The sequence below is a fragment of the Amycolatopsis silviterrae genome, from assembly GCF_042684085.1.
Taxonomy (GTDB): Bacteria; Actinomycetota; Actinomycetes; order Mycobacteriales; family Pseudonocardiaceae; genus Amycolatopsis; species Amycolatopsis silviterrae.
On record NZ_JBHUKS010000010.1, the window covers coordinates 126,037 to 181,688 of the forward strand.

General features: G+C 70.9%; 55 protein-coding genes and 1 pseudogene (1 of these 56 running past the window's edge). 16 read left to right on the forward strand and 40 right to left on the reverse strand.

The genetic code is table 11. The annotated features are described in order from the left end of the window. Positions 1-152: 152 nt before the first annotated feature. Genes ACFSVL_RS15280 through ACFSVL_RS15295 form a run of 4 tightly spaced genes read right to left on the reverse strand, consistent with a single transcriptional unit; the run spans position 153 to position 2,277 of the window. The gene (locus ACFSVL_RS15280) at positions 153-452 is read right to left on the reverse strand and encodes a hypothetical protein (protein WP_378304587.1); all 300 of its coding nucleotides are present in this window, start codon (positions 450-452) and stop codon (positions 153-155) included. Beyond that, positions 439-666 carry a hypothetical protein gene (locus ACFSVL_RS15285; RefSeq protein ID WP_378304588.1) on the reverse strand — a complete coding sequence of 76 codons (228 nt, stop codon included), beginning with the start codon at positions 664-666 and terminating at the stop codon, positions 439-441. Before ACFSVL_RS15285 ends, ACFSVL_RS15280 begins: the two co-directional genes overlap by 14 nt. 19 nt (positions 667-685) lie before the next feature. Then, positions 686-1,138 carry an Lrp/AsnC family transcriptional regulator gene (locus tag ACFSVL_RS15290; protein ID WP_009078207.1) on the reverse strand — a complete coding sequence of 151 codons (453 nt, stop codon included), beginning with the start codon at positions 1,136-1,138 and terminating at the stop codon, positions 686-688. After that, positions 1,135-2,277, reverse strand: coding sequence for a M24 family metallopeptidase (locus tag ACFSVL_RS15295; protein ID WP_378304591.1), 1,143 nt, complete (start codon positions 2,275-2,277; stop codon positions 1,135-1,137). The genes ACFSVL_RS15290 and ACFSVL_RS15295 overlap by 4 nt, the downstream gene beginning before the upstream one ends. A 136-nt stretch (positions 2,278-2,413) precedes the next feature. Here ACFSVL_RS15295 and ACFSVL_RS15300 point away from each other — a divergent pair, with 136 nt between their 5' ends. Then, positions 2,414-3,358 carry a 5'-3' exonuclease gene (locus ACFSVL_RS15300; RefSeq protein ID WP_378304593.1) on the forward strand — a complete coding sequence of 315 codons (945 nt, stop codon included), beginning with the start codon at positions 2,414-2,416 and terminating at the stop codon, positions 3,356-3,358. A gap of 30 nt (positions 3,359-3,388) precedes the next feature. On the opposite strand, the gene ACFSVL_RS15305 is transcribed toward ACFSVL_RS15300, so the two are convergent. From ACFSVL_RS15305 to pafA, 13 genes are all read right to left on the reverse strand, one after another. Continuing rightward, the gene (locus ACFSVL_RS15305; protein WP_378304595.1) at positions 3,389-4,606 is read right to left on the reverse strand and encodes a GNAT family N-acetyltransferase; all 1,218 of its coding nucleotides are present in this window, start codon (positions 4,604-4,606) and stop codon (positions 3,389-3,391) included. 41 nt (positions 4,607-4,647) lie between these two features. Continuing rightward, a complete protein-coding gene (locus tag ACFSVL_RS15310) occupies positions 4,648-5,034 on the reverse strand; it encodes a DUF4333 domain-containing protein (protein WP_378304596.1) in 387 nt (128 codons plus the stop codon). Positions 5,035-5,071: 37 nt separating this feature from the next. Then, positions 5,072-6,271, reverse strand: coding sequence for a GNAT family N-acetyltransferase (locus ACFSVL_RS15315; protein ID WP_378304598.1), 1,200 nt, complete (start codon positions 6,269-6,271; stop codon positions 5,072-5,074). A 51-nt stretch (positions 6,272-6,322) separates the two neighbouring features. Next, positions 6,323-7,030, reverse strand: coding sequence for a DUF4333 domain-containing protein (locus ACFSVL_RS15320; RefSeq protein WP_378304600.1), 708 nt, complete (start codon positions 7,028-7,030; stop codon positions 6,323-6,325). A 127-nt stretch (positions 7,031-7,157) separates the two neighbouring features. Further along, entirely contained in the window at positions 7,158-9,923 is a 2,766-nt protein-coding gene (locus ACFSVL_RS15325; RefSeq protein WP_378304602.1) for a DEAD/DEAH box helicase, read from the reverse strand. Between the two features lie 206 nt (positions 9,924-10,129). Continuing rightward, positions 10,130-11,011 (reverse strand): diacylglycerol/lipid kinase family protein, encoded by an 882-nt coding sequence (locus ACFSVL_RS15330; protein WP_378304604.1) that lies wholly within the window; start codon positions 11,009-11,011, stop codon positions 10,130-10,132. A 2-nt stretch (positions 11,012-11,013) separates the two neighbouring features. Next, entirely contained in the window at positions 11,014-11,988 is a 975-nt protein-coding gene (gene tatC / locus ACFSVL_RS15335; RefSeq protein WP_378304606.1) for a twin-arginine translocase subunit TatC, read from the reverse strand. An 88-nt stretch (positions 11,989-12,076) separates the two neighbouring features. Next, positions 12,077-12,412, reverse strand: coding sequence for a Sec-independent protein translocase subunit TatA (tatA, locus tag ACFSVL_RS15340; protein ID WP_378304608.1), 336 nt, complete (start codon positions 12,410-12,412; stop codon positions 12,077-12,079). Between the two features lie 37 nt (positions 12,413-12,449). Next, on the reverse strand, positions 12,450-12,662 hold the full coding sequence (locus tag ACFSVL_RS15345; RefSeq protein ID WP_378304610.1) for a bacteriophage holin: 213 nt from the start codon (positions 12,660-12,662) through the stop codon (positions 12,450-12,452). A 10-nt stretch (positions 12,663-12,672) separates the two neighbouring features. Further along, the gene (locus ACFSVL_RS15350) at positions 12,673-13,653 is read right to left on the reverse strand and encodes a helix-turn-helix transcriptional regulator (protein WP_378304611.1); all 981 of its coding nucleotides are present in this window, start codon (positions 13,651-13,653) and stop codon (positions 12,673-12,675) included. Further along, positions 13,650-14,642, reverse strand: coding sequence for a helix-turn-helix transcriptional regulator (locus tag ACFSVL_RS15355; protein ID WP_378304613.1), 993 nt, complete (start codon positions 14,640-14,642; stop codon positions 13,650-13,652). Before ACFSVL_RS15355 ends, ACFSVL_RS15350 begins: the two co-directional genes overlap by 4 nt. A gap of 156 nt (positions 14,643-14,798) precedes the next feature. Continuing rightward, complete coding sequence (locus ACFSVL_RS15360; RefSeq protein WP_378304615.1) at positions 14,799-15,827, reverse strand: WD40/YVTN/BNR-like repeat-containing protein; 1,029 nt, start codon at positions 15,825-15,827, stop codon at positions 14,799-14,801. A gap of 216 nt (positions 15,828-16,043) precedes the next feature. Continuing rightward, the gene (gene pafA, locus ACFSVL_RS15365; RefSeq protein ID WP_378304617.1) at positions 16,044-17,402 is read right to left on the reverse strand and encodes a Pup--protein ligase; all 1,359 of its coding nucleotides are present in this window, start codon (positions 17,400-17,402) and stop codon (positions 16,044-16,046) included. Between the two features lie 205 nt (positions 17,403-17,607). On the opposite strand from pafA, the gene ACFSVL_RS15370 reads away from it, so the two are divergent. The 4 genes from ACFSVL_RS15370 to ACFSVL_RS15385 all read left to right on the forward strand — a co-directional run bounded on the left by ACFSVL_RS15370 (position 17,608) and on the right by ACFSVL_RS15385 (position 22,489). Then, positions 17,608-19,047 (forward strand): bifunctional phosphatase PAP2/diacylglycerol kinase family protein, encoded by a 1,440-nt coding sequence (locus ACFSVL_RS15370; RefSeq protein WP_378304691.1) that lies wholly within the window; start codon positions 17,608-17,610, stop codon positions 19,045-19,047. Between the two features lie 520 nt (positions 19,048-19,567). Then, the gene (locus ACFSVL_RS15375) at positions 19,568-20,770 is read left to right on the forward strand and encodes an alpha/beta hydrolase (protein WP_378304619.1); all 1,203 of its coding nucleotides are present in this window, start codon (positions 19,568-19,570) and stop codon (positions 20,768-20,770) included. A gap of 110 nt (positions 20,771-20,880) precedes the next feature. Next, entirely contained in the window at positions 20,881-21,231 is a 351-nt protein-coding gene (locus ACFSVL_RS15380; protein WP_116204978.1) for a YciI family protein, read from the forward strand. Between the two features lie 22 nt (positions 21,232-21,253). Beyond that, positions 21,254-22,489, forward strand: a complete 1,236-nt coding sequence (locus ACFSVL_RS15385; protein ID WP_378304621.1) for an RNA polymerase sigma factor — start codon at positions 21,254-21,256, stop codon at positions 22,487-22,489. Here ACFSVL_RS15385 and ACFSVL_RS15390 read toward each other — a convergent pair. The 5 genes from ACFSVL_RS15390 to dop all read right to left on the reverse strand — a co-directional run bounded on the left by ACFSVL_RS15390 (position 22,468) and on the right by dop (position 26,905). Next, positions 22,468-23,205, reverse strand: coding sequence for a transglutaminase domain-containing protein (locus tag ACFSVL_RS15390; protein ID WP_378304623.1), 738 nt, complete (start codon positions 23,203-23,205; stop codon positions 22,468-22,470). The two genes, ACFSVL_RS15385 and ACFSVL_RS15390, sit on opposite strands and share 22 nt — an antisense overlap. A 67-nt stretch (positions 23,206-23,272) precedes the next feature. Beyond that, entirely contained in the window at positions 23,273-24,058 is a 786-nt protein-coding gene (gene prcA / locus ACFSVL_RS15395; protein ID WP_378304625.1) for a proteasome subunit alpha, read from the reverse strand. A 61-nt stretch (positions 24,059-24,119) separates the two neighbouring features. Continuing rightward, positions 24,120-24,977, reverse strand: coding sequence for a proteasome subunit beta (gene prcB, locus ACFSVL_RS15400; protein WP_378304627.1), 858 nt, complete (start codon positions 24,975-24,977; stop codon positions 24,120-24,122). A 141-nt stretch (positions 24,978-25,118) separates the two neighbouring features. Beyond that, positions 25,119-25,313 carry a ubiquitin-like protein Pup gene (locus ACFSVL_RS15405; protein WP_037806475.1) on the reverse strand — a complete coding sequence of 65 codons (195 nt, stop codon included), beginning with the start codon at positions 25,311-25,313 and terminating at the stop codon, positions 25,119-25,121. Positions 25,314-25,402: 89 nt separating this feature from the next. Further along, positions 25,403-26,905 carry a depupylase/deamidase Dop gene (dop, locus tag ACFSVL_RS15410; protein WP_182894703.1) on the reverse strand — a complete coding sequence of 501 codons (1,503 nt, stop codon included), beginning with the start codon at positions 26,903-26,905 and terminating at the stop codon, positions 25,403-25,405. Positions 26,906-26,946: 41 nt separating this feature from the next. On the opposite strand from dop, the gene ACFSVL_RS15415 reads away from it, so the two are divergent. Then, complete coding sequence (locus ACFSVL_RS15415) at positions 26,947-27,465, forward strand: NUDIX domain-containing protein (RefSeq protein WP_378304630.1); 519 nt, start codon at positions 26,947-26,949, stop codon at positions 27,463-27,465. A gap of 156 nt (positions 27,466-27,621) precedes the next feature. Here the strand turns inward: ACFSVL_RS15415 and ACFSVL_RS15420 are convergent, their stop codons facing one another. The 3 genes from ACFSVL_RS15420 to ACFSVL_RS15430 all read right to left on the reverse strand — a co-directional run bounded on the left by ACFSVL_RS15420 (position 27,622) and on the right by ACFSVL_RS15430 (position 29,653). After that, positions 27,622-28,227, reverse strand: coding sequence for a hypothetical protein (locus ACFSVL_RS15420; protein WP_378304632.1), 606 nt, complete (start codon positions 28,225-28,227; stop codon positions 27,622-27,624). A 69-nt stretch (positions 28,228-28,296) separates the two neighbouring features. Beyond that, complete coding sequence (locus tag ACFSVL_RS15425) at positions 28,297-29,220, reverse strand: aldo/keto reductase (RefSeq protein ID WP_378304634.1); 924 nt, start codon at positions 29,218-29,220, stop codon at positions 28,297-28,299. A gap of 94 nt (positions 29,221-29,314) precedes the next feature. After that, the gene (locus tag ACFSVL_RS15430) at positions 29,315-29,653 is read right to left on the reverse strand and encodes a hypothetical protein (protein WP_134668472.1); all 339 of its coding nucleotides are present in this window, start codon (positions 29,651-29,653) and stop codon (positions 29,315-29,317) included. A 118-nt stretch (positions 29,654-29,771) separates the two neighbouring features. Between ACFSVL_RS15430 and ACFSVL_RS15435 the strand changes: the two genes are divergently transcribed. Beyond that, positions 29,772-30,677 carry a DMT family transporter gene (locus ACFSVL_RS15435; RefSeq protein WP_378304636.1) on the forward strand — a complete coding sequence of 302 codons (906 nt, stop codon included), beginning with the start codon at positions 29,772-29,774 and terminating at the stop codon, positions 30,675-30,677. 150 nt (positions 30,678-30,827) lie between these two features. On the opposite strand, the gene arc is transcribed toward ACFSVL_RS15435, so the two are convergent. Continuing rightward, entirely contained in the window at positions 30,828-32,630 is a 1,803-nt protein-coding gene (gene arc, locus ACFSVL_RS15440) for a proteasome ATPase (protein ID WP_378304638.1), read from the reverse strand. Positions 32,631-32,968: 338 nt separating this feature from the next. On the opposite strand from arc, the gene ACFSVL_RS15445 reads away from it, so the two are divergent. Beyond that, complete coding sequence (locus tag ACFSVL_RS15445) at positions 32,969-33,868, forward strand: hypothetical protein (RefSeq protein ID WP_378304640.1); 900 nt, start codon at positions 32,969-32,971, stop codon at positions 33,866-33,868. Further along, positions 33,869-34,327, forward strand: a complete 459-nt coding sequence (locus ACFSVL_RS15450) for a hypothetical protein (RefSeq protein ID WP_378304642.1) — start codon at positions 33,869-33,871, stop codon at positions 34,325-34,327. Here the strand turns inward: ACFSVL_RS15450 and ACFSVL_RS15455 are convergent. The 5 genes and pseudogenes from ACFSVL_RS15455 to ACFSVL_RS15475 all read right to left on the reverse strand — a co-directional run. Further along, on the reverse strand, positions 34,324-35,154 hold the full coding sequence (locus ACFSVL_RS15455; RefSeq protein ID WP_378304644.1) for a tRNA (adenine-N1)-methyltransferase: 831 nt from the start codon (positions 35,152-35,154) through the stop codon (positions 34,324-34,326). The genes ACFSVL_RS15450 and ACFSVL_RS15455 overlap by 4 nt on opposite strands. A gap of 79 nt (positions 35,155-35,233) precedes the next feature. After that, positions 35,234-36,388, reverse strand: coding sequence for a M50 family metallopeptidase (locus ACFSVL_RS15460; RefSeq protein ID WP_378304646.1), 1,155 nt, complete (start codon positions 36,386-36,388; stop codon positions 35,234-35,236). Positions 36,389-36,706: 318 nt separating this feature from the next. After that, positions 36,707-37,840 carry a 4-hydroxybenzoate 3-monooxygenase gene (locus ACFSVL_RS15465; RefSeq protein WP_378304648.1) on the reverse strand — a complete coding sequence of 378 codons (1,134 nt, stop codon included), beginning with the start codon at positions 37,838-37,840 and terminating at the stop codon, positions 36,707-36,709. Between the two features lie 73 nt (positions 37,841-37,913). Further along, a complete protein-coding gene (locus ACFSVL_RS15470; protein ID WP_378304693.1) occupies positions 37,914-38,351 on the reverse strand; it encodes a helix-turn-helix transcriptional regulator in 438 nt (145 codons plus the stop codon). 33 nt (positions 38,352-38,384) lie between these two features. Further along, positions 38,385-38,666, reverse strand: a pseudogene (locus ACFSVL_RS15475) (AraC family ligand binding domain-containing protein); the annotation flags it as partial. Between the two features lie 199 nt (positions 38,667-38,865). On the opposite strand from ACFSVL_RS15475, the gene ACFSVL_RS15480 reads away from it, so the two are divergent. The 3 genes from ACFSVL_RS15480 to ACFSVL_RS15490 all read left to right on the forward strand — a co-directional run bounded on the left by ACFSVL_RS15480 (position 38,866) and on the right by ACFSVL_RS15490 (position 41,548). Next, a complete protein-coding gene (locus ACFSVL_RS15480) occupies positions 38,866-39,759 on the forward strand; it encodes a RecB family exonuclease (protein WP_378304649.1) in 894 nt (297 codons plus the stop codon). Beyond that, complete coding sequence (locus ACFSVL_RS15485) at positions 39,759-40,550, forward strand: thioesterase family protein (RefSeq protein WP_378304651.1); 792 nt, start codon at positions 39,759-39,761, stop codon at positions 40,548-40,550. The genes ACFSVL_RS15480 and ACFSVL_RS15485 overlap by 1 nt, the downstream gene beginning before the upstream one ends. 62 nt (positions 40,551-40,612) lie before the next feature. After that, on the forward strand, positions 40,613-41,548 hold the full coding sequence (locus ACFSVL_RS15490; RefSeq protein WP_378304653.1) for a ParA family protein: 936 nt from the start codon (positions 40,613-40,615) through the stop codon (positions 41,546-41,548). Between the two features lie 183 nt (positions 41,549-41,731). Here ACFSVL_RS15490 and hisG read toward each other — a convergent pair whose 3' ends face one another. From hisG to ACFSVL_RS15505, 3 genes are all read right to left on the reverse strand, one after another. After that, positions 41,732-42,577, reverse strand: a complete 846-nt coding sequence (gene hisG / locus ACFSVL_RS15495) for an ATP phosphoribosyltransferase (RefSeq protein ID WP_378304655.1) — start codon at positions 42,575-42,577, stop codon at positions 41,732-41,734. 35 nt (positions 42,578-42,612) lie between these two features. Beyond that, positions 42,613-42,876: a phosphoribosyl-ATP diphosphatase gene (locus ACFSVL_RS15500; protein WP_027927607.1), complete on the reverse strand. Its 264-nt coding sequence runs from the start codon at positions 42,874-42,876 to the stop codon at positions 42,613-42,615. A gap of 64 nt (positions 42,877-42,940) precedes the next feature. After that, entirely contained in the window at positions 42,941-43,627 is a 687-nt protein-coding gene (locus ACFSVL_RS15505; RefSeq protein ID WP_378304657.1) for an HAD family hydrolase, read from the reverse strand. Between the two features lie 152 nt (positions 43,628-43,779). Between ACFSVL_RS15505 and ACFSVL_RS15510 the strand changes: the two genes are divergently transcribed. Both ACFSVL_RS15510 and ACFSVL_RS15515 read left to right on the forward strand, forming a co-directional pair. Beyond that, complete coding sequence (locus ACFSVL_RS15510) at positions 43,780-44,694, forward strand: PAC2 family protein (protein ID WP_378304659.1); 915 nt, start codon at positions 43,780-43,782, stop codon at positions 44,692-44,694. Between the two features lie 712 nt (positions 44,695-45,406). Next, the gene (locus tag ACFSVL_RS15515) at positions 45,407-45,667 is read left to right on the forward strand and encodes a hypothetical protein (protein ID WP_378304661.1); all 261 of its coding nucleotides are present in this window, start codon (positions 45,407-45,409) and stop codon (positions 45,665-45,667) included. 45 nt (positions 45,668-45,712) lie between these two features. Here ACFSVL_RS15515 and ACFSVL_RS15520 read toward each other — a convergent pair whose 3' ends face one another. Genes ACFSVL_RS15520 through ACFSVL_RS15530 form a run of 3 tightly spaced genes read right to left on the reverse strand, consistent with a single transcriptional unit; the run spans position 45,713 to position 48,344 of the window. Continuing rightward, a complete protein-coding gene (locus ACFSVL_RS15520) occupies positions 45,713-46,543 on the reverse strand; it encodes a metallophosphoesterase family protein (protein WP_378304663.1) in 831 nt (276 codons plus the stop codon). Then, on the reverse strand, positions 46,507-47,763 hold the full coding sequence (locus ACFSVL_RS15525) for an MFS transporter (RefSeq protein ID WP_378304665.1): 1,257 nt from the start codon (positions 47,761-47,763) through the stop codon (positions 46,507-46,509). Before ACFSVL_RS15525 ends, ACFSVL_RS15520 begins: the two co-directional genes overlap by 37 nt. Next, the gene (locus tag ACFSVL_RS15530) at positions 47,760-48,344 is read right to left on the reverse strand and encodes an ArsR/SmtB family transcription factor (RefSeq protein ID WP_378304667.1); all 585 of its coding nucleotides are present in this window, start codon (positions 48,342-48,344) and stop codon (positions 47,760-47,762) included. The genes ACFSVL_RS15525 and ACFSVL_RS15530 overlap by 4 nt, the downstream gene beginning before the upstream one ends. A 255-nt stretch (positions 48,345-48,599) precedes the next feature. Here ACFSVL_RS15530 and ACFSVL_RS15535 point away from each other — a divergent pair, with 255 nt between their 5' ends. Beyond that, entirely contained in the window at positions 48,600-50,225 is a 1,626-nt protein-coding gene (locus ACFSVL_RS15535) for an ABC-F family ATP-binding cassette domain-containing protein (protein WP_378304668.1), read from the forward strand. A gap of 57 nt (positions 50,226-50,282) precedes the next feature. Here ACFSVL_RS15535 and mshC read toward each other — a convergent pair whose 3' ends face one another. Both mshC and ACFSVL_RS15545 read right to left on the reverse strand, forming a co-directional pair. Next, complete coding sequence (mshC, locus tag ACFSVL_RS15540) at positions 50,283-51,521, reverse strand: cysteine--1-D-myo-inosityl 2-amino-2-deoxy-alpha-D-glucopyranoside ligase (RefSeq protein ID WP_378304670.1); 1,239 nt, start codon at positions 51,519-51,521, stop codon at positions 50,283-50,285. 81 nt (positions 51,522-51,602) lie between these two features. After that, on the reverse strand, positions 51,603-52,367 hold the full coding sequence (locus ACFSVL_RS15545) for a MerR family transcriptional regulator (protein WP_378304672.1): 765 nt from the start codon (positions 52,365-52,367) through the stop codon (positions 51,603-51,605). A gap of 120 nt (positions 52,368-52,487) precedes the next feature. Between ACFSVL_RS15545 and ACFSVL_RS15550 the strand changes: the two genes are divergently transcribed. Further along, positions 52,488-53,801, forward strand: a complete 1,314-nt coding sequence (locus ACFSVL_RS15550) for a cytochrome P450 (protein ID WP_378304674.1) — start codon at positions 52,488-52,490, stop codon at positions 53,799-53,801. A gap of 64 nt (positions 53,802-53,865) precedes the next feature. Here ACFSVL_RS15550 and ACFSVL_RS15555 read toward each other — a convergent pair whose 3' ends face one another. Continuing rightward, positions 53,866-55,652: the 3' portion of a hypothetical protein gene (locus ACFSVL_RS15555; protein ID WP_378304676.1), read on the reverse strand. Its footprint extends 172 nt past the window's final position; 1,787 of the gene's 1,959 nt are visible here — the last part of the coding sequence; the start codon falls outside the window, past its right edge; its stop codon occupies positions 53,866-53,868.

Sequence of the window (55,652 nt, forward strand, 5' to 3'; positions counted from 1 at the left end):
ATACGAAGCCAAAAACGCGGCGCGGGGGTGTTTGTCAAGGCATCTTTCCCGCCTTGACAAACACCCCCGCGCCGTAGTCACAATCGGGCTTCGGGGTGCCCCCACCTCAGACAAACCGCAATGTCGCCGCCAGGCGACGAGCCAGTAAACACTCAAAGATCCAAAGCAGCCCTCAACGCCACATCGATCTGCTCCTGAACCCCGGAATCCACCTCAGCCACCCGCTCCGCCAGCCAAGGCCGATACAACCGAGTCAAATTCAACGTAGAAACCCAATACCGAGCATCCACCGCGACCCCCAAAATGTCCTGAGGATCCCGCTCCAGCAGCTCAGTCCCCAGCAACCAGGGCCGCTCCGACTCGTTCACCCCGTCCGAGGACAGCAGCACCACAGTCCGCTGCCGAGCCGGATCCGTCGGCGGGTGGTAAGTCCAGACCTCACCCCTGCGCACGCATCTCCTTCTCCGCAGCCGCCCGCTCCGCCTCATCCGCCTCGGCCGACGGGGCAGCAGGAGCCCGCTGCGGGGTATACCCAGTCCGGACCGCCTCGCGCCGAGCCGCCTTGGACAGCCAGGACGAGACCGAAATTCCGTGCGCTTTCGCGGCCCGCTCGGCGTACTCGAGCGCGCCGCTGTCGAGCGAGAGTGTCACCTTACGTGTTGCCATACCTTTTACCGTACCACCGTCACAGCGTCGGCGACCTGCCCTCGAACGGCGTGGACAGCACGACGGTGGTCCGGGTGGACACTTTCGCCGCCTCGCGGATCCGCCGGAGCAGGTCCTCGAGGCCGAGCGGCGACGCGACCCGCACCAGCAGGATGTAGGACTCGTCGCCGGCCACCGAGTAGCAGGACTCGATCTCGGTGATGTGCTGGATCCGCTGCGGGTAGTCGTCGGGCGCGGCGGGGTCGTTCGGGGTGAGCGAGATCAGCGCGGTGAGCGGGAGGCCGATCTGCTCGCCGTCGAGCCGGGCGGTGTAGCCGAGGATGACGCCGCGCTGTTCGAGCCTGCGGACGCGCTGGTGCACCGCCGACACCGACAGCCCGACCCGTTCGGCGAGGTCGGTGAAGCTGCGCCTGCCGTCGGCCGCCAGCTCCTGCACGATCGCCTGGTCGAGCGGTTCCAGCGGGCCGCTCATGCGTCCAGCACGACCAGTTCGTGCGGCCGCGTGTTCACCGGCTCGACGCCCGACTCGGTGACGAGCACGATGTCCTCGATCCGGGCGCCCCAGCGGCCGGGCTGGTAGATGCCCGGCTCGACGCTGAAGGCCATGCCCGCTTCGAGCGGCAGCGCGTTGCCCGCGATGATGTAGGGCTCCTCGTGCACGTCGAGGCCGATGCCGTGGCCGGTGCGGTGGATGAAGTACTCGCCGAAACCGGCGGCGTCGATGACGTCGCGCGCGGCCTTGTCGATGCTCTCGGCAGTGGCGCCGGGGCGGACCGCGTCGACCGCGGCCTGCTGCGCGCGCTGCAGCACGGCGTAGGTCTCGGCGACGTCGGCGTCGCGGGGTTCGCCGATCGAGTAGGTGCGGGTGGAGTCGGAGTTGTAGCCCTCGGGCACCGGGCCGCCGATGTCGATCACGACGACGTCGCCGCGTTCGATGACGCGCTCGGACACGTCGTGGTGCGGGCTGGCTCCGTTGGGGCCGGAGCCGACGATGACGAAGTCGGCGTGCGTGTGGCCCTCTTCGACGATGGCGGCGGTGATGTCCGCGCCGACCTCGGCCTCGGTGCGGCCGGCGCGCAGCCACTCGCCCATCCGGGCGTGCACGCGGTCGATCGCCGCGCCGGCCTTGCGCAGGGCGTCGATCTCGGCGGCGTCCTTGCGCATCCGCAGCTCGCGCACGATCGGCCCGGCGAGCGTCTGCTCGGCGTCGCCGAACGCGGCGCGCAGGGACAGCACGTGCAGCGCCGGGGTGAAGTCGCTGACCGCGATCCGGCCGGGCTTGCCGAGCCGGTCGGCGACCAGCCGGTACGGGTCGTCGCCGTCGACCCAGGTGAGCACCTCGACGCCGAGGTCGTCGGTGGGCACGCCGGCGTAGCCGGGGGCCTCCAGCTTCGGCACCACGAGCGCGGGGGTGCCGTCGGCGGGCACGACGAGGGTGGTCAGCCGCTCGAACGATCCGCCCGCCTGGCCGAGCAGGTACCGCAGGTCGGACCCGGGTGCGACGAGCAGCGCGTCGGTGCCGGCGGCGGCGGCCGCTTTCGCGGCGCGGTCGAGACGGGCGCGGAGCGCGGCGGCGTCGGGAGCGGGCGTAGTGAGGGATCGGCTCGACATGACGCCGAGCCTAGTACTGGCCTCCCGGCGGAGCCCGCCCGTCCTCCCCAACCCGGCGCGCCGCCCCGCCCCGCCCACCCTGACACGGACGCGCGTCGGACACCCTGATGCGGGCCGGACGTGGCAGGCTGTGCGGGTGACCGGACCACTCGCTCTCCTCGATTCCGCGAGCCTCTACTTCCGCTCGTTCTACGCGCTGCCCGATTCCATGACCGCGCCCGACGGGACGCCGGTCAACGCCGTGCGCGGGTTCACCGACACGATCGCGCGCATCCTGACCGACCGCCGCCCGTCGCGGCTGGTCGCCTGTCTCGACGCGGACTGGCGGCCGAAGTTCCGCACCGATCTGCTGCCGAGCTACAAGGCGCACCGGGTCGCGGAGCCCGGGGACGGCGCGGCGGACGTCGAGGAGGTGCCCGACACGCTGACGCCGCAGGTGCCGATCATCCTGGACGTGCTGGAGGCGTTCGGGTTCGCCGTCGCGGAGGCCGCCGGGTACGAGGCGGACGACGTGATCGGCGCGCTCGCCACCCGGGAGAAGGACGCGCCGGTCGAGGTGATCACCGGCGATCGCGACCTGTTCCAGCTGGTGCGCGAGGAGCCGACGCCGACGTCGGTCGTCTACGTCGGCAAGGGCTGGGCGAAGGCGGAAGTGCTGGGACAGCGGGAAATCGCCGAAAAGTACGGGGTGCCCGCCGAGCACGCCGGGCCCGCGTACGCAGACATGGCCGCGTTGCGCGGCGACCCGTCGGACGGGCTGCCCGGTGTCGCCGGGATCGGCGAGAAGACCGCGGCGAAGCTGATCACCCAGTTCGGTTCGCTGGAGGAGCTCGTCGCCGCGGCCTCGGCCGGGGATGCGCGGGTGCCGTTGAAGACCCGGCTGCGGCTCTCCGACGCGGCGGATTACCTGGCGGTCGCGCCCACCGTGGTGCGGGTCGCGGTGGACGCGCCGGTCGAGCAGTCCGGGCCGGACGCCGTGCCTACCTCGCCCGCCGATCCGGACCGGGTCGCGGAACTGGCGGAGCGCTGGAACCTGGGCCGTTCGGTGGAGCGGCTGCTGGCGGCGCTGCCGAAAGCCTGACCGCCGAAGGCTGGTTCCAGCGCTGGAACCCTAGAAGTGCGTGCCGGTCCAGGGCTGGGTCCGGGTGCGGAACAGCGCATCCGTCCGGGCGAGGGTTTCCGCGTTGGCGCCGGTGATCCGGCCGGACAGCGCCAGCGGACCGGCCTCCCAGCCGCCGAGGTACAGCATCGCCAGGGTGTCGACGTCGAGCTGCAGGTCCGCGTCGGCGCCGGTGCACTCGACCCCGTCGCTGCCGACCCGGTACCGGCCGCGGTTGCCCGGCAGCATCCGATCCTGCACTTCCAGCACCACCGGTTCCGCAGCACCGTAAGTGCGCGCGGCGAGCGCGGCAGGGACGTCGATCAGCCGCAGCCACAGTTCGTCGTCCACGCCGATCGTCTGCGCGCGGCGCGGGTCGGCCAGCAGCAGGCCCACCGGGTCGTCGACCGGGCGGCCGCGGACGTTCACGACCTCCACCAGGTCGACCGAGAGCAGGAACCGCCACAGTCCGGCGAGCGCTTCGGGGTTCGCCGCGTGCAGGTCGTGGATTTCGAGGGCGGCGCCGCGTTCGGGGTCGAGGTAGGTGTTCTGCGGCACGACGTGGAACTTGGCGAAGCCGTCGTCGCCGTCCGGTCCGGTGTGGACGGCGACGCGGTGGTTGCCGCCGTCGGCGTAGAGATGCCAGTTGAACGCGATCGGCCACCACAGGTCCGGGCGGACGATCGCGCCGGGGCGGCCGGAGTCCATTCGCCGGTACAGCGCGGGAATCGTCTCGATCGCCTCGTCGGTGGACAGCAGCCGGACCCGGCCGGAGGCGGCGACGCCCTCGCGCAGCGGGGCCGGTTTCTTGACCTGCATGGTGGCCATGCGGGTCGCGACGCCGTAGCCGAAGCGGCCGTAGATCAGCGCTTCGCTGGCGTGCAAGGCGGCGACCGGGAAACCGCGTTTGGCGAAGTCGTGCAGTTGCGCGTCCATCATCGCGGTGAGCACGCCGCGGCGGGTCCAGTCCGCGCGGACGCCGACGCCGTCGACCGCCGCCATCTCCAGCGTCGCGCCGCCGGGGACGGTGAGCGTGGTGGGGAAAGAGCTGGCGATGCCGATCGGCTCGCCGTCGTGGAACGCGCCGGTCCGCCCCTCCGCCGTCCAGGACTCGCGGACCCGCTCCCAACGCTCGTCCGGCGGCGGGTTTCCGTGCAGGGACCGCACCAGCAGGTCGAAAGTCGGACGGCATTCTGCTTCGGTGATCGGGCGGACCGCGTAGTCGCTCATGACCCGATTGAACCAATGCGCCGCCCGCGCGGCTATCGGATTTACCGCGGCGGGTCCACCTTGTACTTGCCGTCCGCGCCAGTGACCGTGATGGGGACGTGTTTCGTCGTGCCCGCGATGTCCACAGTGCACTGGAAGCGCGAGCCGTCGGCGACCGGCTGGCGGTCCGGGCAGGACACCTTGCCGACGTCGGTCATCTTGTAGTCGGTGGTGAGCAGCCGGGTGACCGCCGAGGCCATCGCCCGGGAGTCGAAGACCCGCATCGCCGCGGAAGACTCCGGTGCGGACGACGGCGCGACGCCCGGCTGCGCGGGGCTGCTCGGCGTGACAGTGACGGTGTGGACCGCGGGCGGGGGCGTCCCGCTGTCGCAGCCCGCGGCGGCGAGGATTCCCAAGCCGCACAACAGCAGCACCCGCACGGCGCGCATCAAACCCGCTCCTCTGCGCGAAACCTCTGGTCAACGGTCAGAAGACCGTACCGCACCACACCGATTCGCGCGTGCCGAACAGAACGTCGGCGGCGGCGGGCGCGGCCGGGTCGAGCACCTCGATCCGGCCGGTGTCCGCGAGCGACGACGCGCGCCACGTTCCGAAGTAGAGCATCGCGAGAGTGTCCGCCGAGAGGCGCAGCGCGGGTTCCTCCTCGGTGCGGGAGGCACCGTCCGGACCGACGCGGTAGCGGCCGTCGTTGCCGGGCAACGACCGGTCGGAGACTTCGAGGACGACGGGTTCGGCCGATCCGTAGGTGCGGGCGGCGAGCGCGGCCTCCACGTCGACCAGCCGGAGCCAGCTTTCGTCTTCGGTGCTTTCGGTTTTCGCCATGCGGGGGTCCGTGAACAGCAGGGCGTGCGGTTCGTCGAGCGGGCGCATCGGGAGGACGATCTCGTCGACCAGGTCCACCGACAGCAGGAACCGCCACAGGCCGGCGAACGCGGCCGGGTTGGCGTAGTGGAACGCCATCACCTGCAGTTTCGCGTGGTGGTTGGCGTCTTCCTCGACGTAGTAGGTGAGATAGCCGTCGACGCCGTCCTGGCCGCGGTGCACGGCGGTCTGGACCAGTTTCGCGCGGCGGCGCGCCTGCGCTTCGTAGCCGGGCCAGTAGACCTCGGAGCGGGTCATCGCGGCGACGCGGCCCATCGCGGTCTCGGCGTACAGCTCGGGCCATTTCGGGGCGGCCTCGTCGATGCCGAGGACGGTGACTTCTCCCCCGGCCGGCACGTCCGGGCGCAGCTGCGCGCGGTGCTTGTCCACCACGACCCGCTTCGCCAGGGTCGCGATTCCGTAGCCGTAGCGGCCGTAGATCGTGCCTTCCGACGCGTACAGCAACGCGAGCGCGACGCCGCGTTCGGCGAAGTCCGCCAGCTGCGCGGCCTGCAGCGCGCTGAGCACGCCGCGCCGGGTCCGTCCGGCGCGGACGCCGACTCCGGTGACCGCGGCCAGCGGAAGCCGCGCTCCGCCGGGGACGACCATCTCCGCGTCGAACGACCGCGCGGTGCCGATCAGGTCAGGTTCGAACACGCCCCAGCTGCGCTCGGCCGAGTAGGCCGCGGAGACGCGGTCCCATTCCTCGTCGGTGCCCGGCTGGACGTGCAACGCGGCCCGGAACAGATTCCAGGCCTCGCGCTGCTCGTCGGGACGGAGGATGCGGACGGTGCGGTCGCTCATGCCCCGATCATCGCCGGGGCGGCCGCCGGACCGCCACCGAATTGACTGGGGTCACTTGGCCGCGGGCGGCGAGACCTCGTAGTTGCCGTCGGTGCCCTTGACCGTGATCGGCACCTGCTGCGGCTTGCCGTTCACGGTGGCGGTGCATTCGAACTTCGCGCCGTCCTCCACCTTCTGCTCGGCCGGGCAGGTGACCCCGCTGACGCCCTGGATCTTGTAGGTGTCGGTGAGCAGCTTCGCGACGTCGGTCTGCATCTGGTTGTTGTTGAAGACCTGGGTCTTGAAGAAGCCGGGCGCGACGAAGCCGAGGATCGCCACGACCGCGACCACGACGACGAGCGCGCCGATCCCGATGAACAGGCCCTTTTTCGACCCGCCGCCGGAAGGCTCGGGAGCGGCGCCGCCGGGCTGGCCGTAGTCGTACTGGCCGGGCTGCTGGCCGCCGTACTGCTGCTGCGGCTCGCCGTACTGCTGCTGGCCGTAGGACGGCGGCTGCTGCCCGTACTGCGGCGGCTGCTGGCCCCACTGCGGCTGCTGCGGCTGCTGTTGTTGCGGGTAGCCGCCGGGCTGCTGCCCGTACTGCGGGTCTTGACCGTAGGGCTGCTGCCCGTACTGCTGGGGCGGGTAGGGCTGCTGCTGCGGGCCGCTCTGCGGGTACGCGCCGCCCGGCTGCTGCCCGTACTGCGGGTCCTGGCCGTAGGGCTGTTGCCCGTACTGGGGCTGCTGCCGCGGGTCGTTGCCGCCATACGGCGTGCTCATCGTTAGCCTCCGCCTTCGTCTGTCCGCATCCGCGGGCCCGGCCGCGGGTGTCGTGCGCGATCCAACCACAGGTCTGGACCTGGCACACCTGTCCGCGCGCAGTCGCTGCGAAGGTGTGCCCTCCCGGTCACGCCGCGCCCGCGGCCACGACGCCGCGGCGCAGCGCTTTCACGGCCTGTTTGGCGGCCGAGCCGACCGGATCCTCCGTGCCGAGGACGTCGCGGACCTGGTCGAGCAGGTCGATGACCTGGCGGCACCAGCGGACGAAGTCGCCCGCGGACAGTTCCTGCCCGTTGGTCTCGGCCGCGGTGAGGACCTTCTCCAGGGATTCGCCGCGCGCCCAGCGGTAGACCGGCCACGCGAAGCCGGCGTCGGGTTCGCGGGTGCGGTCGAGGCGGTGGCGGCGTTCGTCCTCGGTGAGTTCGACCCACAGCCTGCTGGTTTCCTGCCACGCGCCGGGGACCGCGCCGCCGGGCAGGCGGGGTTCGCCCGCGGTGTCGCGGCGGGCTTCGAACACGAGCGTGGACACCACGGCGGCGAGTTCGGCCGGGCCGAGGCCGGTCCAGACGCCGTGCCGGATGCATTCGGCGGCGAGCAGGTCGGATTCGCTGTAGAGGCGGGTGAGGCGGCGGCCGTGTTCGGTGACGCGGTCCTCGCCGTCGCCGGGCCGGACGTAGCCGCGTTCGCCGAGCAGCCGCAGGATCCGGTCGAACGCGCGGGCCAGTGAGTGCGTGGTGGCCGCGACCTTCCGTTCGAGCTGTTCGGTTTCGGCGGAGAGCCGCTGGTAGCGCTCGACCCAGCGGAGGTTGGCCTCGCGTTCGGCGAGGCCGTGGCAGGGGTGGGCGCGCAGGGCGCGGCGCAGCGAGGCGAGTTCGGCGTCGTCGGCGGCCGCGGTGCGGCGGCGCTGCCGTCCGGGCAGCGCGATGCCGGCATTGCGCAGCGACGAGGCGATGTCGCGGCGGGTCTTGGGCGAGCGGAGTTCGATGTGCTTGGGCAGCTTGATCCGGCCGAGCGCTTCGACCGGGGCCGGGAAGTCGGACACCGACAGCGGCCCGGACCAGCGGTCCTCGGTGACCACGACCGGGCGCGGTTCGCGGATCGGGTCGAGGCCGGGGTCGACGACCACGGCGAGCCCGGCGCGGCGGCCGGCCGGGACCGGGATGACGTCGCCCTTGCGGAGTTTCTCCAGCGACTGGGCGGTCTCGGCGCGGCGGGAGGAGGTGTTCTGCCGGGACAGGGTCTTCTCGCGGGCGGAGATCTGCGCGCGGAGTTCGACGTACTCGAGCATCTGGTCGAAGTCGCCGGAGATGGCGGCGGTGTAGCCCTTGAGGGCTTCCTTGTTGCGTTCGATCCGGCGCGCGGTGCCGACCACCGACCGGTCGGCCTGGAACTGCGCGAACGACTGTTCCAGCAGGTCGCGGGCGGCGTCCGCGCCGACCTGGGAGACCAGGTTGACCGCCATGTTGTAGCCGGGGCGGAACGAGGAACGCAGCGGGTAGGTGCGGGTGGACGCGAGGCCGGCGACGGCTTTCGGGTCGACGCCGGGCTGCCAGGACACGACGGCGTGGCCTTCGATGTCGATGCCGCGGCGGCCGGCGCGTCCGGTGAGCTGGGTGTATTCGCCCGGGGTGAGGTCGACGTGCGCCTCGCCGTTGTACTTCACGAGGCGTTCGAGCACGACGGTGCGGGCGGGCATGTTGATGCCGAGCGCGAGGGTTTCGGTGGCGAAGACGACCTTGACCAGGCCGCGGACGAACAGCTCCTCGACGGTTTCCTTGAACGCGGGCAGCAGCCCGGCGTGGTGGCCCGCGAAGCCGCGTTCGAGCGCCTCGCGCCATTCCCAGTAGCCGAGGACGCCGAGGTCGCCCTCGGGCAGCTCAGCGGTGCGCTCGTCGACGATGCGGCGGATCTCCTCGACCTGTTCGGGGCCGTTGAGCCGCAGGCCGGAGCGGACGCACTGGGCGACCGCCGCGTCGCAGCCGGCGCGGGAGAAGATGAACACGATCGCGGGCAGCAGCCCGGCGTGGTCGAGCCGTTCGACGACGTCGACGCGGGACGGCGGGCGGAACCGGGGCCCGCGCGGCGGGGCTCCCCTGCGTCCGCCGCGAGGGCCGCGGAAGTTGGGTGCGAACCGGCCCATGTCGTCGGTTTTGCGCAGCAGGGTGGGGTTGATCCGCAGCTGTTCGCCCGGGTCGGCCTCGTTCTGGCCGGCGAACAGGTCGAGCAGCTGGTTGCCGACGAGCATGTGCTGCCACAGCGGGACCGGCCGGTGCTCGTCGACGACGACGGCGGTGTCGCCGCGGACCTCGACGAGCCATTCGCCGAATTCCTCGGCGTTGCTGACGGTGGCGGAGAGGCCGACGACGCGGACGTGGCCGGGCAGGTGGAGGATCACTTCCTCCCAGACCGCGCCGCGGAAGCGGTCGGCGAGGTAGTGGACCTCGTCCATGACGACGTAGCCGAGTTCGGGGATGGCCGAGCTGCCCGCGTAGAGCATGTTGCGCAGCACCTCGGTGGTCATGACGACCACCTGGGCGTTGCCGTTGATCGAGGTGTCGCCGGTGAGCAGGCCGACGGCGTCGTTGCCGTAGCGGTCGACGAGGTCGGCGTACTTCTGGTTCGACAGGGCCTTGATCGGCGTGGTGTAGAAGCATTTGCGGCCCTCGGCGAGGGCGAGGTGGACGGCGAACTCGCCGACCACGGTCTTGCCCGCTCCGGTGGGGGCGCAGACGAGGACGCCGTGGCCTTCTTCGAGCGCCTCGCAGCCGCGGATCTGGAAATCGTCGAATTCGAAGGCCGATTCGGCGGAAAACCGGGTCAGCTGGGGGTGCTTGGCGCGGCGACGGGAGGCAGCGTAGGCCTCGGCCGGCGATGGTGAAGGGCTAGTGGCCACTCTGTCAGGGTTTCATACGCCCCCGACAGTCCGCACGCGGTCCTCGTGAGCGGCGATGCCGGTTCTAACCCAATGCCGCGTAGCTTAACCCGGCGCTGACGGTGCCGGGGGCGGGTTTGCGGTCCGTGAGGGGAACCCTGAGGGAATCTGATTCCCTCAGGGTTCCCCTCACGGACGTGAAGATACGGTCAGACCGGCATCAGCGCTCACGAGACGACGGTGAGCGCGGAGGGCACGCAGGTCGCTTCGGCGGGTGCGCCGCCCTGGTCTTCGCCGTCGGCGTAGACGGGCCAGCCGGGTGCTTCGATCCGCAGGGTGCGGGTGCGGAAGGTGTGGACGGTGGGGCGTCCGACGTGCTCGCCGGTGCGCAGGTGCGGGAGCATCCGCAGCAGGCGGGCGCGGCCGGGGGTGCCGATGACGGTGACGTCGAAGAGGCCGTCCTCGGGGTCCGCGGCGGGGCAGATGGGGACGCCGCCGCCGTAGTACGGGGTGTTGCCCGCCGCGACGAGGGTCGCTTCGAGCTCGAGGACGCCGTCGTCGGTGTGCAGGACGATCGGGCGGGGCCGGAACGCGGCGAGTTCGGCGAGGATCGCGAGGTCGTAGCGGCGGGGTCCGGCGGGCCAGCGCATCGCGTTCGCGCGGGCGTTGACGGCGGCGTCGAATCCGGCGCACAGCACGGTGGCGAACCAGGTCTCGCCGAGGCGGCCGAGGTCGACGCTGCGGCGGCGGCCGGCCTGCAGGGCTTTCGCGAGGACGTCGGTGGCGGCGCGGGGGTCGGCCGGGACGCCGAGGGCGCGGGCGAAGTCGTTGCCGGTGCCGGAGGGGACGAGGCCGAGCGCGACGCCGTGGTCGGCGCAGAACTGGACGCCCTGGTGGGCCGCGCCGTCGCCGCCGAGGACGATCAGCGCGTCGAGGCCCTCGGCGTGCGCGGACCGCATGAGCGCGCGGGATTCCTCGACGCTGCCGGCGGTGAGGATGTCGAGCCGGTCGACGGCGGGCCGCAGCCGCGCCGCGACCGCTTCGGCGATGCGGGCGGCCGCGCCGCGACCGGAGGCCGGGTGCACGGCCAGTGCTGCGTTCAGGCCCACGGTCAGGTGATGTCGTCGGTGGACGAGCGGCCGGACGGCGGGCTCTGCGGGGCGGCGGGTTCGTCGCCGTCGGCGGTGGTCGGGGTGTAGCTGAACGGCGCGGCCTCGTCGTCGGCGAGCTGGTCCCAGCCCTCGTCCTGGCGGGCGCGGTCGAGCTTGCGGTCGTGGAAGCGGGCGATCTGGATCGCCAGCTCGAACAGCAGGGTGAGCGCGCCGGCGAGGCCGAGCATGGAGAACGGGTCCGAGCCGGGGGTGGCGAACGCGGCGAACACGAACAGCGCGAACACGATGCCGCGGCGCCACTTCTTGAGCTGCTGGTACTTGACCACGCCGACGCGGTTGAGCATCACCACGAGCAGCGGCAGTTCGAAGCTGACGCCGAAGATGACCAGCAGCGACAGGATGAAGGAGATGTACTTGTCACCGGTGAGCGCGGTGACGAACTGGTCCTGGCCGAAGCCGGCGAGCAGCGCCAGCGCGTGCGGGACGAGCAGGTAGGCCAGCACCGCGCCGGCGGCGAAGAGCACCGAGGCGAAGCCGACGAAGGTGAGCGCGTACTTGCGCTCCTTGGAGTAGAGGCCGGGGGCGATGAACGCCCACAGCTGGTAGAGCCAGGCCGGGGACAGCAGGACCGCGCCCGCCGCGACGCCGACCTTCAGGCGGAGCATGAACACTTCGAACGGCACGGTCTGCAGCAGGCGGCAGCCGGTCTCGCCGCCGAACCGCTGCGAGGCCGGGATGGCGCAGTACGGGTGGGTCATGATGTCGCCGAGCGACGGGATCGGCCCGAAGCGCTGGCCGAACCAGATGAACCCGAAGATCGCGCCGATGACGACGAAGACGACCGCCCAGCCGAGGCGGCGGCGGAACTCGTAGATGTGCTCGATGAGCGTCATCGTGCCGTCGGGGTTTTTCCGACGGCTGCGCCGGCTCCGCTTGCTGGACCGGCTGCCGTTGCCGTGGGCGGCTTCCGCCACTGGTCGTTCCGTTCTCGTCAGAGCCCAGCGGGGCGCGCCTCGCCGGCGCGCCGCCGTGGACCGGGGACCGGGTGGTGCGCGCGGAGGGTCAGCTCGCGTTCTTCTGCGGCTGGTCGGCCGGGGCGGCCGCCTGCTGCTTCTTGAGTTCGTCGAGCTGGCGCTGGAGGTCGGCGAACTGCTTGTCCTGCGCGGTCTGGGCGGACGGCGCAGGGGCGGGAGGGGCCGGCGGGGCGATGTGCCGGGTGTCGGCGGACTCGGCTTCGGCCTCCGCCTTCTGCTCGCCCGTGAGGTCCTTGGTCTCGGCCTTGAAGATCTTCATGGACTTGCCGATGGACCGGGCCGCGTCCGGGAGCCGCTTCGCTCCGAACAGCAGAACCACCACGAGCACCAGAACGATGATGTGCCACGGCTGCAGCGCGTTCATGGTCGCCTGCCCTCCTTGTCTGGGGTCTGTGCCGATGTTACTTGTTGCCGGGCGCCGGGCGGCGTTCGGCCACGGCCACACGGAGTGCCGCGGACCGGGCCCGGACGAGTCCGGTCCGGTCGTGGGTGTCCGCACTGACCATGCTCATGGTGCGGCGGAAGCGGCGCAAGACTCCGGCGGTCCGTACCAGCAGCAGGGCCAGGACGAGCAGGCCGGCCGCGAGCAGCACATAGACGGGCAGGTACGGCACTGAAACCACCTTATCGGTCGGAGATGGACGTGAGGTGACGGGCACGCGCCACGGCGTCGGCGGCCCGGCGACCGACTGCCTCGGCGAGTGTGGCGGGGCTCTCCACCTGGGCTTCCCCGCCGAGGCTGAGCACGAGGCGGACCATCCAGGGCTCGTCGCTGTAGCGCATGGCGATGCGCAGGCGGCCGCCGTCGAGTTCGTCGAGTTCCTCGCACGGGTAGTACTCGGCGACCCAGCGGGCGTCGGGGTCGAGCACGAGATGCGCGACCCGCTGATCGGGACGGGCGGAGAAGACGCCGTCGGACAGGTCGGTGGGCCGCGCGTGGGCGGGCGGAGCTGCGGGTTCGTCCAATACGGTGAGGTCGTCCACCCGATCGAGACGGAAGAGGCGGACGCCTTCGACGCGCCGGCACCACGCTTCGAGGTAGCCGACGCCCTGGACGATGACCAGCCGCATCGGGTCGACGGTGCGTTCGGTGATCTGGTCGCGGGACGCGGTGTAGTAGCGCATCCGCAGCGCGCGGCCTTGCTGCAGCGCGCCGGAGACGGTCTCGCGGGTGCGGGCGGCGCGGGCTCCTTCGCGGACGCCTCCCCCGACGACGACGCCAGCCGGGCGCGCTTGCCCTGCGGCGTCCTCGATTTTGGCGATGGCGCGGCGGACCGCGTCGCCGTCGGCCACGCCCGGGGTTTCGGCGAGCGCGCGCAGCGCGACCAGCAGCGCGGTGGCTTCGCCGCCGGTGAGGCGCAGCGGGCGGCTCATCCCGGCGTCGTGGGTGACGACGATGGTGTCGCCTTCGAAGGACAGGTCGATGAGGTCGCCGGGGCCGTAGCCGGGCAGGCCGCACATCCACAGCAGTTCGAGGTCTTTGCGCAGCTGGCGGGGCGTGACGTCGAAGTCCTGTGCGGCCTCGTCGATCCGGATGCCGGGGCGGGCCAGCAGGTACGGGACCAGCGCGAGCAGGCGCGGCATGCGTTCGCCGGACGCGCTCATCGCCCGCTCCCCTGTCCCGCGCGGGCGAGCACGGCCTCGAGCCGGTGCTGCACGGACTTGGCCAGGACGTCCGGTTCGAGCACGAGCACGTCCGGTCCCTGCGCGGCGATCCAGTCGGCGGCCGATTCGGGGAAGTACAGCCCGATCTCGATCACGTCGCCTTCCTCCCCCGCGACAGTCTCCCTTCCGACGACGTCTCCGCGGCGGCGAACCCCTGCCGCCCGTCCGTCGGCGATCCACAACCGCGCCGTGGTCACCGGAGCCGGATCCTCGCTCCCGCCCGTGACGGACACGAGCTGCATCAGATTGACCCCTTCGGGCCGGACGACCGCGCCCGGCTTCCCGATCGCCGCCACTTTCCCGGTTACGCGAGAGAGCCGAAAGCATCGAGGCGCGTCGCGGTCGCGATCGTGCCCCACGACGTACCAGCGGGCGCGCCAGGACACGACGCCCCATGGTTCCAGGGTGCGGATCCGCCGCTCGGGCGACCCGCTGCGGCGGTACTCGAACCGCACCGCCTGTCCGGCCTGGACCGCGGCGAGCATCGGCGCGAACGCCGGCTCGGCACGCACCCGGGGCTCGATCACCGTCGGCGCCTGGTCGTCGACCTCGACCCCCGCCGCGCGCAGCTTCACCAGCGCCCCTTGGGCCTGCCCGGTGAGTTCCGGCGAGTCCCACAACCGGACCGCGAGCCCGACGGCCGCGGCCTCGTCCGGCGCGAGGTCGATCTCGCCGAGTTCGTAGTCGCGGCGGGCGATGCGGTAGCCCTCGACGGGGTCGAAGACGGAGTTGCGGCCGGTCTCGAGCGGGATGCCCAGCTCCCGCAACTCGGTCTTGTCCCGCTCGAAGGTGCGGAAAAAGGCGTCGTCGCTGGCCGCGTCGGCGTATCCCGGCACGATCCCGCGGATCCGCTCCGCGGTGAGGTACTGCCGGGTGGAGAGCAGGGCCAGCACAAGGTTGACCAGCCGTTCGGCGCGTGCGGTGGACACCAGACGACTCTAGCTCTCCCCGCCCCGGGCGATCGCGAGGTCCGCCCCGCGCGCGTCGCCCCAGGTAGCACCGCCCGCGAGCGACGGGACCCCTCGCACCCGCCCGGTCACCCGGCGTTGCCCCGGCCCGCTTTCACCGCCGGATCGGGTCCACCCTCACGGAACCAGCTTCGCCACCCGCCCCTTGGCCCCGCTGGCCCAGCAAGCCCCACCGCCAGCGCAGTCCACGGTGTCGAAACTGCCGCTGTCGAAGGACTGCCAATGCCGCCCGCCGTCCCGGCTGAGGTCGCTGCCGCCAGGCCCCACAGCCAGCACTGTCCTGCCACGCCAAGCAAGCCCGGACCGATAGCCACGGGGATACTCGGTCGGCGTCCGCCAGGTCCGCCCACGGTCGCGACTCAACGCCACCGCAGGACCAGCCGCAGTCGGATTGGCGTAGTCCCCGCCGATCGCCACCCCTTGCCAAGGCGTCCGAAACGCGACCGCGAACACCCCAGACGACGCACTGCTAGGCAATGGCGTGTCGCTGGCAGCCCAATGCCGCCCGCCGTCTCCGGAGTGCAGCACCCGCGCATGCTTCCCGCCACCAGTGGCAAGCCAAGCATCGAACGGCCCCGAGGTGGCAACGCACTGCCCACTGGCGGCGAACCCAGCCTCCCCCGGCTCCGCAGCCGGAAACGCGTCGTCCGGAACCTGCCGCCAGCTACGCCCGCCGTCAACCGTGGCCTGCACCCGAAACCGCCCATTGACGGGATCGCTCATCGCCAGCCCACGCCAAGGATCAAAGAACGCAAGACAGTCGTAAAACGCCGCAGCATCCGGATTACTGAACGTCTGCCGCCAGCTGCGCCCGCCATCCTCAGTGCGATAAACCCGAGAATCCGCCCCAGGCCCAATCGACAACACCACAGCCCGCTGGTCGTCAAACGCCTCAATATCCCGAAACTCAAGCTCCCCCGCAGCAGGCGGCCCCACCGACCCCCAACTACGCCCGCCGTCAACCGTCCGCAGCACAGTCCCCCGCGTCCCGCTAACCCAAGCGACCCGCCCGCTAACCGCAGACAACCCCCGAAACTGCGCCGCCGTCCCCGTAGACACGAGCCGCCAAGATGGCAACTCAGCCGCCGACGCAACCCCACCCAGCAACACCGACAGCACAGCCACCAGCACCAGAACCGCTCGCATGACTAGATCCTGCCGCACCCCACCGACAACTTTCGTCGGTTCCCCAGCCACGGCTCACCCGACCACAACCGCGGGGTCGCGCCGACGTTTGGGCTGAGCAACGGGACAGGCCGAAGGCCCCTCCCGTTGCTCAGCCCAAACGTCGGCTAAAAGCGACCCCGCACGCGACGGCGAAGCCGGCGCCATCAAACACAGTTTGGTGACACTCAAGACCAACTACAGCGAGCCTATGAGCCTTTCCACCCGCTCATCCACAGCCCGGAACGGGTCCTTGCACAACACAGTCCGCTGCGCCTGGTCATTCAGCTTCAAATGCACCCAGTCCACCGTGAAGTCCCGCCCAGCAGCCTGCGCCGCCGCAATAAAGTCCCCTCGCAACTTCGCCCGAGTCGTCTGCGGCGGCGTATCCTTCGCCGCCTCAATCTCCCCGTCGTCGGTAACCCGCCGCACGAGCCCCTTCCGCTGCAGCAGGTCAAAAACCCCACGCCCACGCCGGATGTCGTGGTACGCAAGATCCAGCTGAGCCACCCGCGGACTAGACAGATCCAGGTCGTGCTTGGCCCGATACCGCTCCACCAGCCGATGCTTGATCGCCCAGTCGATCTCGGTGTCGATCTTGCTGAAGTCCTGCTCCTCAACAGCCTCCAGCGCCCGCCCCCACAGCTCCACGACCCGCTCGTTGGCAGGCGTAGACCCGTTCTCCTTCAAATGCTGCACCGCCCGGGCGTGGTACTCCCGCTGGATATCCAGCGCGGACGCCTCCCGCCCGCCGGCCAGCCGCACCTGCCGCCGCCCGGTCAGGTCATGGCTGATCTCGCGGATCGCCCGGATCGGGTTGTCCAGCGTGAAGTCCCGGAACTGCACCCCGGCCTCGATCATCTCGAGCACGAGATGCGCCGATCCGACCTTCAGCATGGTCGTGGGCTCGGCCATGTTGGAGTCGCCGACGATGACGTGCAGCCGCCGGTACCGTTCGGCGTCGGCGTGCGGTTCGTCGCGGGTGTTGATGATCGGCCGGGACCGGGTGGTGGCGCTGGAGACGCCCTCCCAGATGTGCTCGGCGCGCTGGGAGAGGCAGTACACCGCGCCGCGCGGGGTCTGCAGGACCTTGCCCGCGCCGCAGATGAGCTGGCGGGTGACGAGGAACGGGAGCAGGACGTCGGCGATCCGGGAGAACTCGCCCGCCCTGGTCACCAGGTAGTTCTCGTGGCAGCCGTAGGAGTTGCCCGCCGAGTCGGTGTTGTTCTTGAACAGGAAGATGTCGCCGCCGATGCCCTCGTCGGCGAGCCTGCGCTCGGCGTCGACGAGGAGGTCCTCGAGGATCCGTTCGCCTGCTTTGTCGTGGGTGACGAGCTGGGTCAGGTCGTCGCACTCGGCCGTCGCGTACTCCGGGTGCGAGCCCACGTCGAGGTAGAGCCGGGAGCCGTTGGACAGGAACACGTTGGACGAGCGTCCCCACGAGACGACCCGCCGGAAGAGATAGCGCGCGACCTCGTCGGGGGAGAGCCTGCGCTGGCCGTGAAAGGTGCACGTGACCCCGAACTCGGTCTCGATGCCAAAGATCCGCCGCTGCATCCCACCAGAGTAGGCGCTGGACCCCCGCCGAAGGTGCGCCGTTCGGGCGGCGACACGCGGTCGGTACGTTGCAAGTGGTGACAATGCGGCGGAAACCGGTCGCCGGGGCCGGTCTCGGGCCCGGCTCGGCCAGCGGAGGTGGACGATAGTGTTCCAGCAGGTCGGGCGGGCATTCCGGCAGGTGGGGCGGCGGGATCGGGCGCTGATGCGGCGCAGTGCGGCGCTCCCCCGCACGCGCGCCGATGACCTGGTGACCGCGTTGTCCCGGAGTGCGGACAAATCGCGGCTCTGGTGGGGCGTGGCGGCCGTGCTGGCGGTGCGGAAGGGCCCCGCGCGGCGGGGCGCGCTGCGCGGGATCGCCGCCATCGCGGGGGCGAGCGCCGCGGCGAACCTGGTCGCGAAGCCGTTGTTCCCGCGCCGCCGTCCGGCCGAGGAGGAGGTCCCGGAGCACCGCCAGCTGCGGAAACGGCCGACGTCGTCGTCGTTCCCGTCCGGGCATTCGGCTTCGGCCGCCGCGTTCGCGGCCGCGGTTGCGATGGAATCGCCGCGCGCCGGCCTCGCCGTCGTCCCGCTGGCCGGGGCGGTCGCGTACTCCCGGGTGCACACCGGCGTGCACTGGCCGAGCGACGTCGCCGCCGGGATCGCGATCGGGACCGGGATCGCGGTGCTGACCCGGCACTGGTGGCCGCTGCACCCGGACGCGCGCGCCCGCACCGCCCATGCGGCGCAGGCACCGGAGATGCGCGACGGCGAGGACATGCTGGCGCTGGTGAACCCGCATTCGGGCGTCAACGGCCAGGACCCGACCGAGGACGTCCGCTACGCGTGGCCGAAGGCGTCGCTGATCTACCCGGACCCGGCGCGGGACCTGCGCGACCAGCTCGCCGACGAGATCGAAGCGCACGGCTCGGTCCGCGCGCTCGGCGTGGCGGGCGGGGACGGCACGGTCGCGGCCGTCGCGTCGGTCGCCGCCGAGCGCGGGCTGCCGCTGGCGCTCATCCCGGCCGGGACGCTCAACCACTTCGCCCGCGACGTCGGGGTCCGCTCGATGCCGGACGCGGACGAGGCGACCGAGGGCGGGCACGCGGTCGGCATCGATCTCGCGGAGGTCGAGATCGACGGGTCCGGCGAGCCCGGCCACCGCTGGTTCGTGAACACCGCCAGCCTCGGCGGGTACCCGGAAATGGTGCGGCTGCGGGAAAAGCTGCAGAGCCGCTACCCGAAGTGGCCGTCCGCGGCGATCGCGCTGGTGCGCGTGATGCGGCACGCGAAGCCGCTGCGGGTCCTGCTGAACGGGAAGCCGACGCAGGTGTGGCTGATCTTCGTCGGCAACGGCACGTACGCGCCGAAGGGCTTCGCGCCCTCGCGCCGGCCGGCGCTGGACACCGGGCTGCTCGACGTCCGGTACGTGCGCGCGGACCTGCGCTGGTCGCGGACCCGGTTCGTGTTCGCGAGCCTCACCAACAGCCTGCACGCGAGCCACGTCTACCGGCAGCGGGACCTGCCGGAACTGCACGTGCGGCTGCTCGACGGCAACCGCCGGGTCGCCACCGACGGCGAGGTCGGGCCGCTGGGACGGGAGTTCCGGTTCCGGTCGCGGCCGAGCGCGCTGACCGTCTACCGCAATCCCGACAGCGGCGCCTGACCGAGCGGCGCCCCGGACGTCCGTGGTCGCAGGTCCGTGAAGGACTCCTTGAGGGAATCTGATTCCCTCAAGGAGTCCTTCACGGACGACAAAACCCGCCCCGCCACCCTCGTCGGCAAGAGCCGTGCCGGCCCCGAACGACCCAGGCTCGGCACACCTCGACCGCAACCCCATAGCCGTCTTAAGTCCCTGGCATTGGACTCTGCGCCCCCTCATGGACTGGGCGCAGGCAGTGACTTCCGGGCGTTCTTGCCCTAAGGTCCACTCCACCGTGCTTGACCGGGCACCGCGTTTCTGCCCGCTCCGCACCTCACGAACCCGGTTCTGATCTGCGTGTTCTCGCGCCCCGGCACCGGGTTCTTGACCCTTTCTTTACCTTCTCTCAACGAATCCACAGCTACCCGTCCCTAGCGTGATCTTCGAGGTGCGGACTGTCCTGTCCGCGCCAGTTCACGGCAGGGGTCTACTCAGTGCGTTTTTCCTCCCGCGGTGCGAGCTGCCCGAGTCAGGCAGGCCGCGGATGATCCCGCAGGCCGTCGACCCGGTGCTGCCGCCGTCGGTCACCTCGCAGGCCCGGGACCTCGGCCCGCTCGAATCCCCCATGCTGTGGCTCGCCTTCGCCGGGGCCGCCGCGGCGGTCCTCGCTGTCACGATCGCGCTCGCGCACCGCCGCCGCGTCCGCCGCTGGGGGATCAACGGCTCCATCGCGCTGTTCCTGATCGCCGCGGTCACCGCGGTGAACAGCTACGTCGGCTACGTCCGCACGCCCAGCGACCTCGGCAGGCTGCTGCAGCGCGGCACCGGCGCGATGAACGTCGCGGGCACCCTGCTGCGCCGCACCAGCGACGACCCGGCCGAGGACTCGGACCCGAGCACCGCCGCCAGCTCCCCCTCCGCCGGCCGTCCGGCGGCCCCGCCCAGCGGCAACGGCAGCACCGAGGTGCTGAACGTGCCCGACCCGGCGCACGGCGTGCAGAACGGCGAGAACTACGTCGTCCTCCCGGCCGGCTACCACGACCCGGCCAACGCGAACCGGCGCTACCCGGTCGTCTACCTCATCCACGGCTACCCCTACGGCGGGCCGCGCGACTGGCTCACCTCCGGCTCCGCGCCGCAGACGCTGAAAAGCCTCGAGGACGCGCACGTCGTCCAGCCGATGATCATCGTGAGCGTCGACCTCACCGCCAACCGGCCGAGCACCGACTGGGAATGCCTCAACGTCCCCGGCGGGCCGCAGCTGGAAACGTATCTCGCCAGCGGCATCGTGCCCGCGGTCGACAAGCACTACCGCACCTACGCCGACCGCGGCCACCGCGCGCTCGGCGGCATGTCCGGCGGCGGCTTCGGCGCGCTGAACATCGGCCTGCACCACCTCGACGAGTTCGGCACGCTGCTGATCTCGCTGCCGTACGACGACCTGACCGATTCGGTCGGTGTCCTGGCCGGCAACCAGGCGGCGATCGCGGCGAACACCCCGCGCCGCTACATCCCGACGATGCCGTTCCCGCAGAAGATCGCCGTGATGCTGACCGTCGGGACCGGCGCGCCCACCGACGTCGCGACCGCGCACCGCATCGCCGGGTCGTTGCAGCGGCGCGGCCAGGAGGTCGTGGTGCACGCCGAACGCGGGTTCAACCACACCTGGCACACCGCCCGCGCGACGCTCCCGTACATGCTCGCCTTCGCCGATCAGAACTTCCGCAGCGCGCCTGCGTCCTTCTGAGCGGATCGTCCGGAAAACTTTCTTCCGGGCCCTGTCCATCCGGGCGGGCGCCGTTCGTGGTGAGGTCGACGCGGCACCACGGCCGCGCTGACCGACGAAGGAGCCCGACCATGAAGTACCTGCTGCTGATCCACGCTTCCGCGGCCACCGAGCAGGGCGGCGCCGCCGGCTGCGAGCCCGCGGACTGGATGGCCTACGACAAGGAAGTCCGCGACGCGGGGGTGTTCGTCAGCGGGGAGTCGCTCGCCGATCTCGTCACCGCGACGAAGGTGCGGGTCGGTGCGGACGGCGAGCGCTCGATCACCACCGACGGCCCGTTCGCCGAGACCCGCGAGCTGCTGGGCGGGTTCTACGTGCTGGACGTGCCGGACCTCGACGCGGCGCTCGACTGGGCGGCCCGCTGCCCGGGCTCCCGGGACGGTTCGGTCGTGGTCCGCCCGATCGCCGATTTCGATGCCTGACGCTTCGGTGTCTAACGTTTCGATGCCTGACGCGCGAGCGTCCGTGGCGGCCGTGTTCCGCGAGGAGCACGGCCGCCTGCTCGGCGCGCTCGTCCGCCGCTTCGGCGATCTCGACCTCGCCGAGGAGGTGGCCGCCGAGGCGGTCGAGGCCGCGCTGGTGCGCTGGCCGGTGGACGGCGTCCCGCCGAAACCCGGCGCGTGGCTGATGACCACCGCGCGCCGCAAGGCCGTCGACCGGCTCCGCCGGGACCAGGCGTACGCGGCGAAACTCGCTGTCCTGCAAGCGGAATCCGAGCGCAGCGACCCTCCCCCGCTGCCCGGCGCGGACGGCGACCTGCCCGACGACCGGCTCCAGCTGTTTTTCACCTGCGCGCATCCGGCGCTGGCCGCCGAGGACCGGCTCGCGCTCACGCTGCGCTGCCTGGCCGGGCTCACGACGCCCGAGGTGGCGCGAGCGTTCCTCGTGCCGACCGCGACCATGGCGAAACGGATCGTGCGGGCCAAGAACCGGATCCGGGACCACCGCATCCCGTTCCGCGTCCCGGCCGGCGACGAGCTGCGGTCCCGGCTGCCCGGCGTACTGCAGGTGCTGTACTCGCTGTTCACCGAGGGCTACGCGGCCAGCTCCGGCCCGGACGTCCAGCGTCCGGACCTGGCCGAGGAAGCCATCCGGCTGGCCCGGATCCTGCACCGCCTGCTGCCCGCCGAACGCGAAACCACCGGACTGCTCGCGCTCCTGCTGCTGGTCCACGCCCGCCGCGCCGCCCGCACCGGCCCGGACGGCGAGTTCGTCCTGCTCGAAGACCAGGACCGGACAGTCTGGGACACGGCGCTGATCGACGAGGGCCGCGCGCTGGTGCCGGTCGCGCTCACCGGCGGCCCGCCCGGGCCGTACGGGGTGCAGGCGGCGATCGCCGCGCTCCACGCCGAAGCACCGGACGTCGCCGGCACCGACTGGCCGCAGATCGTCGCGCTGTACGACATCCTGCTGACGCTCACGCCGAACCCGGTCGTCGCGCTCAACCGCGCGGCCGCCGTCGCGATGCGCGACGGACCCGAAGCCGGGCTGGAACTCCTCGACGGTCTAGCCGACGAACCCCGGCTGCAGGGCTACCACCCGTATGCCGCCGCCCGCGGCGATCTGCTGCACCGCCTCGGCCGCGACGACGAAGCTGCGGCGGCCTACCGGGAAGCGCTGGCCAACGCGGGAACCGAACCGGAACGCGCACACCTGCGTCAGCGGCTCAACGCGCTCTGAGGCGGCGCCCACCGGCTGAGCACCGGGTCGACGAGCGTCGTCAACGGCCCGGACAGCGTCTGCCCGTGCCGCCGGAACAAGTCGTCGCGCGAATCGAACCGGCCCAGATCCGTCAGCACGGTCGCCGACAGGTCGCACGCCCCGCCGACCCCGCAGGTGACGCCGTCCCAGTCGATCGCCGTGCGCGACACCGCGTCGAACAGCGTTTCCCCGCTGTCATTGGTGAACCCGGGACCCGCCGCCAGCTCGGTCAACCGCCCGAACAGCTCCCCCACCGGCACCCACGCGTCCGCAACCCCGAACTCCGGCCACGCCACCAGAACCCGCGACGGCACCAGGAACTTCGACCGGGGAAACCGCGGATACCAGAACCGGCCGTCCACGACGAGACCCCGCACCCGCGTCGGAATCCCCCGCGCCCGCGCGACTCCCTCCAGCACCGCCAGCCGCTGACTGCACGAACCCCGCCCGCGGCGCAGCGTCCGCGAGATCGGCTGCCGCTCCTGCACCGCGTACACCGGCCGCACCGACCCGGCGATCACCCGGTGCGCGGCCCGCAACCCGGCCAGCCGATCCTCGGACGCCGTCGCCCGCACCAGGGACTGCACCAGCGGAGCACGCCAGTCGAGAATCGCCGTCGGAACCACGCCGCCCGCGGCGGAACTGTCCCCGGCGATCCGGTGCCGCCACCACGGAGTCACGAGCGAACACGTCACCCCGCCAGTATCCCGGAAAACGACGATGGGCCGTCGGCACCCGCCGACGGCCCACCAGTCCGCTCCGTCACTCCTTCTCGGCCGACCCCTTGCCAGCGTCGCCCGAGTCGTCCTTGCCGCCGTCCCCGTCCGGCTTCTCGGCAGGCTCCTCCTTCGCCGGCAGCAACGCCTCCAGCGCCGCCCCCGACAACCGCCGGAACGCCCGCCGCGGCCGCGCCCGGTCCAGCACCGCGACCTCGAGCTTGATCTCCGTCTCGGCAGCCGGGCCGTTGCCGTTCGACGTCGCGGTCGCCCGCAACCCCTCGATCGCCGACGCCAGCGCCGTCCGCAGATCGTGCTCCGGATCCACCACGTCCTTCAGCTTCGCGCTGATGGTATCCGTCTGGCCGCCCATCACCACGAACGGCGACTCGTCGAAAATCCCGCCGTCGAACGTCAACCGGTACAACTGGTCCTCGGCCGCGGTCGCCCCGACCTCCGCCAGGCACACCTCCACCTCGAACGGCTTCAGCTGCTCGGTGAAAATACTGCCCAGCGTCGCCGCGTAAGCGTTCGCCAGCGCCCGCGCGCTCACATCGCGGCGGTCGTACTGGTAGCCCTTCAGATCCGCGTGCCGGATCCCCGCCACCCGCAGATTCTCGAACTCCGAGAACCGGCCCACCGCGGCGAACCCGATCCGGTCATAGATCTCCGCCACCTTGTGCAAAGTCGCCGAAGTGTTCTCCGCGACAAACAGCACCCCGCCGGAATACTTCAGCACCACCACGCTCCGGCCCCGCGCGATCCCCTTGCGCGCCAGCTCGGAACGCTCCCGCATCAACTGCTCGGGAGAGGCATACAACGGCATCGTCACGGTGTCGGCTCCACGTTCTCCGAAAACTCGGCAGTCATTGATTCAGCGGACATCGGCGGCCTCACACCGGCCGGTGGTGATTGCGCTCCGCGCGCCCGGCCACCACCGCCTCGGCCACCGCACCCGTCCGCTCCGCGGGCAGCACCACCGCGCCGTCCTCCGCGGTGATGGTGATGACGTTCGGGAAAATCCGCCGCACCAGATCCGGCCCGCCGGACGCGGTGTCGTCGTCCGCCGCGTCGTACAACGCCTCCAGCGCCGTCCGCACCGCCGCGTCCGCATCCGCGTCCGGGTCGTACAGCTTCTTCAGCGACGACTTCGCGAACAGCGAACCCGAACCGACGCTCGCGTACCCGGCGTGCTCCTCGTACCGCCCGCCCGCCGCGTCGTACGACACGATCCGGCCCGCGTGCTTCGCGTCCTCGGCCTCCAGGTCGTACCCGACGAACAACGGCACGACCGCGAGGCCCGCCATCGCCATCTCCAGGTTCGCCTTCACCATCCCGGCCAGCTTGTTCGTCTTGCCGTCCAGCGAAAGCGAAACGCCCTCGATCTTCTCGTAATGCGCCAGCTCCACCGCGTACAGCCGGACCATCTCCACGGCCAGCCCCGCGGTCCCCGCGATGCCCACCGCCGAGTACTCGTCCGTGACGTGCACCTTCTCGATGTCCCGGCTCGCGATCAGATTCCCCGACGTCGCCCGCCGGTCCCCGGCGATCAGCACCCCGCCGGCGAACGCCACCGCGACGATCGTGGTGCCGTGCGGCACGTCCAGCTCACCCGCGGGCACCCGCCGCGCGGGAAGCAGCTCCGGCGCGGTCGCCCGCACGAAATCCGCGAACGACGACGACGCCGGCGAAAAGTAGGCCGACGGCAGGCCGGGTCCGGAAAAACCCGCCCCAGAGGAGGTGTTGTCCATACGTGCTCTCGGTTCCCATCTCATCCCGTGCCCGGCAACGCCGACAGCAAACCTGCCCCCGGCGCCCCCGAGCGAAACCTCCGGCCCAGCGCGCCCGCCGCACACCGCCCCGCACCCGGGACGGCCGCGACGGGCAGGCGGCTACTCGCCGCCCTTCTGCACGTAAGCGCGGACGAAGTCCTCGGCGTTCTCCTCCAGCACGTCGTCGATCTCGTCGAGAATCGTGTCCACGTCCTCGCCGAGCTTCTCCCGCCGCTCCTGGCCCGCCCCGCCGGCGTCGTCGAACTCCTCGTCGGAATCGCCGCCGCCGTGCTTCTCGATCTTCTCCTGCGCCATCTCGCCTCCCGGTCTGGCCGATGTTCCCTAGCCTACCCAGCGGTACCGACGAAAAGGGCCTTCAACCGGCCCGAAACGCCGGGATCGCGCTAGTCCGAACCGGTGATCGCCTCCACCAGCTCCTCCGCCGTCGCCGCCGCGTCCAGCAGCTTCCCGACGTGCGCCTTCGTCCCCCGCAACGGCTCCAGCGTCGGGATCCGCACCAGCGACTCCCGGCCCACGTCGAAAATCACCGAATCCCACGACGCCGCCGCGATCGACGACGCGTACTTCTCCAGCGCCCGCCCCCGGAAGTAGGCCCGCGTGTCCGACGGCGGATTCGTGATCGCCGCCTGCACCTCCTCCTCGGTGACCAGCCGCTTCATCGAACCCCGCGTGACCAGCCGGTTGTACAGGCCCTTCCCCAGCCGCACGTCCGAATACTGCAGGTCCACCAGCCGCAGCCGCGGCGCGCCCCACGCCAGCTGGTCCCGCTCCCGGTACCCCTCCAGCAGCCGCAGCTTCGCGGGCCAGTCCAGCCGGTCCGCGCACTCCTGCGGATCCCGCGCCAGCGCGTCCAGGATCTCGCCCCACACCCGCAGCACTTCCTTCGACGCCTCGTCCGCGCCCGTGCGCTCGAGATTCGCCGCCGCCAGCTCGTGATAGGCGAACTGCAGGTCCAGCCCGGTGAACTTCTTCCCGTTCGCCAGCTCGACCTTCGTCTTCAGCGTCGGGTCGTGGCTGATCTTGTGCACCGCCCGCACCGGCTCGTCGAGCTTCAGGTCGTCGAACCGCACGCCCGCCTCGATCAGGTCCAGCACCAGCGCCGTCGTCCCGACCTTCAGATACGTCGAGTACTCCGACAGGTTCGCGTCCCCGATGATCACGTGCAGCCGCCGGTACTTGTCCGCGTCCGCGTGCGGCTCGTCGCGCGTGTTGATGATCCCGCGCTTGAGCGTCGTCTCCAGCCCGACCTCGACCTCGATGTAGTCCGAGCGCTGCGAAAGCTGGAAACCCGCCTCCTCGCTCTGCTGCCCGATCCCCACCCGGCCGGACCCGCACATCACCTGCCGCGACGCGAAGAACGGCGTCAGCCCGCCGATCACCGCGGTGAACGGCGTCGACCGCTGCATCAGGTAGTTCTCGTGCGTGCCGTAGCTCGCGCCCTTGCCGTCCACGTTGTTCTTGTACAGCTGCAACGGCGGCTGCCCCGGCACGGTGGCCGCCTTCAGCGCGGCCTCCTCCATCACCCGCTCGCCCGCTTTGTCCCAGATCACCGCGTCCCGCGCGTTCGTGACCTCCGGCGCCGAGTACTCCGGATGCGCGTGGTCCACGTACAACCGCGCACCGTTGGTGAGGATGACGTTCGCCGCGCCGAGGTCCTCGACGTCCGGGTCGTGCCCCGGACCGCCCGGCCCGGTCAGGTCGAACCCGCGCGCGTCGCGCAACGGCGACTCCACCTCGTAGTCCCAGCGCGCCCGGCGCGCCCTCGGGATGTCCGCAGCCGCGGCGTAGGCCAGCACCACCTGAGTCGAGGTGAGCACCGGGTTCGCCGTGGCGTCCCCGGGCACGGCGATGCCGTACTCGACTTCGGTTCCCATGATCCGACGCATGCCCACCACCCTACGGGTTCGCCGCGTGCGACGATGCCCCCATGCCAGGCAGTGACGAACTCGTTGCCCTCTATGACGACGCAGGCCAGCCGGTAGGCGAAGCCCTCCGCTCCCAGGTCCGAGCCGAAGGCCTGTGGCACGCCGCCGGCGTCGTTCTCGTCCGATCGGGCGACGGCCAGTCCGTCTACGTGCACCTGCGCACCGCGGACAAGGACGTTTTCCCGTCCACCTGGGACTGCTGGGCGGGCGGAGTCGTCGCCGCGGGCGAAACCCCCGCCGACTGCGCGCGCCGCGAACTCGCCGAAGAACTCGGCGTCCACGGAGTGGAACCGGAACCGCTGTTCACCAAAATCTACGACGACGGAAGCATCCGCTGCCACAACTTCGCCTTCGAAGTCCGCTGGGACGGACCGGTCCGCCACCAACCGGAGGAGATCGTGGAGGGATGCTGGGTTTCGCTGGAGGAGCTTCGGGCGTGGGTTTTTGACCCCAACCCCAGCCGTCGCTTCATCCCAGACGGCCGTGAGGGCATTCGAGAATGGTTCCGGAGCTGTGTTTGATGGCGTCGGCTTCGCCGCCGCGTGCGGGATCGCCTTTAGTCGGCGTCTGACCGAGTGGCGTGCTGGGCCCCAGGGGGCCGGGCACGCCACTCGGTCAGACGCCGACGCGATCCCGCGGTCGTGGTCCGGTTAAAGAAGCGTGTGCTGGGTGTGTGGTTAGAGCTTCGCCGTGAGCTTTGGCAGTAGCCGCTTCGCCGCGTCTTGTGCTCGTGCTGGGGTGCTTGCCGCGACGCTTAGCGCCGACACCAGACTCCCCTTGGCCACCAGCACCGCACATGTCGAGCCTTCGCACCACGCTCGCTGCACGGTGATTCCCGGCTGCGGCGGTAACTCCACCTCGGCACCTGCACAATGTGTGCGTGCGACGACGTCCTCACCCGACCGATCCGCGTACATCGTGACCTCGTGCGTCAACGCTGAACCGCTCGGGTATACCCAGCTCACGGACTTGCGCTCCCCCGCAGCCAACCCGCTCAAACATCCGGAAACCCGCCCGGACCCCGGAGCGACGCCCTCCTCGGCAACGTCCGAATCGGACAGCAGGGCTGCCTCCGCGCGCCGCGGATCCGGGGCTGGCGAAGAAGAAACAACCGGCGGATCTACCGGACGCGACACCGGTGGTGCCACCGGGGCGCTCGTGTCCGGAACCGGATCGTCGTAATAGGTCTCAAGATTGTTGGGCCGATTGCCGCACCCGGCGAGCCCGGCCAGCGCGCCCAGCCCGACCAGCACAGCGACCGCTGGCACCTGCCGACGACGCACGTTGCCCCTCCGCGCTCAGATTTGCCCGTCCGCCCCGGGCCGTGGTGCGCCCGAGGGTAATGCAGCCGCTCAGCTCCACCCGAGGTGGGATCGATGCGCCCAGTACTCCCGCGCGTCCTGCGCGAGTTCTCCCAGCACAGCGCGGTCTTCGCCGCTGAGCCGCACCCGCGCGGCAGCCAGGTTCGCGGCCAGCTGCGCCGGGCTCGACGGACCGAGCACCGCCACCGGAGCCCACTCCTGCCCGAGCACCGCCGCCACCGCGATCGCGTCCGGGCCGACCCCGTGCGCCTCGGCGATCCGCCGCAGCGGTTCCGGGGCCTCGACGACGAGCCGACCGTTCGCGAGAGTTTCCTTGACCAGCACCCGTTTCCCGGCCGCCCGCGCCTCGGCCAGCGCCGGGCCGACCGACGGCTCGAAAACGTTCCAAGTGGACTGAACCGACGAAAACACCGGCCGCCCGCCCGATTCCAGCTCGAACGCCCGGCGGACCACGTCCGCCTGCGCCGGCCCGGAGGTGGAGAATCCGACCTCGACGCCGTCGTCGGAAAGCGCGGCCAGTGCGTCGATCAGCGCTGGGTCAGCGAAAAGCGGACTGTCCACAGTGAGCGAATGAACCTGATACAGGTCCACGTGTCCGCCCAGGAGTTGCCGGGTTTGCGCCCACTGCTCACGAAACCGCGGCAGCGTGTGTTCCTTGACCTCATGGACCTCCGCGTCGAGCTGCCAATCACCGACGTAGCGGTAGCCCCACTTGCTGGACACCGTGATGTCCTGATGCCCGCGTTCGGCCAGCCAGCCGCCGAGAAACTCCTCCGAACGGCCGTAGGACCGTGCGACGTCGACCCAGCGCACCCCGGCCGCGTAGGCAGCGTCGAGCACCGCGTGCGTCGCGGCGCGCATCGACGGCACATCCCGGACTTCGGGCAAATCCCGCCCCAGGTTGATATATGCCGGACGGCCAAGCGCGGCCAGGCCCACCGCGATGCGGTCCATCGGGGTCCCCTTGTCGTTGCTGTGTTTGAGAATTGCGGAGAAAGGTTAGGCGAGGCGACGCGGAGTGTTTTCTGATCGCCAGATGTATAGGTCGTTATACACTTTGTTTGTGCCGGAGGATGGCGAGCCATTGGCTGGCGTTTTGGGCTTGGCGGTGGAGTTTTTCGAGGCGGGCGGCGGGTGCGCGGACGTAGCCTTTGCCGAAGACGGGGGCGATTTGGCGGAGGCTGGCTCCTTCCTCGCGGGCGGCGAGGAGTGCCCAGTCGGAGGCGTCGGCGCAGGCCGCGGAGGCGCGGCGCAGCTCCCCCAGGAGGTCGATCAGGTCGTTCGCGTTCAGCTCCCCCGCCTGGACGGCGGCGGCGGTCGTTTCGAGCCAGGCGAGGACGTCGGCTTCGGTGATCGGCGGCCGCGGACGGGCGTTGTCAGTGCTCACGCGGCGCAGTATAGGGCGTTATACACTGACGTCGAGCGCAGTGACCGAAACCCGCTGGACTCCGGGCGTGGCGCGCACGTTGACTGGCCGCAGACAGTCGGTCGTTAACGGAGGTTCAGTGAGGTTCGGCATCGCCGCGCGCTTTGTCGCGCTCGCCGTCGCGTGGGGCGCGAGTTTTCTCTTCATCAAGGTGGGCCTGCAAGGGCTGTCGCCGGCTCAGGTGGCCTTGGCCCGGGTCGCGCTGGGCGCGCTGACACTCGGCGGATTCTTGGTGCTGCGCAGGCGATCGCTCCCCCGCGATCCCGCGCTGTGGGGGCATCTCGCAGTGGTCTCGCTGCTGTTCTGCGTGGGCCCGTTCCTGCTGTACTCGTGGGCCGAGCAGTACGTGGCGTCCGGGCTCGCCAGCATCTTCAACGCCACCACTCCCCTGCTGACCATGCTGTTCGCCGCGGCCGCGCTGCCCGCCGAACGGCTCACCCGGCCGAAAGCCGCCGGACTGCTGCTGGGTTTCGCGGGCGTGCTCACGCTCGTCGGGGTCTGGCGCGGCATCGACCTCAGCCACGAAGTCCTCGCACAGCTCGCCTGCCTTGGCGCAACGACCTGCTATGGCCTGGCTTTCGTGTACCTGCGGAAGTTCGTGTCGCCGCGCAACCCCGACCCGGTCGTCGTCGCCTTCGGGCAAACCGGTTTCGCCACCGTCATTCTCCTGGCCGCGACCCCGGTGATCGCCACGCAGCCGGTGCACCTGAACCTCGCCGTGGTCTTGTCGATGCTCGCGCTCGGCGTGCTCGGCACCGGTGTGGCCTACACCTGGAACACCGCCATCGCGACCGCCTGGGGCGCGGCCAACGCCTCCGCAGTGACCTACCTCACACCCGTGGTCGGGGTGCTGCTCGGCGTCCTGGTCCTCGACGAACCGGTGCACTGGAACGAACCCGTCGGCGCGCTGCTGGTGGTGCTCGGGATCCTCGCGTCGCACGGCCGGCTTTCCCGGGCGCGGCAATCGGTCCTGGAAAAGGTCTGACGCAGAAGCCCCAGGTCCGTGAGGGACACCTTCACGGCCCCTGATTCCCTCGGGGTTCCCCTCACGGACGCGAAACCGGGCCGACCAAGTACCCGAAACGGCCTGTGGGGCCGCCGGACGATGCCGGCGGCCCCACAGGTTCGCGGTGCGCTACAGGTACTGACCGGTGTTCGTGGCGGTGTCGATCGCCCGCCCCGATTCCTGGTTCTTGCCGGTGACGAGCGTGCGGATGTAGACGATCCGCTCGCCCTTCTTGCCGGAGATCCGGGCCCAGTCGTCCGGGTTGGTGGTGTTGGGCAGGTCCTCGTTCTCCGCGAACTCGTCGACGATCGCGTCCAGCAGGTGCTGCACGCGCAGGCCGGGCTGCTTGGTCTCCAGCACCGACTTGATCGCCGACTTCTTCGCCCGGTCCACGATGTTCTGGATCATCGCGCCCGAGTTGAAGTCGCGGAAGTACAGGACCTCCTTGTCCCCGTTGGCGTAGGTGACCTCCAGGAACCGGTTCTCGTCGCTCTCCTCGTACATCCGCTCGACGGTGTGCTGGATCATCGCGTCGAAGGTGGCCTTCTGGTCCCCGCCGAACTCCGCCAGGTCGTCGGCGTGGATCGGCAGGCCCTCGGCCAGGTACTTCGAGAAGATGTCCTTCGCGCCCTCGGCGTCCGGCCGCTCGATCTTGATCTTCACGTCGAGCCGCCCCGGCCGCAGGATCGCCGGGTCGATCATGTCCTCGCGGTTGGAGGCGCCGATGACGATGACGTTCTCCAGCCCCTCGACGCCGTCGATCTCCGACAGCAGCTGCGGCACGATCGTCGTCTCCACGTCCGACGACACGCCGGAGCCGCGGGTGCGGAAGATCGAGTCCATCTCGTCGAAGAACACGATGACCGGGGTGCCCTCGGAGGCCTTTTCCCGCGCCCGCTGGAAGATCAGCCGGATCGACCGCTCGGTCTCGCCGACGAACTTGTTCAGCAGCTCGGGACCCTTGATGTTGAGGAAGTAGGACTTGCCGTCCGCGTTGTCGCCGCGGGCCTCGGCCACCTTCTTGGCCAGGGAGTTCGCCACCGCCTTGGCGATGAGCGTCTTCCCGCAGCCCGGCGGGCCGTACAGCAGGACGCCCTTGGGCGGGCGCAGCTGGTACTGCTGGTAGAGGTCCGCGTGCAGGAACGGCAGCTCCACCGCGTCGCGGATCTGCTCGATCTGCCTGGTCAGGCCGCCGATGTCCTCGTAGCGGACGTCCGGGACCTCCTCCAGCACGAGGTCCTCGACCTCGGCCTTCGGCACCCGCTCGTAGGCGTAGCCCGCCTTCGAGTCGACCAGCAGCGAATCGCCCGGTTTGAGCGGCTGCTCGGCCAGCGGGTCGGAGAGCAGCACGACCCGCTCCTCGTCCGCGTGGCCGACCACCAGGGCGCGCGTGCTGCCGCCCTCGACGTCCGGTGCGAGCACCTCGCGCAGGGCGCACACCTCGCCGGTGCGCTCGAATTCGCCGCCTTCGACGACGGTGAGCGCCTCGTTCAGGCGCAGCGCCTGCCCGCGCCGCAGCGACGAGACCTCCACCGCGGGCGACACCGAGACGCGCATCTTGCGCCCCGCGGTGTACACGTCCACCGTGTTGTCCTCGTACGCCTCGACGAACACCCCGTAGCCGCTCGGCGGCTGGGCCAGCCGGTCGACCTCCTCGCGGAGGGCGAGCAGCTGCCCTCGCGCCTCGCGCAGGGTTTCGACGAGTTTCGTGTTCCGCTCGGTGAGCTGACTCACCCGTTCCGACGCCTCGGCGAGACGTTGTTCGAGAACGCGGTTCTGTCGCGGGGAATCGGTGAGCCTGCGGCGCAGCAGCGCCACTTCTTCCTCGAGAAAGCGGATCTGCCGGGCTTGTTCCTCAGTTGTCTGCCCTGCTCCGCCGGTTGCTGAAGGGTCGGCCTCCTCGCGCCGACCTCCGGGAAGGTCATGATGCATCGGGCACCTCCTCGGAGTGCTTTTCATTCCACGGTACCGGCGATCACCGACAAGAAAAGGCCTTTCCGCATCACAAGACCGGCGCGTCGCGCTTTTTCCCGCCGTCAGCACGCCCGCGCGCGCAGCGCAAGCGGCCGATTCGGTGCCGCGAGCGGGAATCCGCCCCGCGCGGGTTTCCGCAACGCGGAACCGAACGCGTTCCGGATGCCCCGCCGGGCGCCCGGCAAACCCGTCTCGCGGCCTGGCTGCGCGGAAACGCGCCAGGCTGGCTAGCATCCCCGGGTGGCCACGCTCCGCAGGTGGCCCGGACTTTCGCTAGCACGGCAGGGGGAACCGAAATGACTTATCCGCCGCAGCAGCCCGGCGGCTGGAACCAGGGCGGCCAGCAGCCGAACCCGTACGGGCAGCAGCCCGGCGGCCAGCAGCCGTACGGGCAGCCGCAGCAGGGCGGCTGGAACCAGGGCGGGCAGCCGCCGCAGGGCCCGCAGTCCGGCGGGTTCCCGGCCGCGCCCGGCGCACCTGGTCAGAGCGGCCCCTACCAGGGCGGATACCAGCAGCCGGGCGGTCCGCAGTTCGGGCAGCAGCCGGATCAATTCGGGCATTTCGGACAGCAGCCGGACCAGTTCGGCCAGCAGCCCGGCGGGCCGTTCGGGCAGCAGCCGGGCGGCCAGTTCGGCGGGTTCGGCGAGGAGCCGCCCAAAAAGAAGAAGACCGGCCTGATCGTCGGCATCGCGGTCGCCGCGGTAGTCGTCCTCGGCGGCGCGACCGGGCTGATCATCTGGCTCACCGGCGACAAGAAGGACGACACCAAGACCGCCGCCCCGCCCGCGTCGTCCTCGGCCCCGGCCGGACCGCAGTCCAGCGGCCCGAGCGGCAGTTCCTCCTCGTCCCCGTCGACCTCGGCGTCCTCGGGTTCGAGCAGCGGCGACTCCCCGGCCGCGGCCGGGGCGAAGGCGACGCCGGCCGAGCTGTTCCAGGCCGCGTCCGAGGCGTACAACAGCTCCGACACCGACGGGCTGTTCTCGATGCTCTGCACCAGCCTGACCAAGGGCCAGAAGCCGACCGAGAAGATGCCCTCGGGCATCCACTTCGAGCTGACCAGCAGCCCGCAGGAAAGCGGCGACCAGGCGACGGTGAAGTACCACGTCACCATGTCCACGAAGACCGCCGACGGCACCCTCACCGCCCTGCGCCAGGGCGGTGCCTGGTGCCTCGGGAAGGTCAGCACGGACCACTAAGTGAGACGCCGGCTCAGCACGGCACTCGTCCTGCTCGCGGTCGTCGTCGCGGGCGGTGTCCTCGGCCTGGTCTTGATCAGCCTGCCGGGGCCCGCCCGCCCGACGAGCGCGCCGCCCAGTCCCCCGCCTTCGCCGCGCGTCAGCCCGTCCGTTTCTCCCGCACCTGAGGCCGATCAGGCCGCGGTGGCCACGCTGGCGCGGACTCTCGTCGACGCGATCACCCGCGCCGACTCAGCCGAATTCGGCACGCTCACGTGCAAACCGCAAACCGCGGCGGCGCTGAAGGAACTCCAAGCTAAATGGGACGCGGCGGGCCCGCTTCAGGTCTCGCTCACCGAGCCGCCCGCCATCGCGGGCGACAAGGCCACGGTGACGGTGCGCGTCGAAGGTTCGGGCGGGCACAAGGACACCCCGTTCCCGCTGCGTCGCGAGAACGGCCGCTGGTGTGTCCCTGGTTAGCCTTTGCCCTTGCTGGGCCGCCGCGAAACCCGCGGCGAGACCGTGCCGTCCGCGAGGCGGCGCGCGGTGAGCAGGAACGCGGTGTGCGCGACCATCCGGTGGTCCGGCCGCACCGCGAGGCCGACGACGTGCCAGGGCCGCATCAGCGTCTCCCACGACTCCGGTTCGGTCCAGCACTGCTGTTCCCGCAACGATTCAGTGACCCGGGACAGCTGCGTGACGGTGGCGACGTAGACGGTCAGCACCCCGCCGGGCACCAGGTGCGCGGCGACGTTCGGCAGCTGTTCCCACGGCGCGAGCATGTCCAGCACGACCCGGTCGACCTCGCCGGCGTGCGTGGCCAGGTCGGCGACGGTGAGCGTCCAGTTGTCCGGCTTCTCGCCGAAGAACTTCACGACGTTGCGCTCCGCGTGCTCGGCGTGGTCGTCGCGGATCTCGTAGGAAAAGACCTGTCCCGCCGGACCGACCGCGCGCAGCAGCGAGCAGGTGAGCGCGCCCGAGCCGGCCCCGGCTTCGAGGACGCGCGCGCCCGGGAAGATGTCGCCCCACATCACGATCTGCGCGGCGTCCTTGGGGTAGATGACCTGCGCGCCGCGCGGCATCGACAGCACGTAGTCCGGCAACAGCGGCCGCAGCGCCAGATAGTTGCTGCCGCCGGCCGAGGTGACCACGCTGCCCTCGGGAAGGCCGATGAGGTCGTCGTGCGCGAGCGCGCCGCGATGCGTGTGGTACTCGCCGCCGTCGGCGAGCGTGAGGGTGTAGTGCCTGCCTTTCGAGTCCGTCAGCTGAACCCGGTCACCTGCACGAAACGGTCCGCTGACCGACAACTTCTTCCTCCACTGAAACCCGGAACGCCGACGTCGAATCCTCGCAGGTCGTCCCCCGCGCGTCGTGCGCGGGTGCCCCTCACCGCGCGCGACGGCCCTGCATCAGCGCGGCCCGCAGGTCTTCGCGGCGCAGCACGCCCGCCGGCCGCCCTTCGTCGTCGACCACGAGGAACTGCCACGCGGGTGTCTCGCGCACGCGCTCGGCGATCTCCTCCCCCGGCTCCGACGCCAGCAGCACCGTCTCCGCGCGGATCGGCTCCGCGGCCTGTTCGGCGGGCGCGTGCGGGCTGAGGCTGGCCAGCTGCTGCGCGGCCTGCTCGTCCAGCAATCCCGCCGCGACCCCGTCCGCGCGCACCAGCACGACACCGCGTCCCGCCGAGGCGGCCAGCGCGTCGGACACCGGGCTCTCCGCCGGAAGCTGCAGCACCGGACGGACCACATCGGACAGTTCCAGCCCCGCGGGCCAGCCGCGCCGGGCTTCGGCGGCCAGCTCGGACCGCGCGCCGAGGATCACGAACCACGCCGTCACGACGCACACGCCGAGCCGCAGCCATCGGTCCGGGCTCTGCATCGCCAGCCCGAGCAGCGCCCACACGATCAGCCCGGTCGCGACCAGCGCGCCGCCGGCCACCGCCGCCTTGGTCCCCTTGGCGCGCAAGCCGGTCATCGCCCAGACGCCTGCGCGCACGAGCCGTCCGCCGTCCAGCGGCAGCCCGGGAAGCAGGTTGAAGAACCCGACCGCGAAGTTGGCCACCGCGCACTCCGCGACCAGCAGCCACACCGCGCCGTCCGGCGGCACGGCGAACAGCAGCAGCGAGCAGAACCCGCCCAGCACCAGCGAAACCGCCGGACCCGCCGCCGCGACAAGCCCTTCCTGCCCCGGCCGTCGCGGCGTACGGGCCACTTCGGACAGTCCGCCGAGAAGGAACAGCCTCAGCCGCCGCACCGGAATCCCGAGCCGCAGCGCGACGAGGCAGTGCCCCAGTTCGTGCGCGAGCACGGAAAGCCCGAGCAGCACCGCGAACGCCGCGGCGAGCAACCACGAGGTCGGCGTGGAAACGTCCGGCAGCAGCCGCCCGACCAGCGGCGCGTAGAGCACTACGATGATCAGCGACCCGATCCACCACGAGGGAGCGAGCAAAACGGGCACCCCGCCGACCCGGAACAGCAGCAGGCCACCGTCCCCGCCGGCGCGCCGAGCGGGCCCGGCGCCGTGCTGACTGGTCGCGGCCATGCGGCCCAGCGTAGGGGTCCGGGTGTGGGAAGCCGGTGACCCGGTGTCCCCGGACGGGTGGTGTCGGTCTCGTCCGGCCTGCCCGGATCGCCGGGAAGGCACTCGCGAGACTCAGGGCCGATGCCCGGGAGCCGGCGACCCCGGCCCGCTTACTGTCCACACGGGACACCGCTCCCGGCGAAATGCCCGATTGACACCCGTCTGACCGCATTCGCAGGTCCGCGAGGGACCCCATGAGGGAATCAGATTCCTTCAAGGGGCCCCTCACGGACGACAAACCCTGGCGTTGGTGCTCCGGAAGCTTCCCGGCCGGTCGGGTCAGGCGGGTTTCGGCTGGACGAGGTTCTCCAGATTCGCCCGCGCCACCTGCTTCCGGAACTCCCCGCGATACGAGGCGTCACCGGAATCGTGCATCGCGTCCGTCATCCAGACCGCCGATGCCTGCCGCTCCCAGACGTGGGCGAGGCAGGTGTCCGAGTAGCCCTCCAGCAGGCTCGTATCGTCCTTCTCCACCTGAGCGACGACCGCCCTGGCGAGCACCTCGGCGTCGTGCAGCGCGAGGCTCATGCCCTCCGCGCTCATCGGCGAAATCAGGTGCGCGGCGTCCCCGAGGAGGCACAACCGGCCGTAGCGCATCGGGCTGAACACCACCCCGCGCAACGGCACCACCTGCTTGGTCGCGATCGGCCCCCGCGCCACTGGCATGCCGAACCGCTCGGCGAGTTCGTCCCAGACCCGCTCGTCCGGCCAGTCGCCGACGGTGTCGTCCACCGGGCACTGCAGGTAGACCCGGCTCGCGTTCGGCCCGCGGGTGATCTGTGCGGCGAAGCCCCGCGAGTGCACCGCCATCACAGCCGCCGGGTCCGCGGGCACGTCCGTCATCGCCGAGAGCCAGGCGTACCCGAACTCGTGGCTGTGACAGGTGAGGAATCCGTCCGGGATCGCCGACCTGCTGACGCCCTGAAACCCGTCGGCGCCCGCGACGAATTCGCAGCTGATCGCCCCGTCCCGGTACCGCACCCGGGGCTGCTCCGTGTCGAGCCCCTCCAGCGCGACGTCCTCCGCCCCGAACCGGAGATCGCCGCCGTCGCGCAGGAAGATCCGGATGAGGTTCCGGACGAGAACCTGCTGCGGGATGAACGCACCCGCGCCGTCCTCGTCGGCGTCCATCCGCCACGACCGCCGCTCGCCGTCGACCATCAGCGGCAGCACCACGTCGGACGGCCCGCCCCCGTGCTCCTCGACCGCCTCGCCCACGCCCCATTCGCGCAGCATCCGCACCCCGCGCCCGTCGAGCGATCCGGCTCGCTGCCGCTGCTCCACGTACTCCCGGCTGTGCTTTTCCAAGACCACGCAAGGAGTCCCGCCGCGCTGGAGAAACACCCCCAGTGCGAGCCCCGCGACCCCGCCGCCCACAACAACCACAGTGGTTTTCTCGTCTGCCTGATTCATGATCACCACTGTGTTCCGGGCCCCGCCCCGCGGACCACCAGCAACCGGGCAGCCGATGCCCCAAACCCGCCAATTACTCGGCGCGCTCGCGCAACTCAGCCTGATACCGCCCCGGCGTCTGCCCCACCAGCGCCGTGAACGCCCCGATGAACGCCGACGGATTCGCCCACCCGCACGCGATCGCGGTATCCGTGACCGACGCCCCCTCCGTCAGCCGAAACAACGCGTGATGCACCCGCAGCACCGTGCGCCACCGGTGAAAGCTCATCCCGAGGTCGCTCTGAAACAACCTGCTCAACGTCCGCTCACTAGCCCCCGCGAGCCGCCCCAGCCCAGCCAGAGTCTCGCCCCGCCCAGGCTCGGCGTGCAGCAATTCGGCGACCACGCGCAGCCAATCGTCCCGAGGCTCCGGCAGATGCAGCCCCTCCCCAGGAACCACCCCCAGCTCGTCAAGCACCACCGCCCGAACCCGCCGCTCCGCGTCAGCCGACCGCACCTCGTCCCCGGTCAAGGCCAAAATCCCAGCCCGCAACAACGGCGAAACCGCAAACACCCCGGCCCTCCGGCCCAACCCCCCGCACTCCGCCGAGGGAATGGCCAGAATCCGAGTATCAGTGCGCCCGTAAAACCGATGCGAATGCACCACCCCAGGAGGCGTCCAGCTAACCCGGTCCGCAGGCACCACCCAAGTCCCGAACTCGGTGGTAGTACTGAAAACCCCAGACGCCGCATACACCAACTGCCCACTCGGATGCGAATGCCTCCCCATCAAAAACCCACCAGGCAACCACCCCGCCCCCTGCGGCGTCATCCCGACCTCGCCCATCCCCGCACCTCTAGTCCACACCCCAGACACCTCTCACCCAGCCACAACGCGGGATCGCGTCGGCGTCTGACCGAGTGGTGTGCCCGGCCCCCTGGGGCCCAGCACACCACTCGGTCAGACGCCGACTAAAGGCGATCCCGCACGCGGCGGCGAAGCCGCCGCCAAACAATTGTCGTACCCCAGCGTTACGCTCTGCCCCATGTCCGACACCGCCACGGTCACCACCCCTCCCGGGGAGACCAGTCCACCCGCCAGGAGGCGGCCCGCGTTGTCGCCGTCCCGGGCGAGCGACTTCAAGCAGTGCCCGCTGCTCTACCGTTTCCGCGCGGTCGACCGGCTGCCGGAGGTGCCCACGAGGGCGCAGCTGCGCGGCACGCTCGTCCACGCGGTCCTGGAGCGGCTTTTCGCGCTGCCCGCCGCCGAACGCGTCGCACCTCGGGCGAAGGAGCTGCTCGCGCCTACGTGGACGGAGCTGTCCGGCGACAGTCCGGAGTGGACGGAGCTGTTCGCGGACGGCGAACCCGGCGAGACCGAGAAGTGGCTGGCCTCGGCGGAAAAGCTGCTTGATTCGTATTTCGAGCTGGAGGATCCGAGCCGGCTGGAGCCGGAGGCGTGCGAGCTGCACGTGGAGATCGAGCTGGGCTCGGGGGTGCTGCTGCGCGGGTACATCGACCGGGTGGATGTCGCGCCGACCGGCGAAATCCGGGTCGTGGACTACAAAACCGGCGCCGCGCCGCGCGAGATCGGCGAGGCGAAGGCGCTGTTCCAGATGAAGTTCTACGCGCTGGTGCTGTGGCGGCTGCGCGGGGTGGTCCCGCGGCAGCTGAAGCTGATGTACCTCACCGACGGCCAGTCGCTGGCCTACACGCCGGACGAGGGCGAACTGGTCCGCTTCGAGCGCACTCTCGAGGCGATCTGGCAGGCCATCCTGAAAGCGGGCAAGACCGGCGATTTCCGGCCGAACAAGGGCAAGCTGTGCTCGTGGTGCGACCACCAGGCGCACTGCCCGGAGTTCGGCGGCACGCCGCCCGAGTATCCGGGCTGGCCGGAGCCTGATCCGGGCGAGGAGACGGCCTTGGACCGGGCCGACTGATGGGCGACGCGTTCTTCCTCCCGCTCGGCGGCGAGCGGTACGAGGCGACCGACCACACCACCGGTCCGTGGAATCCGGGCGCGCAGCATTTCGGCCCGCCGTCGGCGCTGCTCGTGCGCGGGCTGGAACGGCTGGAGTCCGCGCATCCGGCTCAGCTGGCCCGGGTCACGGTCGAGATCCTCGGCCCGGCCCCGGTGGGCGAGCTGGAGCAGCGGTCCTGGATCGAACGGCCCGGCCGGACGGTCGAATTGGTCCAGTCCGAGCTGTCCGCGAACGGCCGGACGGTCGCGCGGGCGTCCGGGTGGCGGATCGCGACGTCCGACACCGCCGACATCGCCACCGACGGCGGTCCGCTGCTGCCGTCAGCCGACGCCGGGGCGGAGGCGGCGTTCCCGGACGACTGGCAGGGCGGCTACCTGCACGCGATCGAATGGCGTTCGGTGCGCGGCGCGATCTCCTCGCCCGGCCCGGCCGCGGTGTGGGGGCGGCAGCGTTATCCGCTGGTGGACGGCGAGGAGCCGACCGGCCTGCAGCGGCTGTTCGCGATCGCCGACTCCGGCAACGGGGTGTCGCATTTCCTGCCGACGGCGGACTGGTGGTTCATCAACTCCGAGCTGACCGTGCACCTGCGCCGGATGCCCGAGGGCGAGTGGATCGGGCTGGACGCGGTCACCCTGGTCGGGCCGCACGGGATCGGCACCGCGACCAGTACGCTGCACGATCGTTCCGGTCCGGTCGGCACCGGCGCGCAGGCTCTGCTGGTGCGCCCGCGACAGGCCGGGGGCGGATGAGCGCGCTGCGGCGCGCGAGTCCGATAGCCTTCGCGGAACGACCGACAAGGGAGCGCTCCGGCATGCAGATCACCTCGGTGGTCAACCAGAAGGGCGGGGTGGGCAAAACCTCGCTGAGCGTGGGCGCGGCGGCGGCCCTCGCCGAACGCGGACGGCGGGTGCTGCTCGTCGACCTCGACCCGCAGGGGCACGCGACGACCGAGATGCTCGGCATGGACGAGGTCCCGGCGGACGCGCCGAGCCTGGCGAAGGCGCTGACCAAGCTGTGGAAGGGCCCGATCGAGCAGCTGGCCGTCCCGCATCCGCGCAGCAACCTCGGCCGCGGCGGCGCGTTCGACGTGATCCCGACGTCGCCCGGGATGTTCGACCTGATCCGCAGGCTGGACCAGTTCCGCGTCCCCGGCTGGCAGCTGGCCAGGGTGATCCAGTTCGCGCACTACGACCACGTGATCATCGACTGCCCGCCGGCGCAGGACGTCCTGACGAACAACGCCCTGGCCGCCTCGCACGGCATCCTGGTCCCGGTCCAACCGGACAAGACCAGCATCCGGGCCCTGCGCCTGCTCTCCGAGCAAGTCCGCTACGTGGAGCAAACGACCGGCCGCTCCCCCATCGCCTGGTTCGGCATCGTCCCGGGCCTGTACCGCCGCCCGATCTCGCACTACGCCGCGGCCGCCCTGCAGGAGATGTACTCCTTCGGCGTCCCGATGCTCTCGCACGTCCCCCTGGGCGTAGTAATGAACGAGGCCGCCGCGCACGGCGTCCCAGTCACCACCTTCGCCCCGGAAACCATCCAAGCAGTCTCGTTCCGCGAAATCGCCGAAACCCTAGACAGCTACCTAGCGCAAAACCCCGGCCCCACCGAAGTCCCCGCCGACGACGAATTCGTCTTCGAAGACTTCATCTCCGAGGTAGCAGTAGCCCGCAACGTCAACGACAACGGCGCACGCAAAAAGCTATACGACCTAATGCCCAAACGCCCCAACCGCCCCCGCTAAAAACAACAAAGCCACCCACGCCAGCAACCCAAAAACGCCACCCAACCAAAACCGCGGGGTCGCGCCGACGTTTGGGCTGAGCAACGGGACAGGCCGAAGGCCCCTCCCGTTGCTCAGCCCAAACGTCGGCTAAAAGCGACCCCGCGCGCGACGACGAAGTCGGCGCCAAAGATACAGTGACGCTCAAAGCCGACAGGACCGAATATCCGACGCCAACACAGCCTTGGCCCCGGTCTCCGCCAGCTCGTCCATGATCCGGTTGACTTCCTTGCGCGGCACCATCGCCCGCACCGCGACCCACTTCTCATCCGCCAACGGAGCCACAGTCGGCGACTCCAACCCAGGCGTAATCGAAATAGCCCGCTCAAGAATCTCCCGCGGGCAGTCGTAGTCCAGCATCATGTAGTGCTGCGCGAACACCACACCCTGCAACCGCGCCGCCAGCTGCGACTTGGCCTTCGATCCCTCGCTCCCGGCCCGCTGCAGCAAGACCGCCTCGGACGCGCAGATCGGCTCCCCGAACGCGACGAGGTTGTGCTGCCGCAACGACCGCCCGGACTCGACCACGTCCGCGATCGCGTCCGCGACCCCGAGCTGGATCGAGATCTCCACCGCGCCGTCGAGCCGGATGACCTCGGCCTCGACGCCGTGCCGCGCGAGGTCGTCGCGGACCAGCCGCGGGTACGACGTCGCGAGCCGCTTTCCGTGCAGGTCGGCCGGTTTCCACTCCCGCCCGGCAGGCGCCGCGTACCGGAAGGTCGAGGCCCCGAACCCGAGCGCGAGCACCTCGTCCACCGGCGCTCCCGAGTCGAGTGCGAGGTCGCGGCCGGTGATGCCGAGGTCCAGTTCGCCGGACCCGACGTAGATCGCGATGTCCTTCGGCCGCAGGAAGAAGAACTCGACCTCGTTGACCGGGTCGAGCACGGTCAGATCCTTGCCGTCATGTCGCTTGCGGTAGCCCGCCTCGGAAAGCATCTCCGCCGACGCGACGGAAAGGGCTCCCTTGTTCGGCACGGCAACACGCAGCATTCGCTTTTCTCCTCGGTCTCCGGTGCGCGAGCGCGTCACAGGTAGCGGTACACGTCCTCGGTCGAGATTCCCCGGCCGAGCATGAGCACCTGCACCCGGTACAGCAGTTGCGAGATCTCTTCCGACAGCCGGTCGTCGGATTCGTGCTCGGCGGCGATCCACACCTCGCCCGCCTCTTCGAGCACCTTCTTGCCTTGGGCATGCACTCCGGCGTCCAGTGCGGCGACGGTGCCGGACCCGTCGGGACGGGTACGCGCGCGCTCGGCAAGCTCCGCGAACAGCTCATCGAAGGTCTTCACGGTGCCGAATCCTTTCATCCCGCAGCCGTCCGCGCCGCTCCGGGTGACCCGGAAGCCGCCGAGGTCACAGCGACGGCAGCAGCGCGGCCAGTTCGGGCACGCCGACACCGGCCAGCGAAGCGCGGAACACGCGCCGCGGCCCCTCCGGGACGGACACGTCGTTGGGCACCACGAGCACCGTGCAGCCAGCGCTTTCGGCGGACTCGGCGCCCGGGGGCGAGTCCTCGACCGCGACGCAGCGTTCCGCTGGCACGCCGAGCAGTTCGGCGGCCTTGAGGTACGGCCGAGGCAGCGGCTTGTTCTGACCGTCGACCTCGTCGCCGCAGACCGTGACGTCGAAGAATTCCCGCCCGATCGTGTCGAGCGCGAGTTCGGTCAGCGCCCGTTCGGTGGAGGTGACCAGCGCGGACTTCAGCCCGGCCGCGCGGACCGCGGCCAGCGCCTCGCGCGCGCCGGGGCGCCACGGCAGCGCGTCGTCGAACAGCCCCGCGGTGCGGCGGCGGATCCACTCCCCCGTTTCCGCGACCGCTTCCGGGGTGACCGGGCGTCCGGTCTGCTCCAGCAGCACGGTGGCGGTGGCGTCCATGTTGGACCCCACGAGCGTCATCCGGACTTCCTCCGAAAGCGTGCCGCCGAGCGCCTCGGCGGCCTCGTACAGCGCGACGTCCCACAGTTTCTCGGAATCGACGAGGGTGCCGTCCATGTCCCAGAGGACAGCCGCCAGTCCGTCCGAAGAGGACGGTGCAGTCACAGTTTCTCCTTGTCCGCCTGCCGCGCCCCGGCCGGGCCCGCTCCCCTCCAGCGTCCCACGCGGGCCGCCGTGAGCGGGGCCACACCTGCCTGGTGACACGCGAGGGCGGACACGCTGCGCAGCGTAGGCGGCCTAGGCCGTAGGCTGGTCAGGTGAGTGAGCCTGTCGACGAAACCCCGCGGCCCGGCGACCCGGAGCGCGACCGCACCGATGCCCAGCGACCCATCATGATCGTCGCTTTCGAGGGATGGAACGACGCGGGCGACGCGGCCAGCCAGGCGATCGAACACCTCCAGCTCACCTGGGACGCGACCCCGCTGGCCGAACTGGAGCCGGACGACTACTACGACTTCCAGGTCAGCCGCCCCACGGTGAAGATGGTCGACGGGATCACCCGCCGGGTCGAATGGCCCACCACGCGGCTGTCGGTGTGCCGCCCCGAGGGCTTCGACCGCGACCTCGTGCTGGTGCAGGGCCCGGAGCCGAACATGCGCTGGCGGAAGTTCTGCGCGGAGCTGGTCGAGCACGTGCAGGAGCTGGACGTGTCGATGGTCGTCGCGCTCGGCGCCCTGCTCGCCGACACCGCGCACACCCGCCCGGTCCCGGTCACCGGGACGGCGTACGACAAGGACACCGCCAGCAAGTACCGGCTCGAGGTCAGCAACTACCAGGGCCCGACCGGGATCGTCGGGATCCTGCAGGACTACTGCGTGCAGGTCGGCATCCCGGCGGTGTCGATCTGGGCCGCGGTGCCGCACTACGTCTCGCATCCGCCGTCGCCGAAGGCCACGCTGGCGCTGCTGCACAAGCTGGAGGACGTCCTCGACGTCGAGATCCCGCTCGGCGCGCTGCCGGAGCAGGCCGAGGAGTGGCAGCAGACGGTCAGCGAGATGGCCGACGAGGACGAGGAAATCAGCGAGTACGTGCGCAGCCTCGAGGAGCGCGGCGACGCCGAGACCGACTTCACCATGGAGGAGGTCTCGGGCGACAAGATCGCCGCCGAGTTCGAGCGCTACCTGCGGCGCCGCCGGCCCGGCCAGGACGGCGGCGGCTTCGGCCTGCGCTGACTTCCGTCGTGAGTGGCAATCCCGGTTAGAACCGCGATTGCCACTCACGACCCCCCTCGCACCCGCAGCCCGCGATGCCAAGGACTTAAGCCGGGCGGCCTCGGCCCGCTGACCGTCCACAACGGACGCCCAGGCCAGCGAAATGCCCGATCGATGCCAGAATGCCCGCTTCTTCATGTCCGTGAAGGGCACCCTGGGGGAATCAGATTCCCTCAAGGTGCCCTTCACGGACGACACACCCTGCTCCCGCCGTCCGCAACGGCGCTGGCACAAGCCAACGGGCCGCCGGCGGCTTCGGCCTGGACGGACACGCCTCGGCTGCCGCCATAACGGTCCCTCGCATTGCCTCCAAGCCCGGACTCTGGCCGCGGCGGCGCGCTGAGGCATCTCGTGAGCGGCGATGCCGGTTAGAACCGGCGCCGCCACTCACGAGCCCGGCGCGCTCAGGCCTGCGTCGGCGGCAGTCGTGCGGGCAGCCAGGTGGGGGTCGTGAGCGTTTATCCCGGTTAGAACCGCGATCGCCGCTCACGACCCGCCACGGACGAGGGAACGCACCGTGACCACAAGACTACGAAGGGTAAGACACGCCGCCCGGCGGGATGACGGTGTCTGCGCCGTTGACTGATCGCGCCGGGCTGCTCTGGTGCCTCCCGGAGCGGTTCTCGTTGACTGGTCTGGCGCGAGCGACGTCGCGCGGACCAGGAGGTAAGTGATGTTCGGCAAGGTACTGGCGGCGACGCTGCTCGCAGCAGGCGCGATCGCGGCGGCCGCGCCCGCCGCGTCGGCCGCACCGGTGAAGGCGGACGATTTCGGCGCCTGCATGGACTACGCGGTGGGTGCGTACGACATCGAGCCTTGGCTCGCCCACGACGCTTGCGACGCCAGTTCGTTCGAGGAGTGCTACTGGGTCCTTCGCCGCGCCTACGTCCCGGCACACGTCGCGGGAACGGCCTGCCGGCTGTCGTTCGACTGATCCGCACCGAGCCTGAGCGGACGCGACCAGTCCGGTCGCGTCCGCTCAGGCGGTGAGCAGCTTCCGCACCGGCACCGCGCCCCGGGCGCGCTTGCGCCACTCCCGCGGGTAGCCGAGCGACACCTCCTCGAACCGTACTCCGTCGGCGGACGTCGTGCGCGGGATGTGCAGGTGGCCGTAAACCGCCAGTTCAGCGCGGTAGCGCAGGTGCCAGTCCTCGGTCTGCGTGGTGCCGCACCAGAGCGCGAAATCCGGGTAGTACAGCGGGTTCGTCGGGTGCCGGTGCAGCGGCCAGTGCGACATCAGGATCGTGCGGCGATCGGCCGGGATCGCGTCCAGCCGGTCCCGGCTCACCTTCAGCCGCTGCTCGCACCAGGCCGCACGCGATTCGTACGGGTCTGGGTGCAGGTAGTACTCGTCGGTGCACACGACGCCGACGTCGCGGGCGTGCGCGAGCGCCTCTTCGCGGGTCTTGCCCTCAGTCTCCGGGGTGCGCCAGCTGTAGTCGTAGAACACGAACAGCGGCGCGATGGTGAGCGGCTCCGGCCCGAAGTCCCACACCGGGAACTCGTCCTCGGGGGTGAGCACGTCGATCGCCCGGCACTGCTCCACCAGGAACTCGTAGCGCGCCTGGCCGCGCAGCTGGCATTCGTCGTTGGGCGTGGTCCACAGCTCGTGGTTGCCCGGGACCCACACGACTTTCGCGAACCGCTCGCGCAGCGTCGCGAGCGTCTCCCGGATGACCTTGGCGGACTCGGCGACGTCGCCGGCGACGAGCAGCCAGTCGCCGGGATCGTCGGGCACCACTTCGTCGACGATCGGGCCGTTGCCCTCGTGGGTCACGTGGAGGTCGCTGGTGGCGAAGAGAGACGGCACTCCTCCACCGTAACGACTTTCCGCGCCCGGAAGCGCCGGAACCGCCCATTCCCCCACCCCAGAACGACCAGCCCGGCACTCACATGGAGGCCTGCCTGCACGTTCAGCAGCACTGTCGGGCCGATCACCGCGACGAGCGCGCCGGCGAGCAGCGAACCGGCTGCCGTACCCGCGGCCATCAGCGCGTACACCGTGCTCAGCACCCGTCCGGCGCGGTCCGGGCCGGTCTCCGCCTGGATGTGCGACAGCAGCCCCGCGCCGGCCACCACGGCGGGCGCGCCGACCGCCATGAACAGCCCGACGTACACGCCGAGCACCGTGGTCGCGCCCGGCAGATTCCAGATCGCCACCGACATCAGCCCCGCCGCGACCAGGCCCCAGCCCTGCAGCAGCACCGGCGCGACCCGGCGGGCCAGTGTCGCCACCGCGAACCCGGCCGCCAGCCCGCCGATCGCCTGCACGCCGCGCAGCAACCCGGCGTCGGCCTCGCTGCCGCGGAGGATGTCCAGCACGAACACCACGAACAGCACCAGGAACATGCCTTGGGCGAGCGAGGTCAGCAGCGCCGACACACTCGTCGCGCGGAGTCGCTTGCCCGCCAGATCGCGGACTCCGGCCAGCCAGTCCGCCTGCTCGGGCACGGATCTCCGCGCCGTCGCCCGGCGGAACGGGAACGCGAGCAGCATCCCCGCGACCGCGAGCGCGACGAGGTACCCGGCGATCACCCGGTCCAGGCCGCCCCATCCGAGCAACGCTCCCCCGGCCCAGCCGCCCGCGAGCCGAGCGACGCTGCCGTTCACGCTCATCAGCCCGTTCGCCGAGGTCACGTCCTCGACTCCGACCAGCTCCGGCACCAGCGCGCTGCGGGCCGGTTCGAACACCGACGCCAGCCCCGCTTGCGCCGCCATCACCGCGTAGACCGCCGCGACCGGCAGTTCCGTGCCGATCAGCAGCGGCAGCACCACGAGCGCCTGGCCGGCGCACACCACCGCCATCACGACCCGGCGGTCCCATCGATCGGCGACGATCCCGGCGATCGGGCTCAGCAGCACGGCGGGCAGCAGCCCGAGCACGATGCTCAACGCGGTCGTGACGGCCGAACCGGTGCGCACGAACAGGTACACCGGCAGCGCGACCTGCAGCATCCATTCGGCGGTCTCGCCGAAGAACGCCGACACCCAGAGCCGGGCGAATCCCGGCGCGGCGAGCAGGCGTCTCATACCGGTTTCCCGTCGTGGCCGATCCGGCGGAAGGCGCGCATGCCGAGGAAGACCGCGCGGGCGTCGGCGGGCGCGTCCTTGCGGATCGTGCTGACGTACGGCCGGATCAAGTCGTCGATCGCCTTCGTCAGGGCAGCGACTTCTTCCGGCGTCGCGTTCAATCCGTAGGAGAAGAAGCCGCCTGCCTCGCGCCAGTCCTCGTCGAGCTGCTCGATCGTGTCGAGGTACCGCTGGGTCAGCTCCTGCTCCTCGGCCAGCTCCGTGCCGGCGACCGCCAGCTGCGCCGCCGCGAGCGCGGGATCGCCGCCCGCGGCGCCGAGCACCAGGCCGACCTGGCAGGCCCGCCACGGCCGTTCCCGCCCGTCGCCGCCGTCGGCCCGCTCGACCAGGCCGTGTTCGGCCAGCTTGCGCAGGTGCCAGCTGCAGTTGGACGCCGTCGAGCCGACCGCGTCCGCGCATTCGCTCGCCGTCGACGGGCCGACCGCCATCAAGTGGTGCACCAGCGCCGACCTCAGCGGGTGCGCGAGCGCGCGCAGCAGCTCGACGTCGTCGACCCGCTTGCGCGGGGGCAGTTCAGTCATCGGAGGTCCGGCCTAACTCTGAAGGATTTCTTTCGAAACTGTTCTTTCAGAGTTGCAGGACGACGGTGCGGCGTCAAGCCCGGGAAAAACCAGTTGCCAAGCGGACCGCGCCCTGGGTTACGCTCCCGCCCATCATGGACAGCTGAGCCGAGCCCTCCCCGCATCGAGGCCGCTCCCGGTCGAGCCCTGCTCCCGGGAAGCCGCGCGTTGCCCGTCGGGGATTTCGCTTCCACCGCAAAGGCCCGGTGATCACTCATGTCTACCGTCCTGCACGCCTCCGACCTCGTGTTCGGCTACGGCGCCCGCACCGTCCTCAACGGGGTCTCGCTCGTCGCGTCGCCCGGCAGGCGGATCGGGCTCGTCGGCGAAAACGGCGTCGGAAAATCCACCCTGCTGCGGCTGCTCGCCGGGCTCGAAGTCCCGCGCGCGGGCGAAGTCGTACGGCACGGCGACCTCGGCTTCCTGTTCCAGGAGCTGCCGTTCGCCGGCACCGCGACGGTTTCCGACGTCCTCGACGAGGCGCTGTCGGAGATCCGCACCGCCGCGGCGACGCTCGACAAGCTGGCCGCCGTGCTCGCCGAACGCCCGGACGACCCGGAGGTGCTCAGCGAGTACGGCCACGTCCTGGAATGGGCGCAGGCACACGACCTGTGGGACGCCGACCGGCGCGCGGACCTCGTCCTCGCCGGTCTCGGGCTCGGCGACATCAAGCACGACCGGCGGCTGCACACGCTCTCCGGCGGGCAGCGGTCGCGGCTCGGGCTGGCCGCACTGCTGGTGCGGCGGCCGCGCACGCTGCTGCTCGACGAGCCCACCAACCACCTCGACGACAACGCGATGGAGTTCCTCGAGCGGCATCTCGCGGAGCTGACCGGCGTCGTCGTGCTGTCCTCGCACGATCGCGTGTTCCTCGATGCGGTCTGCACCGACATCGTGGACCTCGACCCGGTTCCGGCGGACCGGCGCGTCGGCGGCGCGACGCGGTACGGCGGCAGCTACACCGCCTACCTCGGCCAGAAAAAGGCCGAACGGGCGCGATGGGAGCAACGGTTCAGCGAAGAACAGGAGGAACTCAAGCAGCTGCGGGAATCCGTGCACGGCACCGCGCGGCGGGTGGCGCACGACCGCGCGCCCCGGGACAACGCGAAGATGCTCTACGACTTCAAGACCGGTCGCGTGCAGAAGCAGATTTCCCGCCGCGTCCGCAACGCGCAGCTCAAGCTGGACACGCTAGAGCGCGAGCAAGTCCGCAAACCGCCTGCGCCCCTTCGGTTTCGGGCCACGCTCACCGCGGACACCACCGGCGAAGGCCCGGCGGTGTCGTTGCGCGGCATCGCGGTTCCGGGCCGCGTGCAGCTGGACGAACTGGACGTGGACCGCACCGCGCGGCTCCTCGTGACCGGCGGCAACGGGGCGGGCAAATCCACCCTGCTGTCCGTGCTGGCCGGGCAGCTCACCCCTTCGGCCGGGACTGTCCACTTCGGACCCGGCGTGCGGGTGGGGCTGCTGGAGCAGGACGTCACGTTCGCCCGGCCGAAGCGGACCGCGCAGGAGGTGTACCGCGCCGCAGCCGGCGACGCGGCTCCTTCGCTGTCCACACTCGGGCTACTGCCGCCGAGGGAACACGACCGTCCGGTCGGCGAGCTTTCGGTGGGCCAGCGGCGCAGGCTGGCGCTGGCCGTGCTGCTCGCCGAGCCGCCGGACGTGCTGCTGCTGGACGAGCCGACCAACCACCTGTCGCTCAGCCTGGCCGAGGAACTGTCCGAAGCGCTCGACAGCGCGCCGGGCGCGGTCGTCCTCGCCTCGCATGATCGGTGGTTGCGCCGTCGCTGGGAAGGCGACCACCTCGCGCTGGCTGATGGCCATCGCTCGGGGGTATAGGTCGTTATACAGTCAGCGGGGCCGGACCGACGAAGGTCCGGCCCCGCTGCTGGCAGCTCAGAGCACGATGCCCAGCAAGGCGTCCACGGCTTCCTTGATCAGCCCCGGGGCGGTCTCGTCGGTGCCGTCGCGGCGCAGGGCCGAGGTGACCCACGCGTCGATCGCCGTCAGGGCCTTCGGCGTGTTCAGGTCGTCGGAGAGGTGGTCGCGCAGCCGGGCCACGGTGTCCCCCGCCTCGGGGCCGGCCGGCAGCGCGACCGCTTCGCGCCAGCGGGCCAGCCGTTCCTGGGCGTCGACCAGCAGCTGATCGGTCCAGGCGCGGTCCTCGCGGTAGTGCCCGGCGAACAGGGCGAGCCGGATCGCCGCCGGGTCGACGCCGTCGGCGCGCAGCCGCGACACGAAGACCAGGTTGCCGCGGGACTTCGACATCTTCTCGCCGTCGAGCCCGATCATCCCGGCGTGCACGTAGTGCCGGGCGAACGGGTGGTCGGCGGCGACCGCCTCGGCGTGCGCCGCGCTGTACTCGTGGTGCGGGAAGATCAGGTCGGATCCGCCGCCCTGCACGTCGAAACCGAGGCCGAGCCGGTTCACCGCGATCGCGCTGCATTCGATGTGCCAGCCGGGCCGACCCGCGCCCAGCTCCGACTCCCACGACGGCTCGCCCTCGCGCGCGACGCGCCACAGCAGCGCGTCCAGCGGGTGCCGCTTGCCGGGACGGTCCGGGTCGCCGCCGCGCTCGGCGAAGAACTTCGCCATGGTCCCGGCGTCGTAGTTCGACTCGTAGCCGAACCGGCCGGTCGCGGTGTGGTCGAAGTAGATGTCCGGGAACTCGGCGTCGTCGGCGCGGTAGGCGCTGCCGTCGGCGAGCAGCTTCGCGATCACCTCGACGATCTCCGGGATCGCCTCGACCGCGCCGACGAACTGGCGCGGCGGCAGCACCCGCAGCGCCTCCATGTCCTCGCGGAACAGCGCCGTCTCGCGCATGCCGAGCACGATCCAGTCGTCCGAATCGCGTTGCGCGCGCTCCAGCAGCGGCTCGTCGATGTCGGTGACGTTCTGGACGTAGTGCACCTCGTGCCCGTTGTCCCGCCACACCCGGTTGACCACGTCGAACGCGAGGTACGTCGCGGCGTGGCCGAGGTGCGTCGCGTCGTAGGGGGTGATGCCGCAGACGTACATCCGGGCGGCGGCTCCCGGCGCCGTCGGGCGCACCTGCCCGGTCGCGGTGTCGTGGAGCCGGAGGGGGCGGGGCGTGCCGGGCAGCCGGGGCACGGCGACGGAGGACCAAGTCTGCATACCTCCGACTGTAAGCGTGACGTCCGTCCGCTTTCCCACCCGGTGGGAGGGACCGGCGTTCTGTCCCTCCCACCGGTATGGTCAGGCCGGCTGCCGGGCGGCGTTCGCCCGGACGGCGTCGCGCACGTACGCCCCGATGCCGGGCCGCTGCTCGTCCTCCCGGACCAGGAAGGCCAGCTGCGCGGGCTCGTTCGCGTACAGGTCGGCGATCCGCTGCTGCATCTCGTACCCGCACTCCCCCATCACCGCGGCGAGCATCCCCCGGTGCTCCTCGGCGAGCGTGCCCGCCGCCAGGCTGTCCGCGGGCACGCCCTCGTCGACCAGCGCGACCAGGCGGCGTACCCAGTCCTTCCGCTGCCGCTCGGCCTCGGCCCACTCCTGCTTGGTCTCCGGCAGCTGCGTCTGCTTCCACTCCGGGCAGTCGCCCCAGCGCCGGACGGCCTCCTCCGCGTAGCCGTCCGGCTCCCGGAACCCGCCGAACACTTCGAACTTCTCCTCGGGCGTCAACGCGTTGCCCATGGCTCTCGCCTCCAGCAATCGATCGACGGCCGCGACCATGTGCGCGATCCGGTCCGCCTGCGCCACCAGCAGCTCCCGCTGCCGTTTCAGGTGGGCGTCGGCGTCGGTCCCCGGCTCCGCCAGCACGGACGCGATCGTCTCCAGGGGAAGCCCGAGCTCCCGGTAGAGCAGGACGCGCTGCAGCCGGTCGAGATCGGCGCTCTCGTAGCGCCGGTAGCCGGCCGCGGTCCGCCCGCTCGGCGACAGCAGCCCGATCTCGTCGTAGTGGTGCAGCGCGCGCACGGTGACGCCGGCCAGCGCCGCCACCTCGCCCACCCGGTAGCCCATCGCTCTCCCCCAGTGTTTCTTCGGCCGTTTGGCCCTTGCGAGAAACCACGATCACGCCTCACGCGGCGTAAGGGTCAAGTCTGGTGGACACCGGCCTCCGGCGCGAGTACGAACGGATACATGGCTCTGCGCACGCCGATCCGCGCCCATTCCGCTCTCCCACCCGGTCCCCGGCTGCCGATGGCGGTGCAAACCGTCCTTTTCGGCGCCTTCCGCAACGCGCTGCTCCCCCGGCTGCAACGGCATTACGGCGACGTCGTACGGCTGCGGCTGTTCCCGGAGCGTTCGGTGGTGCTGATCGGGGACCTCGACCTCGTCCGCGAGATCTTCGCCGGTCCGGTCGAGACGTTCCACGCCGGCGAGGGAAACATGGTGCTCAAGCCGATGCTTGGCGAGCATTCCGTGCTGCTCACCGACGAAGAAGAGCATCGACGGGCGCGGAAGCTGCTGATGCCCGCGTTCAACGGGCCGGCGATGCGCGGGTATCGCGACATGGTCACCGAGCTGACGGTCGCCGAGCTGGATCGGTGGCCGGAAGGGCGGCCGTTCCGGGCGCACGACCGGATGCGCGCGCTGACGCTGGAAGTGATCCTGCGCGTGGTGTTCGGCGTTTCGGACGGGGCCCGGCTGACGGAGCTGCGGGCGGCGCTGGAGCGGGTCGTCGACGTCAGCGCGCTCGATCTGTTCGGCTGGCACAGCCCGGCGTTCCAGAAGTTCGGGCCCTGGCGGCGGAACCGGGAGCGGCAGGAGCGGGTCGACCAGCTGCTGTACGCGGAGATCGCCGAACGGCGGGCGGCTCCGGATCTGGCGGAACGGACCGACGTGCTGTCGCGCCTGCTCACGGTGCCCGGAGACGAGCAGCTGAGCGACATCGAACTGCGGGATCAGCTGATCACGCTGCTGCTGGCCGGGCACGAGACCACGGCGACGGCGCTGGCCTGGGCGCTGCACGAGCTTGCCCGCGACCCCGCCACGGCCGCCGAGACCACTCGCGCCGCCGACGAGGGCGACGAGAAGTACCTCGAAGCGGTGGCCAAGGAAGCGATGCGGTTGCGGCCGATCATTTCCGAGGTGTCGCGGAAGCTCACGAAGGACGTGCAGGTGGGGCGGTACACGGTTCCGGCCGGGTACATGGTGCTGCCGTCGATTTCGATGATCCACGCGAGTGCGGAGCACCATCCGTCGCCGGAGGTGTTCGATCCGGCGCGGTTCCTCGGCGGCGGTCCGCCGAGCGGCAGCTGGTTCCCGTTCGGCGGCGGGGCGCGGCGGTGTCTCGGGGCGGGATTCTCGTTGCTGGAAGCCACGATCGTGCTGCGCGAGCTGTTCCGCCGCTACCGGGTGAGCACGCCTCATCCCCGGCCGGAACGCACCAAGACCCGGCACATCACGCTGGTCCCCGGCGACGGGGCGCGGATCGCGGTGCACCGGCGCTGACCGTCCGTGAAGGACTCCTTGAGGGAATCTGGTTCCCGCAAGGAGTCCTTCACGGACCGTTGTCTCAGCGGCGGCGGGTGCGGAGGTAGTCGCCTACTACCGCGGCGCCCAGGCCGTCCAGGTCCGGGGCTACGACGCGGCCGCCCGAGCGGCGGGCGATGGTGTCCACGAAGGCTTCCAGCCGCGGGTCGTCGCCGAGGCGGAACACCGTGACCGACGCGCCCAGCTTGGCGATTCTGTCCACTTCGGACAGTGTCTTGTAGATGGTCACCGGCTCCGGCGGGTAGGAGAATTCCGCTTCGCCGTCGGGTTCCAGGTGGGCGGTGGGCTCGCCGTCGGTGACCATCAGGACCACCGGCTGCGCGTCCGGGTGGCGGCGCAGGTGCCGTCCGGCCAGCAGGAGTGCGTGGTGGGCGTTGGTGCCTTGCTCCCACGTGCCTTCCAGCCCGACCAGCTCGGGCAGGTCCACCGGCATCGCGTAGCGGCCGAAGGTGATCAGCTGCAGGGCGTCGTTGCGGAACCGGGTGCTGATCAGCTGGTGCAGCGCCAGCGCGGTGCGCTTCATCGGCAGCCAGCGGCCCTCCTGGACCATCGACCACGACGTGTCGACCAGCAGCGCGACGGCCGCCCGAGACCGGTGCTCGGTCTCGATGACTTCGACGTCCTCGACATCGAGCCGCACTGCCCCCGAACCCACCGCAGTCGACCTGAGCACGGCGTTGCGCACCGTGCGCGGGACGTCCCAGGGTTGCATGTCCCCGAACCGCCAGGGGCGGCTCGAACCGGTCGGCTCGCCTGCCGCTCCGGCGGATTCGGTTTCCCGTTCCCCGGACTTGCCGCGCAGCGCGTTGACCACATCGGACAGTGCGGTTTCGCCAAGACGGCGCAAAGCCTTGGGAGACAACCGCAACGTGCCGTCCGCGGCGCGCTCGAACAAGCCCTGCTGACGCAGCTCTCGTTCCAGTTCGGACAGTCGGCGGGCATCGACGCCCGCGTCGGGACCGAGCTGGCGTTCCAGCGCCTCCAGGTCGATGTCTTCCAGGCGAGCGCCCGGGTACGACTGGCCCAGTTGCTCGGCGAGAGCGTCCAGCTCCGCCAGATCGGCCATCGCCTGCGCGCCTTCGCCAAGACCGAGCGGGTCTTGGCCGCGGAACCTCGACGACGACGTCCAGTCTTCTCCTGGCCGCAAGGCACGCAGCTGGGAGTCCAAAGCGGACAGTTGCTGCGCCAGCCTCGGATCGCCGAAAGCCTGCTGCGAAAGCTCGGCCAGCTCCGCCCGTTGCTCCTCGGACATCGAGTTCAGCATCCGCTGCGCGGCGGCGGAACGGGCGGCCAGCACGTCGATCAGCTCCTCGACGTTGCGCGGGTTCTCCGGGAAGAACTCGCCGTGCCGCCGCATGAACTCGCTGAACCGCTCGCCGATGTCGCTCGCGCCCTGTGCGTGCGCGGCCAGCAGCGCGTTGAGGTCGCCGAGCATCTGGTTGATCCGCTCGACGTCCTCCGGGCCGGCGTTCTGCATCGCCTGCTTCATGCCCTGGAAACGCGCGTCCAGCAGCTCGCGGCCGAGGAGGTCGCGGATCTGCTCGTACTTCTGCCGCGCCTCGGCCGAACGCCAGTCGTACTCGTTCAGCTCACGCACGGCCGCGGCGGTGCCCGGCGGCAGGGCGTCGAGCTGGGCCTCGCGGAAGCGGGCGTCGTCGTCCGGGTCCGGGAACAGCTCGCGGCGCTCGGCTTCAAGCGCTTCCTGCAGCAGCTGCTGGACTTCCTGCAGCGTGCCGTCCAGCCGGTGCCGCCGCTGGATTTGCGACCGGCGCTGCCACAGCTGACGGGTCAGTTCGTCAAGGCCGGCAG

Coding starts and splice junctions, on each gene's coding strand:
- ACFSVL_RS15490 (WP_378304653.1), top strand. CDS start 40,613: ATGCAGATCACCTCGGTGGTCAACCAGAAGGGCGGGGTGGGCAAAACC.
- ACFSVL_RS15515 (WP_378304661.1), top strand. CDS start 45,407: ATGTTCGGCAAGGTACTGGCGGCGACGCTGCTCGCAGCAGGCGCGATC.
- ACFSVL_RS15285 (WP_378304588.1), bottom strand. CDS start 666: ATGGCAACACGTAAGGTGACACTCTCGCTCGACAGCGGCGCGCTCGAG.
- ACFSVL_RS15485 (WP_378304651.1), top strand. CDS start 39,759: ATGGGCGACGCGTTCTTCCTCCCGCTCGGCGGCGAGCGGTACGAGGCG.
- ACFSVL_RS15295 (WP_378304591.1), bottom strand. CDS start 2,277: ATGTCGAGCCGATCCCTCACTACGCCCGCTCCCGACGCCGCCGCGCTC.
- ACFSVL_RS15460 (WP_378304646.1), bottom strand. CDS start 36,388: ATGGCCGCGACCAGTCAGCACGGCGCCGGGCCCGCTCGGCGCGCCGGC.
- ACFSVL_RS15380 (WP_116204978.1), top strand. CDS start 20,881: ATGAAGTACCTGCTGCTGATCCACGCTTCCGCGGCCACCGAGCAGGGC.
- ACFSVL_RS15405 (WP_037806475.1), bottom strand. CDS start 25,313: ATGGCGCAGGAGAAGATCGAGAAGCACGGCGGCGGCGATTCCGACGAG.
- ACFSVL_RS15545 (WP_378304672.1), bottom strand. CDS start 52,367: ATGGGCTACCGGGTGGGCGAGGTGGCGGCGCTGGCCGGCGTCACCGTG.
- mshC (WP_378304670.1), bottom strand. CDS start 51,521: ATGCAGACTTGGTCCTCCGTCGCCGTGCCCCGGCTGCCCGGCACGCCC.
- ACFSVL_RS15550 (WP_378304674.1), top strand. CDS start 52,488: ATGGCTCTGCGCACGCCGATCCGCGCCCATTCCGCTCTCCCACCCGGT.
- ACFSVL_RS15310 (WP_378304596.1), bottom strand. CDS start 5,034: ATGCGCGCCGTGCGGGTGCTGCTGTTGTGCGGCTTGGGAATCCTCGCC.
- hisG (WP_378304655.1), bottom strand. CDS start 42,577: ATGCTGCGTGTTGCCGTGCCGAACAAGGGAGCCCTTTCCGTCGCGTCG.
- ACFSVL_RS15305 (WP_378304595.1), bottom strand. CDS start 4,606: ATGAGCGACTACGCGGTCCGCCCGATCACCGAAGCAGAATGCCGTCCG.
- ACFSVL_RS15375 (WP_378304619.1), top strand. CDS start 19,568: ATGATCCCGCAGGCCGTCGACCCGGTGCTGCCGCCGTCGGTCACCTCG.
- ACFSVL_RS15385 (WP_378304621.1), top strand. CDS start 21,254: ATGCCTGACGCGCGAGCGTCCGTGGCGGCCGTGTTCCGCGAGGAGCAC.
- ACFSVL_RS15535 (WP_378304668.1), top strand. CDS start 48,600: ATGTCTACCGTCCTGCACGCCTCCGACCTCGTGTTCGGCTACGGCGCC.
- tatA (WP_378304608.1), bottom strand. CDS start 12,412: ATGAACGCGCTGCAGCCGTGGCACATCATCGTTCTGGTGCTCGTGGTG.
- ACFSVL_RS15480 (WP_378304649.1), top strand. CDS start 38,866: ATGTCCGACACCGCCACGGTCACCACCCCTCCCGGGGAGACCAGTCCA.
- dop (WP_182894703.1), bottom strand. CDS start 26,905: ATGCGTCGGATCATGGGAACCGAAGTCGAGTACGGCATCGCCGTGCCC.
- ACFSVL_RS15360 (WP_378304615.1), bottom strand. CDS start 15,827: ATGCGAGCGGTTCTGGTGCTGGTGGCTGTGCTGTCGGTGTTGCTGGGT.
- ACFSVL_RS15370 (WP_378304691.1), top strand. CDS start 17,608: ATGCGGCGCAGTGCGGCGCTCCCCCGCACGCGCGCCGATGACCTGGTG.
- ACFSVL_RS15445 (WP_378304640.1), top strand. CDS start 32,969: ATGACTTATCCGCCGCAGCAGCCCGGCGGCTGGAACCAGGGCGGCCAG.
- ACFSVL_RS15465 (WP_378304648.1), bottom strand. CDS start 37,840: ATGAATCAGGCAGACGAGAAAACCACTGTGGTTGTTGTGGGCGGCGGG.
- ACFSVL_RS15315 (WP_378304598.1), bottom strand. CDS start 6,271: ATGAGCGACCGCACCGTCCGCATCCTCCGTCCCGACGAGCAGCGCGAG.
- ACFSVL_RS15530 (WP_378304667.1), bottom strand. CDS start 48,344: ATGACTGAACTGCCCCCGCGCAAGCGGGTCGACGACGTCGAGCTGCTG.
- pafA (WP_378304617.1), bottom strand. CDS start 17,402: ATGCAGCGGCGGATCTTTGGCATCGAGACCGAGTTCGGGGTCACGTGC.
- arc (WP_378304638.1), bottom strand. CDS start 32,630: ATGCATCATGACCTTCCCGGAGGTCGGCGCGAGGAGGCCGACCCTTCA.
- ACFSVL_RS15415 (WP_378304630.1), top strand. CDS start 26,947: ATGCCAGGCAGTGACGAACTCGTTGCCCTCTATGACGACGCAGGCCAG.
- ACFSVL_RS15525 (WP_378304665.1), bottom strand. CDS start 47,763: ATGAGACGCCTGCTCGCCGCGCCGGGATTCGCCCGGCTCTGGGTGTCG.
- ACFSVL_RS15350 (WP_378304611.1), bottom strand. CDS start 13,653: ATGAGCGCGTCCGGCGAACGCATGCCGCGCCTGCTCGCGCTGGTCCCG.
- ACFSVL_RS15425 (WP_378304634.1), bottom strand. CDS start 29,220: ATGGACCGCATCGCGGTGGGCCTGGCCGCGCTTGGCCGTCCGGCATAT.
- ACFSVL_RS15320 (WP_378304600.1), bottom strand. CDS start 7,030: ATGAGCACGCCGTATGGCGGCAACGACCCGCGGCAGCAGCCCCAGTAC.
- prcB (WP_378304627.1), bottom strand. CDS start 24,977: ATGGACAACACCTCCTCTGGGGCGGGTTTTTCCGGACCCGGCCTGCCG.
- ACFSVL_RS15290 (WP_009078207.1), bottom strand. CDS start 1,138: ATGAGCGGCCCGCTGGAACCGCTCGACCAGGCGATCGTGCAGGAGCTG.